The sequence below is a fragment of the Paenibacillus agilis genome, from assembly GCF_007786455.1.
GTDB lineage: Bacteria > Bacillota > Bacilli > Paenibacillales > Paenibacillaceae > Paenibacillus_B > Paenibacillus_B agilis.
Window position 1 is genome coordinate 519045 of sequence record NZ_VNJK01000002.1, and the last position, 57671, is coordinate 576715.

Sequence of the window (57671 nt, forward strand, 5' to 3'; positions counted from 1 at the left end):
ATGCTCTCACGCCCATACTGGTTAGGAGGCTGATAATGCTGAGAAACATATTTTTCATTGTCTAATGTATAGAAATAGAAGGTTCCATCAGAAGTCTGAATTTCAATTCGGGCATCCAAATCGTCTCCATCCTCATCCGTATGCGCCTGACGAAAACGATAATACTTGGAACCATCCCAGAATCCATCGTTCTCCTCTCCTGCCGGATCCAATGCCTTAATCTTGGGATGCTGCATCACTTCCTTCAATTCATGCCTATCAATGCTCGGCAAATACAGCTCGGACACATTGACGCAGGTCAGCAGCATAATCCAGTAATAGGAGATATCCTTTAGCTGCTCCTGCGGCTTATCGGTAATGTCCTCCCATATCGCTCCTTCATCCACCGATTTTCTTTGCAGACTAACCATTTGCTCTTCTTCTAAATAAATAAAATAATGATTATGGTCATCCTTCATGTAAATGCTAGGGTTCCATCTTCCCCCCTCCGCATCAACATGCTCCCGATTAACTTTGAAGTAAGCACCTTGCTCCTCAAAATCAAAATAATGCTTGTCTTTCGGCATCAAGACAGATCGGGTCAGCTTCATTATATTGTCTTCATTGATCGTGCTATCGGTAAAGTATATCGGAACAGTTCTCTCTCTCTTGAGCCCCTCATTCAGATCTTTCAATGCTGAGCGGCCTTCTTTAAGAAGAGAAATAAGCATGCCAAACAAAAATCCGACCTCTTCGTCATCTATATCCAAAACATCGTCGACGAGCAATTCTCCTATGTCCACAGGAAGCTCTTGAAAAACGCCTTCCCCCTCCCAGATGTTTATCGTACATCTGGTCCACTGTTGTCCACTCGTCTTGATCCGGTATTCATCATCTTCGATTAACACCGTTGCATGTAGATTGCCATTAACAATGGCTTCCCCATGGTTGTAAGAGCCACACAAAATTTCTTCGACCAATAAATCGCCCTGAACGTAGATTTCCTGACCACCCACAGCTATATTTTTAGCAGTTAGGTTCCCCATCACCATAAGCCCTATAGCTCCATCTGTATTTTCATTGTAGAGGTTGTCCACCGTAAGGTTCCCATCAATAAAAATAAGTATCGTCTCCTGCTGCTGCGGAAATGGCTTCTCCCAATCTAGATCGAGGAAAGGCAAGGTTAAATCTCCGTTATAGTAAGCCGCAATATGATCTTCATTAAAATCCTGATAGTGCTGCACCCACCAGGAGCCCTCGGGGAACTTTTCTTTTAGCTGACTAAGGGATATGAATTGAAATGAGTCGCTCATTGTTTCTCTCCTTTAAGCTTGTAAGTAATAAGAGCTTCACTTATTCCTAAATGCCTTCATCAGCTATTTTACTTTCTGTTTCCTCTATTGTAATAATCGTAGCTTGTACCTCAACCTACCCTTGAACATACAAGAAAAAGCGTGTAGATCTGTACCTAATCGGTAAACGCTCTACACGCTTCATTCTATTTTGCTTACAATTGTAATTCGCTATTGTTCATTTCTAACCCGTTTTTACACTTTAAATCTCTGTACTACATCGTTTAGGGATTGTGCTACATGAGCTTGTTCTTGTGCAGTTTGCGCAATATGCCTCATGCCATCATTCGTATCCGATATACTGCCTTGTATCTCTTCTGTATTTTCCGAGGTTCTTTGTGCGATACTAGCCATATTTTCAATAGCTGCTGTTATCTCTTTAATCGTATGTGAAACATTGTCGGACATGTTCGCAATATCATCGGATATTAGCCTTATATTATCAGCATCTTTATTGTATTTACTTCCTGTATCATGTAAAAGATCATAATCTGCCATGACTTGTTTATTAATAAATTCCAATATCCCATTTGCATCATGCGTTAGATCGTTAAAGGCTTTTTGTGTCTTTTCAATTGTTTCATGGATTTGTAAAGCAGTACGCTCAGATTGCTCGGCTAATTTTCGTACTTCCTGGGCTACTACAGCAAATCCTCTTCCACTATCTCCAGCTCTCGCCGCCTCAATGGTTGCATTTAAAGAAAGCAAATTTGTTTGGCTAGCAATATTGGCGATAGCGTCTGCCATTATTTTTACTTCGCTAACGACTTTTCCATTTTCAATGGCTGCAAGAATCGCTTTTTCCTTTTCTTCATACAACCTTTTGGTATGCTCAATCGATTGTTCTGCTGTATGGCTAATGTGGACAGCTCTTTCTTTGATTTTGATCGCTTCTTGATTACTATTTTGTGCAGTCTTAGCTAGTACTTCTACATGGGCTGCCACTTCTTCTACTGAAGCACTTATCTCTTCACTGCTAGCGCTTGTATCTTGTGAACCCATTGCAATTTCTTCAGAAGAAGAGTTAATCAGCTCTATTTGACCCGTAACTTCCTCAAAAGTCGCACTTAATTCCTGACTCGTAACACTAACTTGTTCCGCGTCTCTAGCAATATCGCGCACGACTCCTCTTAATGTCTCCGACATTTTGTTGAAGGCATGTCCGATATTACTTAACTCATCTTTCCCCGATACTTCGATGAAGCCAGTAAAATCTCCCTCGCCCATTAATCGGCTCATATCTTCCAATTGTTTTAATCGATGGGTCAGCTTTTTTGTGTACATAAAAATAGCCGAACTAACAATCAGTATAGCGATAATGCCTATTGCGGATAGAGTTCTTACTAATTCTTTCGAGGGAGCTTGTATTTCATCATTTGAAATAAAGAATGCTAGTTTCCAGCCCGCTGCTGTAACCGTATCATAATATACTTTAGCATCGCCAAATTCACCTTCACCTTTAATAAAGGATTGGCCGCTTTCCGTTTGCAGCATTTCTCCCCCGAGTGTCTTAAGCGCCTCCCTCGAGCTGTCTTGAATATTATTTTTCATAATATTTTCTGGGACGATATCATGCAAAATCAATCCCTGTTTGCTCAAGAGCAAAGGTACTCCTGTTTCGCCAACTTTAATGCCAGAGACCATATCCATGATCTCATCAAGACTCAAGTCTGCTGTAACCGTGCCTACAAATTCATTTTTATAATATAGCGGAGATATTGTTGTAACCATGGACACGCCAGAATTGGAATCGATATAAGGTTCCGTCCATGTCATTTCCCCATCTTTTAACGCTTTTGCATCGGTGTAATAATATTCTTTTGTGTAATCAATTTGATTGTAAGAATCGTCAACAGACATAACACCATCTTTTTGACTCACATAATAAGCTCGTCTACCAACCTGCGGGTCCAGCTTATTTGGCGCAAAAAAGACACCTACACCAAAGGTTTCATCATTCGTTGACAGTACCTTCTTCATTCTATTCAGATATTCTTCTTTTGTTAGTTTGGGGTTATCGTTAACGCTCATTAAAAAGGTTTGTAGTGTCTTTTCATGAGCTAGAAACGATACATTAATAGTTTCTATTCCACTGGTTAAATTGGCTTGCATGGTCTGATCAAGCTGCGTTGTCACCATCGAGTTACTTTTAAAATACGACACCCCTGACATGACCAACACCGTTACAATGATGACGGGTAACAATAGACGTAGCATTTGACCTTTGATTGTATTCATAGCTGTCTTCACACCTTTTCTGACTGAAAATAGTAACCGTGCCATACCATTTCGATATCATTGAGCTTCCTTCATTACTTATTTAAGAAAAGTAACATTATCCAATATAAATATTAATCGGTATATTATTAAACAACTTTAATAGGTAAATGTGGATGATATAACTAAATTTGATTCATAAAAGATGAAATCTAATTACCTGTAAGAATCCAACTTATCATAGAGAAGCTTAAAACTACTTGGTCATCTGTTGATTAGTATGCGATACAGTCTAATACTATTTACGACTACTACCTCCACCTTGTTTACCACTATTTATGGTGCGATTCTACGACCTGTCTGTAAACAGCAAATGAGCCCCTACGATCTGGGGCTCATTCGAATCAATCCATAATTTTATACAGGTGTTCTTTTTTTCAGTGAATTCATTATTTTCTTACGTATATTACTCTTGTACTTGTACCCCGGCAAAAGGAACAACTGCTCTGCGATATTTCATAAGACCTACACAAATATCACGCACGAGGCAGTTTTTATACTCCCCATGATCCGGATAACGGATCATATTATCACCATTGTGTACGAATACTTTTCCGCCACTGCCATCTATGGTCGGATATTGCCAGATATAATCGGATGCGTATTTGGCATGCTCCGCTCCTATCGATGTGAGACCTAGAGCATGCTCTGGTAATGGCGAGAATCCTCTAGCATACTGCCCTATAATCCCGCTCCATCCATCAAAGTCCTCCGGCATATTCCTGAAAAATTCAAACGGATCATTTTGTACCCGCACTTTGAGATTTGTATATGGCACAGGTGGTACCGTGTGGAATGGCTTTAAAAATGGTAGCCAGCATACAGCAACCTCAATATTTAATATGAGCTGGCCATTATTTTTAATGTATTCCATCATTTGATCCGAATATTGCTGCATCCAGATCTGATCACAGATACTAGGGATATAAATAATGTCAGCATCCCACACCTCGTCTGGAATTGGACGAATACCGAAGTATTGTAGGTTTCCACCTGTCCCTTCAAAGGTCTCCCCTAAAAATGGCGGCGTATCCTCGGTGTTGATCCCTGTTGTTTGTAGATACGCTACCGTAAACGGTTCGAGCTTATTGCGATCAATGCCTAATTCATGATTAAGCCATGGATAAAAGCCTTGCAGCAGCTTAGTTGTTACTGGCATAAATCGCTGTCCGTTATGACTGTGGGGATCAAGCGTCGTGATAAAAACTCTACCACCACCTTCTAGATCCTTAAAATCAATAATAATGGACTCGTCCGTATCCTCGACCGCAAGCAGCGTAGTCCCGTTATGATTTCCCTTGAATGCGCCATGCCAATGCCAATGTAAATGATTCGGCTGTACATATTCAAAGAAAGAATGCCCAATATGATCCGGAACGTATAATTCTATTTTGCCTCCTGGCTTGGTCCACCATAACCAATCCTTTATTTTAGAATCCACCCACTCTACTTGTACAACGTCCAATAGCTGATCAGCTTGTTCAAGCGCAAACAGTAAAAGAAATCCACCGTTTCTGACATAATCGTTAAGCTGCTGTTTATGCGGGAGAATACGGTCAATATGACAACCACAAGAAAGAATGACTGCATCAAATTGATTTAAATCCAGCGTAGGCAAATCATCTGCATAAATGAATTGATCCATATAGTGAGCATAATCCCAATAGCTTATTAATTGCGAGCTCTTTCCAGTTGTCACGTAAGCAATTTTTTTCATTGGTCGACCTCTTAGCTATTTTGTATATCGATCGGCAGTATCGTCGAGTAGTTCTTCTCAGCTCGTTCATAAGATAAAATCTCAGAGTTAATACCAAAATAATGTCTCATATTCGTTGTGGTAACCACATTTTCCGTCTTATCAAAGATATATCCGTCATACCCCAACAATAGCGTTGATTTGGCAATCCGAAAGGCGTGTTGAGGGAAATGAGTATTGATGATAATGGAGTATTCCCCTCTACTATTTAACTCTTCGATCATATTCAATATTTTTAGCTGATTTCTCAAATCAAGATGTGATTCAGGCTCATCCATAATGAGAATTTTAGGATTCTTAATCAAAGATCGAGCAATTAGCACCATCTGCAGCTCGCCGCCACTCATTTTATTGCAATTCCGATCACCTAAATGCTCAATCCCAAGTTTTTTTAGTTGCTCATATGCTCGCTCATAATTCTCTTTTGTAGGTGTTCTGCCCATCTTCACATACGGGGATAGACCCATGACCGTCATCTCAAGACCAGTAAATCCAAAGGCTGCTTTTTTCGATTGTGGCACATAAGATACTAGCTTCCAATACTTACTCGCATCCATTTGTTTGACGGATTCGTCATCAATGAAGATATCCCCGGATTTATAGGCTAGAAATCCCAATAAACATTTCACAAAGGTCGTCTTTCCAATCCCATTCGTACCTAGAATCGCTAACGCCTCACCCTTCGGTACTTGGAAGGACAAATCTTTGAATATCTGTCTGTCTGAGTTAGGGTATTGAAAGTTAAGATGCTCAACTCTAATCATCCCATATTCCCCCTGTTCTTCTAAGAAGATAGATGAAGAACGGTACACCGAGAAGCGAGCTTAAAATGGATAGTGGAATTTCTGAACCTGTTACGGACCTTGCAAGTGTATCCGTAATGAGCAGAAATATAGCACCCATCAGCATTGACGCCGGCACTAAATGCTTATTGTCTGTTCCAACGATCATCCGTGTAAAATGTGGTACGACCAGTCCAACAAAGCTGATTACACCAGCAATAGATACTGCTGCGGCGATAATCACCGTTGTAAAAAAGATAATTATAACGCGCATTTTTTTCACATTAATGCCTAATGAGATCGCTTCATGTTCATCCAAAGACAGTAAATTGAGCTGCCATCTGTACTTATATATAAAGATTAGGGCAATCAAAATACTAGGTATTGTTCTAATAATTGTGTCCGTAGAGGCGCTAGCAAGTGAGCCCATCAGCCAAAAGGTAATCGCAGGAAGCTCATTTTGCGAATCTGCAAAATACTTTAGCAAGGATACACCCGAACCAAATACCGAGCTTGTTATAATACCTGCCAGAACGAGCATCAGCACGGTGACACGCCCATGCCTCCTTGCAATGATATACGTCAGATACATCGCTAGAAATCCAAAAACGATAGCTAGTGCTTGCGTGCCAAGCGTGCTGCTAATTGTAATAATGCCAAGCGCGGCACCAAAACTTGCCCCAGATGACACCCCTAATATTTCCCCACTCACCAGTGGATTACCGAATATGGCCTGAAGAGCAGCCCCAGATACCGCAATACCCGCTCCGATAACTACAGCTAATACTACGCGAGGAAGTCTCACCTCTTGTACAACTACTGGAATCGTCGGATCCGTTACAGCATCTGGGTTTACTAGAGCATAAAAAACATCAAGTGGAGCGATTGTGTATCTTCCGATACAAATCGCAGCCACCATCAAGACAAACAATGTAATAGAGGATAGGATATAAAACTGTCGTTGAGTTTTGCCTCTGTCTTTGACCATCAGTCTATCTCCTTACTACATGAACAATTCAAAGGATTTACTATTTTTATTTTCTGCGACATTCAAAATCTGATCGATATCTTCTTCGGTTACATCGATGTTGTAGAGCATTTTATAATCTTCACGAACCTGCTTACGCATATCAAATCCCTCAAACTTATCGGGATGCGACAATACCGCATAGAAGTACCAGCTAATGCCCGGATTATCTAGCAAAGAAGAGGTTGGACTCTTATATACTCGCTTTTCTTTAACTGCCGTTAGATTTTTGAGAACCGGATGGTTATAAAAATAGTCTGGTGTAATCTCTTTAGCCCATTCTCCGATCACGATCATGTCAGGGTCCCATTGAAGCAGCGTTTCCGCATTGATATCAGCGTCTTTATTCGTTATTTTTCCTTCGGTAAAGGCGGCGTTCTCCACCTTATGTACAGCAGTGTGTGGAAGCTCTGTTCCCCATACATTCATTTGATTTTCATTTACGTGGCTTACAAACACATGATTCTGTCGTTCTGCTTCTGTCAACTTTTCAGTGACGCTTAGAACTGCTTTCTTGGCTTTTTCATGGTGCGCCAAAACCGCGTCTACCCGATCCTGCATCCCTAGTGCCTGGCCATACAAAGTGTATCTTTCGACATCATCCTTGTAAGTACCCCAGTTCAAGGCAACCACATCAATACCTACATCTTCAAGTGGCTTGATCTTAGCCTCTGCCGAGCTCCATTGATACACAACATCAGGGTTCAGCTTCAAAATTTCCTCAACATTGGGTGCGTCCCCTTCAGCATCAATAATATTGGAATTTACCTCTAATATTTCAGGGTAATATTTGGCCACTACGCCACCTGCAATATTCGAATCCTGATCGCTTTTTCGCATACCTAGGAAGGGCTCAATAGATTGAGTTATCGAAAACATTTCTGTCCCCTCGTTAGGAAACAGTACGAAATTTTTTGCATATCCATCCTCAAGAACAACTTCTTTACCCCTACCGTCAACGATAGTTACAGCTTTACTACTATTATTTTTTACTTCCTTATTCTTTTGGCTATCATCCGTACTTTGGCATCCTGCTAACGTTAATGCCGCAATACCTATAAAACTAATCAACAAAAATTTATTCATGTCTTACCTCCTAGTTGTATGTGCTTCTGATACCTGTGCTGTGTTTTTTCGAAGGTATGTAAGAATGCTCTCGAACGCAGGTCAACGGAAAATGTTTATCTAAACCCTCATAAATGTATCCGCATCCATTGTTTAGATTTCCCAATGAATACCCCATACATTTCTTGGGGAACAGACATATTCATTCTCATTTCCTCTTTAAACTATAAAGCATCTTAGCAGTATTGAGAATGATAGTCAATATCAATTAATGGCGTGACTAGCCCACGTTTAGTTAGGGCTTTCACCTTATCGTTATCACCCATACTGGGCGCATTGAAAAAGGAAAGAACCCATGTTGTTTGGGCTCTTCACTTTTATTTAGAAAAGTTTGTGTCTATCTCCGATTGTCACAGACAGACTTGTACTTATACAATAAGAAAATGATAAGGGCTGAAGTCCAATCGACAGGAGGATATTAAATGCCACAGTTAATTTTTAGAGGAATTCCAGCCGAGGGCATACGTGCAATTAGTATACCGCTCGTAGAGGAAATGGCCGCAATATGCCAATGCGGAACGGATAATTTCACCTTAGAGTGCTTGCACGTCACCGCTATATTCGACGGAAAATATACCGATTCGTACCCTTTCATCGACGTATGGTGGTTTGAGCGTGGGGATGAAGTGCGTGATAAAATGGCCGAGGCGATCGATAGACATGTCCGATCGCTCGGGATACCTGATTTGGAGATTTCATTCCGAGTTGGACGCGAAGATAATTTTTATATGAACGGACGCCGTTATACTTCCTAGCTAACTAAATAAATACTGTCGTATAAAATCGCTAGCATCGAGCAAGCATTTGATCCGAACGTCCAAAAGTATTTTTTGAATTGGCCCCTTCCACCAAAACAGCGGAGGGGCATTTACTTTTCTATAAGCGAGAGTCCCCTACAACTTGTCCTTTTTCTTGCCCAACACTACCCTCATTCGCTTTCATTGTTTGCATGATCAATAAAGGCTTTAGCTGTTTCTCCCGCTTCTTTTGGCTGATGCATCCAAACATAAGCATGGATGGAACCTGGAATAAGTTTTATTTCGAATTTGGACACCAGAGAAGAGAAAGCCCTCAAGCTATGCCTAATTTTTTCATTATTCCATTCTTCTTCGCTTGGAAGAAACAAGATCGGACATTGTATTCTTGCATAATAGCTTTCAAAAGCAATATCCCAATAGTTCTGAATATATTCCGATCGAACAAAGTTCTGATAATGACTCGTAATGGTTCCATCCTCAGACTCCAACATCGTGCTCTCGAGAAAGGTTACTACATGCTCGTTCCAAACACCTTGCTGCACGAACGCCACCTTTTCTTGGTTCATGTACGCCTCTCGCGAATGGGCTTTCGGAAGCTTGCGCTCCAATATTTGAGTACGCAGCTTGCTTTTCTCCTGTTCGATCTCTTCCTCACTGCCATAAAATAACCCAAATTGTCCAAACTCGTTGTACAATGCACCCTCACAAATCAATGATGCAACTTTATCCGGATGGGATGCTGCTAGACAGAGTCCAACTTCTGCCCCCATCGAGCTGCCCACAACATGACATACGTCAATTTTAAGTGCTAGAAGCATAAGATAGACATCATTCGCCATATCTTCAATATGATATCCCGTCTCTGGCTTATCTGACTTCCCATGTCCGCGTAAATCAGGCGTAACGGTACGGTACGATTTTGAGAATAGAGGCAATACTCCGTCCCACATGTTCAATGTCCCTCCGCTGAAGTGGAGGAACAGGATTACAGGCTTATAAGAATCAGTTGAATATCTTACATTTAGCCGGATCGAATTTTCCAAGGTTATCAGCTTCTCGATCATCTTGAGGACCCCTTCATTTTGCGATTTTCTATTAAATCATAAATAAAAACAGTCATCACTTATGATACAGCTTAACGTATCATCACTACAGTGAAATCATAATAAAAAGAAGTCCGGATTCATCCCGGACTCCTTCTTATTTTAGATGTTTATTGATTTAAAGTAACTTAATCAGCTCTTCTAGCTCATCAACTAATTCTTTTGCAAGTTCAAAATTAGTATCCTTTAGAGCCAATTCTATTTTCATTTCAACTGATTTTTTATTTTGTTCATTTTCTAAATAGTCTTTATCAAAATGACTAGCATAGATCATCTGTTTGAATTTTTTCATTTTCATTTTTCTAATCGTCTTATCGTCAATGATTAATACATAGTCCATACCATTTACAACCGAATAGAAATCATGAGAAATCATGAGAATCGCACCTTTATAGTCCTCAATAGCTTTCTCCAGTGCTATTTGGGAATAGGTGTCTAAATGGCTTGTCGGTTCATCAAGAAGCAATACGTTTGCTTTACTGGCAGAAACTTTAGCCAACTGAAGCATATTCTTTTCTCCACCAGATAAAGATTCTATCTTTTGATTAACAATTTCGCCTTCAAAGCCATAGCTTGAAATATACGATCTAATCTCATCATACGTCTTAAACCCAGCATCGATGAATTCTTCTAGAATTGTATTCGAATCATTTAGAACTTCACCTTGCATCTGAGATAAATAAGCCACTTTCACATCAGCATTTATTTCAATGGAATCATGCTTATTTTTAAAGATATCTCGGAGTAAAGTCGTTTTCCCAGTACCGTTTGGACCGATAATGGCTACTTTATCCGTAGACTTTATTTCAAAGTTAACATTGTCTAAAAGCAACTCATCAAAGGCAACACTATAATTACTGACATTTATAACAGTGGTGTCTTCCATTTCATTCTCAATATCAAAGCTGATATTTGGTTGCTTAATATCAACAAATGGTGCTTTAATTCTACGCGCTTCCAATCTCTCTTGGAATCTAACTCTAGCTTTTAATGCTCTTCCTCTAGATGCTTCTGAATTATAAGTTGCGATAGCTCTAAGATTATCAATAATGCTATCGTATCTCTCAATTTCTTCTTGCTCAGCGACTGCAATTTCTTGCAACTCAATTTTTGTCTGAAGTAATGAGAAATTATACTCAATATATCGCCCATCAAACTCTTGGATCTCCGTGTTTTCAAGGTGTATGATTTTGTTGAAACAATGATTTAATAGATATCGGTTATGGGTAACAACTAGCAGTATTCCTTTGTGAGAATTAATAAGCTTTTTAAGCGCATTTAGATTTTCAAAATCTAAAAATACATCTGGTTCGTCCATAATAATTACATCTGGACTATTAAGCATTTCCTTCATCACTTGAACAAGTTTGAATTCCCCACCACTTAGGGCGGATACGCTAAGATCTTTTAGCTTCATAAGGTTTGCTAGATTTAGTTTCTTATTAATGTTGCTTTCAAAATCTTCCCCACCGATTGCATCAAATGCGTCTAAAGCGAATTGATACTTTTCGAGTAACGGCTCAATATCCGATGATGTTTCCATTTCCGTACAAATAGATTGTATTTCATTTTGTATCTTAATAAATTCTTCTCCGATATATTCAAAAACGGTTGTTTCTTTCGTTTTGTCTAATTGGGAGAACTGACTTACATATCCAATTTTGCAGGCTGGATCTATCTCTAACTTGCCCTCGAACAAATATCTTTCTGGATCCATCAGTATATCGATCAGTGTACTTTTACCACTGCCACTTGTTCCAATAAAAGCGCAATGCTGTGCCTCTTCTAACGTAAATGAAATGTTTGTATATAGTTCTTTCTGTGGAAATGAGAAGGATAAGTTTTCAACTTTTATCATAGTATTACCTTTCTTTATAACTAAAATAGTAACTATTATTAGTTGTATTATAGAGCATCGTTTTAGAGTTTACCGTTGTAAGAGTATCACTGTTTACAACCAACTTCAATGTATTTGTATCCCATCCATTGGGGGTCAAAGTTCCTGCTCCTTAACTGCCCTCATAAAAGCGCAGGAATGAACTCGACTTTGATCTCAGCCGATTGTAAATGTACCTTATTCATCTTATCTCGCCCCCTGATCAAATAATGATAAGGCGAGAATACCTCCTGACGAATATCCCGGTTAAACTGTCTTGAACAATAATAGGGTGAACAGCCTATCTGTTTCCTTTCATTCCATTCGTACATAGAAGTCTCCTTCCTTTCCTTTTGATCATATCATCGGCGATTTTTGCATACTTGATTCGATTTGTACAATAAAATCTTGCTCTTACTTATGATACGGTTCAGCTTAAGCTATTCGTTATTCATGACAAGTTTAGCTCACGATGACTTCTCGTGGCAGCTTATTTCCATGCTATAATTTATGAAAACTTGTATATTACATGGAAAGAAGAAACTTCTGTTGGGAGCGTGAAGAAATGCCGCGAGGAAACAAGATAGTAATAACTGAATCGGTTACTTTATTCCCCTCCAAAATTGAGCAGCATGCCAGGATAGTAGCCAATGCGATATGATCTTAAAAGTGCAAGAAAGTTTGCTATTCGCGTGTGTGTTACCGCTGGTGCGAGCAAAGCAGTAGCCGTCTCTCTTGCTGAGGCAACTATCGCTGCGGAATGTTCCGGTAGGAGTTCGGTTGGATTTGCTCATCTTCCCGACTATCTGGAAGGATTTTTGTGTGGCCGCATTGCTGGCACAGTAGAACCTTCGCTCTGCTTTCCAGCCCCTGCTCTTATTCAAGTCGATGCTAAAGGAGGGATCGCTCAACTTGGCTTTGATCATGCATTCGAAGAATTGCTAACACGGGTAAGCACTTATGGTGTAACCGTATTTTCGTTACAAAACAGCTATACGGCTGGAGAGCTGGGCTATTACGTAAGGCGGCTTGCCCGTAAAGGTTTGGTAGCGCTGGCTGCTACCAACGGATCTGCTTTAATGACTGCCGGACAGAGTAGCCAAGCTGTTTATGGCACTAACCCGTTTGCATTCGCCGCGCCTGTCGACAACAGGGCACCCTTAGTTATAGACCAAGCATCTAGTGCTACGGCCTTTGTAAATATTCGGCAGGCGGCAGAACAAGGGGAAGATATCCCCGAAGGCTGGGCCATCGATGAAAAGGGACACAACACAACGGATTCGCGTGAAGCGATCAAGGGAGCTTTACTTGCATTTGGGGGTTCTCGTGGTGCTAATATCGCACTCATGGTTGAAATACTCGCGGCGGGCACGACAGGTGCAAACTGGTCACTCGATGCCCCGTCCTTTGAGGATGGGAGTCATTCACCTGGTGTAGGCCTGTTCATTGTGGCCCTAAATCCCGAACTACTCGCTCCCGATTTTTCCGCTCGAATGGCATCACAGATCGAACGACTGTCCTCCAAAGGTATTCATATCCCCGGAGACAGCTGTACTGAGGATAAAATGGAAATCGACATTCCGTCTTCACTTGTTGCCACCCTTGAAAAGTATTGTTTACATTAAAGAATATTTAATCTGTCATAACGGAGGGCTATCGGCGAAAAACACGTACGAGTGTACCGTGCGGCGGTATTGCCGCCTTTAAAGTACACCGGAGCCGGGCCTCTACATCCTTTTAGTCATAAATTTTTCGCGTTACTTATGGTAGGGTTCTCCGCGCTGTCTACAACGGCACGTTTTTTCGTCGATAACCATGCAGGGCAAGGACTTCCACGGCAAAACCGCTAAGCCTTCACCAGCAAGCAGTTCTTCAAGCTGTTTGAGACAAGCGGCGTGGACGACGACCTTTTCATCGAGCGGCTGAGCAAGTTGAAAGCCCAACACGAGCAACTTTCGTGACGAAAGAGCGCGGCCGAGAGACAATTGGCGGACAACACGTCCGACCCCGTCCCCCTCCAGGTACCGCATCGTTTTTTAGCTCCAAAAAGCTTGCAGAAGCCCATTTGTGCCGAATTTTCCGTCTAGCGTGACCCATCCCAAATCCATGCATACAAAACGCCTTTTCAAACCTACTGCGAAATTTTCCGAAAAAACTTGCCGTTACTTATGATACGGCTCCCCACGATTGATCTTCACCGCACGGTAAATCTGCTCCACCAGCACCAAACGCATCAACTGATGCGGCAACGTCATCCGACCGAACGACAGCTTTGTCTGAGCACGTCGTAGAACCGCATCCGAAAGACCATTCGAACCTCCAATAATAAACACAACATGGCTCGTCCCATACGTACCAAGCTTATCAATATGAGCTGCTAGATCCTCACTAGACCACAGCTGTCCATTTATCGCTAACGCCACAACATGAGCATCAGGCTTCACTTGTGCTAAAATACGCTCACCTTCGCGATCTTTTACCTGTTCAACTTCGGCATCGCTCATCTTCTCAGGCGCCTGTTCGTCCGACAGCTCCGTCACTTGAAACTTCACATAAGGTGCCAATCGTTTGCTATACTCCGCAATCCCTTGTACCAAGTATTTTTCTTTTAATTTCCCTACACTAATCAACTGAATAAACATCTATAATAACTCCATTCTTTTGCTCTAATCTGTTATGCTACACTGCTTGCCACCACTAGTGTACCCGATGCATTCTCATAATAAAAGAGAGGACCTAAGCCCTCTCTTCCCTTGTAAAATATATAGAAAGTAGCTTAACGACGCTCGCGAATAGCCTTCTCCATACGCTCCAATGCCTCTTGAATGACAGAACGAGGCGAAGCCATATTCAAGCGCATAAAGCCCGCTCCATTTTCCCCAAACGAAATACCTTGGTTTAGCCATACCTTCGCCTTCAACTGCAAGAAGTCCTTCAGTTCGTCAGGAGACAAGCCTAGCTCGCGGAAATCAAGCCATTTCAAATACGTACCTTCCTGCTCGAACACTTTCACCTCAGGAATGCGTGCCGTAATAAACTCCTCAATAAGCTTATTATTGCCCTGAATATACTCCATCATCGCTTCGAACCATGCTTCGCCTTCTGTATAAGCAGCAATCGTTGCCTCAATTGGCATCACATCCAGATCATTCATGCCCAATGCTTGTACCGTTCTGCGGAATGCGTTACGCAGCTTCGCGTTCGATATCATAATATTCGCTGCCTTAAAGCCAGCAATATTAAACGACTTACCCGCAGAAGTAGCTGTAATCGTAATATCCGCAACTTCTGGTGACAAGGACGCAATCGGCGTATACGTATGCCCAGGGAACACAATGTCATGATGAATATCGTCCGAGAAAATAAGCACGTCATTCGCAAGGCAAATACCTGCAATCCGCTGCAATTCCTCACGTGACCATACACGACCACCTGGATTATGTGGATTGCAGAGGAAGAACATTTTCACAGCAGGGTCTTTCGCCTTCTGCTCAAAGTCATAGAAGTCGATTTCATAATGTCCATTTTGCAGCACGAGCGGACTTGTCACGACTGTACCGCCATTGGAAGCAATCATACTTGCAAACGGCGGATATAACGGCGGCAAAATAATCGCTTTTTCGCCTGGCTTCACCCAAGTTCGCATCGTAACAGCCATCGCAGGTACAACTCCTGGAATCGTCACAATCCAATCCTTCTTAATCTGCCAGTGATGGCGCTTGTTCATCCATCCGATCACTGCATCATAATAGCGGTCCGAACGCTCTGTATATCCATATATCGGCGTTTGAAGACGTTTCACAATCGCCTCTTGAATCGCAGGCGCAGCCTCAAAGTCCATATCTGCAACCCAGAGAGGAATACAGTCTTTATGTGCAGCTGATTGCGGGATTACTTTGGATGCATCTGTATGAACACGGTCTATTATTCGGTCAAATTCGTACATGAAGTCGCCACCTCGTTCTAAATCTATGTAAATGAATTGAACTTATTTTACCAAAGTATAACATGCTATATAGGAGTCGCGTTAAAAAAGTATCAACAGCACTTTCAATAAAAAATAACCAAGCGGCTCTAGGACAAATATCACCTATTCACAGCTCACAGCTGGATTATCCCCATCTTACGCGCTCTAATTCTGCCAGACTACCTTTTAAAATTTGCTTGTCCACATGTGGATAACCTTTATCATCTCACCCGTATCTGTAGTTATCCCCATCCTTCCCCCATAACAAGCAAAAAACAAGGGTATCCACAGGCTTTCACCCGCTTACCCTTGTTTGTTCTTCGTGCGCTGCAGTTATACACATCTCATACAGTGGGCATCTTCATCTTACTTCTGACACAATCACCTTAAAAAGCAATCTCGATGCCCGCAACTATGCAACTAACTTCCTTCGTTATACGACCAGGAACTGTGCCTCTTGCTCACAATTCATACAACAACGAATTGGGCGCTCCCAATCACTGAATTGCTGCTCATCCAAGTCTACAATATCTGGTGCATCTTCAAATTCATCAACGAACTTATCGATTGCTAGTTCTACATGCTCTTTGCATACTACGTACATGAAGTTCCCTCTTTCTTGCCTAACCAGCTGTTTGTCTTATCTCTAATGTACTCCAAGCTCTGTTTCGTTTCAAGCCACAATCCAAATACAATTCGAAACACACCTAAACTTAGATACCATAACACCTAGCAGCTGACAAATATACAAGCCAATCCGCCTAGGAATTAGGACGATCCCCTAACGTGACGGTGACCTTCATTTGCTTGCCATCCCGGTAATACGTAATCTCCATCTCGTCTCCAACCTGCTTCTGCTCATACAAATATCTTCTTAGCTCGAGCGTTGTAGCAATGTCCTGCTTGTCGAACTTTACAATGACATCATTCAGTTTAAATCCTGCCTCTAGAGCCGGCCCAGAGGCCTCGAGAACAATAACACCTGATGTAACAGACTTCGGCAGCTTCAAGTCACTTCGCTGTTCATCTGTAATTGGGGCATACTCATTTTCCAAATCAACGGTGTACACGCCTAGATAAGGGCGAACTACCGAGCCCTTTTCCATCAGCTGATCGACCACTTTCTCCACCTCATGCATCGGAATCGCAAAGCCGAGTCCCTCCGCTCCCGTAGAAGCTATCTTCATCGTATTAATGCCAATGACACGCCCGCGCAGATCAATTAGTGCACCACCGCTATTACCCTCATTAATAGCCGCATCTGTCTGGATAACAGCTTGTTCCCAATCGAATACTCCATCTCCATTTAAGGAAATAGGAATCATTCGATTCGTGTAGCTAATAATGCCTGATGTAAGCGAACCGCCAAGCCCGAACGGATTGCCGATGGCTATAACCGTTTCACCGCGACGCAAGCTGCGCGAATCGCCAAATTCTGCAACCTGATTTACGCCAGCACCATCGATCTTGAGCACAGCCAAGTCCGATATTTTATCTTTACCCACAACCTCCGCATGCTTGCGCTGTCCATTGGATAATACAATTTCCAGTTGATCAGCCCCGCTCACTACATGCTCATTTGTAAGAATATATGCGCTGTTATCTTTTTTCTCAAAAATAATTCCCGATCCCAAGCTAACATCATCGAGTCCTTGCTTGCTTTCCTCTTGCTCAGCCGCCTTCTGCTTGTTTAAGATGCTGACGATTGTCGGACTAGCCTTATCTGCCGCCTGCACAAGCAAATCATCGTAAGCATTCGCAATCGTATCTATAGATGGTTCAGCTGCAGCTACTACAGCTGTTGGAGCTTGCGCATGGATGAGCCATGAATACACCAAAATAACAAAGGCCGCACTCGTTAGTGAGCTAACAATCGCAACCTGCAGCGTCGACAAACTGATGCGCCGATGAGATCGAGCTGCGCGTTTCCAGTTCCATGTTTCCGAACGCTGATTGCGACTATTTTCGAACTTGCTCCTGCGCGACACCTTTGACGAATAGAAATCATCATCGAACAAACCCATCCGCTCCAACTCCCCTGTAACCATGATTACGAACTGCTTATATGGTCAATACTATATTTAATGCAGTTGCTTCTACTATCATGCTATGAACAATCATAGATTTTAATTCTCTTACATAACATTTATATAAATAGAATTGCTAGACAGCACGGAGAGCTTCATCTCGACGTAGCCAAGTTCTATGAATACGGTTTATTCCGTACTGACTAACCCAGGTAATGCCTATATCAAATTTATATTAATAGGAGGTTGTAAACATGTCATTCCGAACTTATTCTGATTATCGTGATCAGCGCCATTTTAACTCAAATGCCGATGCACAATCATCCATGTGGTCCAATATTGATCTTATCGCCCAAATCGCTGATTTGAAGCAAGATAATTACCGTCTAACCCTCGCCCTCTCTACTCTAATGGAACTACTCGTTGAAAAAGGAATTGTAGAACAAGACGATATTTCACGCAAAGCACTGGAGCTCGATCAATTTCTTGAACTTACAGACGAATGATGGACTTCTCACGCACTTGATCCCATGCCGTAGCCCGATCATAGTACGTATCCAGCACTTGAAGCTCTGACTCCTTATAAAAATGACCGTTACTCTCCATTACATCTTGTACGGTCATGCGGGCGATATCTTTCTGGTTGTGCTCACGACTCAAATGGGCAAGGTATACTCTACGTGTATTACCTGTCACCACTTCACTCATCGCCTCGCCTGCCGCTTCATTGGACAAGTGACCCTTGTCGCCAAGAATACGCTGCTTAATGTTCCATGGATAGCGGCCCATGCGCAGCATCTGAATATCATGGTTCGACTCCAGCACGAGTACATCTGCATCTGAGATCGCATCGCGAACCTTATCTGACATATAACCGAGATCGGTCGCTACGCTCAGCTTTGTCTCACCTTCGTAGAAATTGTAAGCTACCGGCTCGGCTGCATCATGGGAAATACCGAACGATTCGACACGAAGATCACCAAAGTCCTTAGCTTCGCCTGTATCCATCACAATTCGCTTCTCATCTGCCAACTTACCGACATGCTTCTGCAGCGCTTCCCACGTCTTCTCATTCGCGTACACAGGCACATCGTGCTTGCGAGCAAATGCACCCAAACCTTTAATATGATCAGAATGCTCATGTGTAACGAGAATACCGTCAATACTTGAACCAGACAAGCCCTGCTCATGCAGAAGCTCATCTGTTCTCTTGCAGCTCAAACCGACATCGATCATGAGCGTCGCATCGTCTGTCTTCACGACTGTACAATTGCCTGTAGAGCCGCTCGACAACACCGTAAATCGTAAGCTCATGCTTCTTTCTCCTTCTTATCCACCTGATAATGCTCAACAGCCGCATTATTGGCACTCACATAATATATATCATTTCCATTCTCTAACACTACGCGCCAGACAGGTGCAGCTACTTGAATATCAGTATCAAACTGCTGACCATGATAGCCTAATTTAATGCTCTTAATAACGGAGTTTTCAGGCAAATGATCTTCTATCAGCTTGCCTAATGCCTTGGAAGCAGGAAGAACCGTCTGAGCTGGCGCTTCATCCGATTCTACCAACTCCATATATTGCTGACGATAGCTTGTAATTTTCTGATTATCATAAAATAGATCCAAGCGTACATCGAATATTGGAAATCCTGTCGGCATCATCTGATGCAGCACGAACATATTGTCTCGATAGGAATCATCGTACCAATACTCTTCAATATGCGGTACCTCATCTTTAAGCGCGGCTATCGTTTCCTGATGAGAGAAAATCACCTTACTATGTTCCTTGTACTTAAGAGGCTTATGCTGATCCTGCTTCACCGTATAACGATACGTAATCTCTCGCAATGAAGGAGTTTCAGAAGGAATTGGTCCTTTAATCTGAATCTGCTTCTCCTCCATCGTGCGGATCGTTTCCGCTGATAGAGACCTCCAGTCCTTATCAGAATGCATTCGCTCGCTTATATCATGCCAGAGCTGATAACCGAGCACGATATTTAAAGCAAGAAAGGCATAAATTAATATGCTCTTCGCTCGACCCCAATCCATAACTACTCCTCCTTTCATTCCGAGCTAATTTATATGACCCAGTCCGTTGATCCATCCCGATACGTCACTTGCCAAGCAGGTGTCAGCTTCATTCCCTCATCCAACAGAACTGGCTTGTACACAGGTTGTACATCTGTAATTTCTGAATAGCGCTCCATCTGCTTTAACTTGTTTAACAATGTTTCTCCAGCTGGAAGATTGCGCAGTTCTCTTTGTATCGCATGTCCGCCTAACTTAATTAGTGAACGATCATATGTCGTGACCATACCATTTTGCAAAGTGACTTGCACATAACCGAACTTAAGCGCCGAATTCATCATAATCGGATAAGAACCCCAATATTGTTGGAATCGTACTCGACTATGCTGACCATTTTGAATCATGGAGCTAGATGGATCGTTGGCTGTTCCATCCTCAATTAAAGACAAACGATATTTGCCATTCCATCCTCCATGCTGATTGGTAAAGGATATTGCTTTTAGGGCATCTGTTGAGGCCTCGCTCCTACCTTCTGCCGGTGCACTAGGATCAGAATAAGTTACCCAATGATGCTCCGGATTGACCTGTAACCCTCGCTTACTGTCCGTGTAAATGACTGATCCGTTGGCTTCCGTAATAATCTTCGTTAATGTTGGATCAAAGAACAGGCTATTTTGCATCTCTTCAGGCGTAAATACTTCATAAGGCAGAACAAGCTGCACCATCTCATACGGCTCAACAGGGATATAAAATGCATCATCTACACGCATATAAGCAGGTACGCCTCGTCCGAACTCAACTTGCTCCTTCACGTCATGTACGGTTAAGTCAGCTCGTGTAGATTCATAGACGCGGCCATTATTGTCCGTCACAAATAGTACCCGCACCTGATTCAAATCCTCTACTGCATATATCCATATTTCACGAATATTCTCGTTCATGAATGCAGAATCATCATCATTAATAGGGATTACCTTTTCCAGCAGCTTCGCAGGGATTGCTGATTCGAATTGCAATTCAATTCCCTCATACTGGCGTCGAATCAACTTCCAATCTATTGTATCCGCAGACTTTAGCTGAAAAGCTTCAAATGACCTGCCTTTCAAGCGATTAAGAACAATATTGTAAAACGGTACGTCCGGATACAGCATCGTATGCTTGTCATTTCCTAAATGAAGAATAATTTGGTTAGGATAAATTAAATTCTCTACCTTTTGCTCCTGCCCAAGAGGCTTTACCGGCATATATTCATTCTCCCGCTTCATAACTGCATTGAAGTTCGGCATGTTATAGGTCAGGAAGAAGCTCTGCGTCAGGCTCGCCATAATAAGCACTGCCAGCAGGATCGATTTTGCTTGCTCCTTCACCCTAATCACTTCCTTCTTCAATCAATTTAGACTGGGACAAATTATCCTTTTCCTCAAGATGACCCGCAGCATCTTCTTTGGTTGGGACAACAGCAGGCAGCGTAAAGGTAACCTGAGTTCCTTGCTCCCATTCCGAGTCAATCGTGATCGTACCGCCATGCACCCTTATAATTTCCCGGGCAATCGACAAGCCTAGTCCCGTACCGCCCATACCGCGCGAGCGAGCCTTGTCCACACGGTAAAAACGCTCGAAAATACGAGCAAGATCCTTCTTCGGAATGCCCATTCCATTGTCATCTACTGTCACTGCCACCATACTGCGACCCTCTATCCAAGCTGCACGGAGACGGATCGTTCCATGATCAGGCGTATATTTAACCGCATTGGATAATACATTGTCCAATACTTGATCAATTTGATCACGATCCATGACAAGTGATTCAATACCTGACTCTATTTCAAACCGGGCATCGATCCGCTTCTTGCGGAATTGGAACGAGAATCGATCCATGGCTTCATCCAGAAGCTCCGATACATCCGTTAGCTGCATCCGCAAGCTGGACTGCTTCGAATCCAAGCGTGATAAGTGCAACAAGTCGGTAACTAGACGAATCATTCGTTCTGTCTCATTGCGAATAACGCCAACGAAGCGTCCTGCTAATTCAGGCTCATCCAATGCCCCGTCATCCAACGCTTCCGTATAACTTTTAATCGTCGTAAGCGGTGTTCTAAGCTCATGAGATACATTGGCTACGAACTCCCGGCGTGACTGATCCAACTTCTCCTGTTCCGTTACATCGCGCAGGACAAAAATTGTACCCGTCGTCCCTTCACCACGACGATGAATAGGACTAAACGTTACCCGCAGTATCGATTCATGCTCTCCAGCTGCGCCACCTTCATCCATATAGGAACTATACGGCAGCAGCATCCAGTTCAATTGCCCTTCGATCTGCTTCTGTAATTCATCTGAGGAAATATTCAGCATTTCCGCAATATCCTTGCCTTCTGCATCGCATTCCTTCATCCCTAGAAGCTCACTAGCTCCTCTATTCATTAGAATGACTCTGCCCTGCTCATTCGTAGCAATTACGCCATCGCTCATATTTGTCAAAATGGAGGCTAGCTTCTCATTCTCTTCTTCATTTACACTAAGCGCCTCTTGGAGTCGCCTTGTCATGTAGTTGAAAGCCTCACTCAAGTGCCCAATTTCATCATTCCCAAGCACTGGAACCGTTCCTTCGAAGTTCCCTTCCGCTACTTTGGCCGCCTGACGAGTAACCTCCGTAATTGGCTGTGTAATCGTATGGGCGAGAATAATACCTAGTGCAGCCGTCAGACCAAGCGCAATAATCATGCCGGATAAAAAGATTTGATTGATCGAGTCTATCGTTTCATACAAATCTTCCATAGAAGCAACGATATAAACGGCACCAACTACTCCTCCATCTGCAGAGTTGGCCATAATTGGCTTCGCCATAACCTTTTTTCGAACATTATGCTCGTCAATAATAGCCTCTTCATTCTCTGGTATCCCTTGCAGGGAACGGCTAACGACGGTTTCCGTGTTTTTACGTCCAATGTAGCTGCGATTAGCTTGTACAGAGGTCGCTAACACTCGGCCTGTATCGTCGAGTACTTGGATCTCTACACCATTCATCGTAAATAACGTCTGCAAAATATTATTCAGTTCATCCCGCAGTTTCTGATCGGGTGTGCCTTCATTCTCTTCCAGCTTGGGAGCTGCAAGAAGTTGTACGATGCTCGCCGTCTTATTTAGATCGTCTGTAAAATTGGTCGTAAACAAATCCTTCATCGTGCTGATGAAATACACGCCGATCAACTGCATCGCAATAAGAATAAGCAGCACATAAATAATAATTAGCTTTGCCTGAATCGTACGAAAGAAACGACTCACCCATGCAACCATTAGAGTCCTCCGTTATTCGGATTACGCATCATATAACCAAGACCACGACGCGTAATAATATATTCGGGCTTGCTAGGATCATCTTCGATCTTCTCTCGCAGTCGACGTATCGTTACATCTACGGTGCGCACATCTCCGAAATATTCATAGCCCCATACCGCTTGCAATAAATGCTCACGCGTCATGACCTTGCCATTATTCTTCACTAAATAGTACAGCAGTTCATACTCACGATGCGTAAGATCGAGTGCCTTCCCATTTTTATATACAAGATACATATCCGTATCGATCAACAGCTCATGCAAACGAATGCCTTGCTTGTCCTGCGCATCTGCACCTGCTGCTTCAGCAGCCGGATCTGCCTTCTGGCGACGTAGATGTGCCTTTACTCGTGCGAGCAGTTCACGTGTGCTAAATGGTTTCGTCACATAATCATCAGCACCCATCTCCAGGCCTAACACTTTGTCCAGTTCCGTATCCTTTGCTGTCAGCATAATGATTGGCATATGGCGATGCTGACGCACTTCACGACACACATCCATACCGTCTTTTCCTGGCAGCATCAAATCAAGCAGGATAAGATCTGGCTTCTCCGACAATGCCAGCTCTACCGCTTGGTTACCATCGAAAGCGCAGACGACTTCGTAGCCCTCTTTTTCTAAGTTGAATTTCAAAATATCCGCAATCGGCTGTTCATCATCCACGACTAATATTTTGCCGTACATGAACTCCACCTCACTTTAAATTCCATCGAATCTTATTCGTCTATTGTAGCATACTTCCTCTATTCCCCCGATAGCAAACGTTGGGCGTACAAGCAAACAAGCAACGTCCTATATTTCTGCTCAACGTTCTAAAACGTCAAAGAGGGACTGTTCCTTGTCACCTCCATGACATGGAACAGCCCCTGATTCGTTATACGACAACAGTCAAATCTTCTGATTCAATTCACTGCATACGTGATTATAAATATTTAAGTGGGTTTTGCGGCTCTCCATCTTTTAGGATTTCGAAGTGCAAATGTGTCCCAGTAGAATTACCCGTGTTCCCCATCACACCGATGGACTGGCCCTGCTCAACAATGTCGCCTGCTTCAACACCAATGGAATCTAGATGCGCATACATCGTAACATATCCATTGCCGTGATCAACCATAATCACATTGCCGTAGCCATTTTTAACACCTGCAAAGGATACTCTTCCTTCATCAGATGCCATAATCGTATGATCGCCTGACACGACATCGATGCCCTTATGCAAGCGGCCCCAACGTTGGCCGAAACCACTCGTTAACACAGGGGAGTGAACTGGATTAATAAAGTTACCCGTTCCTTCTCCTGAAACGACTTTCGTACCTTTAACGACAATTTTAGGAACAGACGGCTTAATAATCTCTTGACCTTGCCACTCTTCCTTCGTCATCATGCCATTGTCTTTAATAAGACGATAAGACATGCGCTTCAAGCCTTCCGTGCCTTCACGAATAACTTTAACCTCACCAGCAGCCATTTCCGGATTCTCTTTCGTAATGACTTGTGGTTCTGTCACAATATACTCGCTGTATGCCTCCACCGTCTTCACCGTAAGCAATGGATCTGGCTCCATCAAGTTTAATTGCTCACCAACCTCAAGGAAACCTTCTCCTACGTTCGGATTGTTACGGTAAATCGATTCAATCGATATGTCGTTTGCCTTAGCGATGGAAGCTACCGTATCGCCTTTCTTAACCGTATAGTTTCTCGGCCAAGCATTCCCTGTCGTTAACAGGGACATTGCTTCTTCCTCTTTAAGCATCTTGCCCGGTTCTGTTTTAATTTCGTGCATGCTGACACGCTCACGGAGACTAACCGATTCTAGGCGAGACATCGCCTTGGTCGTCTTCTCCGAAGAAGAAGTTAAGGCAGTGACAGGCTTCACTTCATTAAGCCCAACCTCATACTTGCCCTTTACCTTATCCAAAATTCGCTCAGCTGTATCATAATCTTTCACAATACCAACAGGCTTGCTGTTCACTTTTAATTGGACACCTGCTGCATAAGTAGTAAGATGCTTGTCCATTTTTCCAAGTGTCTCACTTGTTGCAACCTCTGGTTTATATGCGATATGTTCCTCTGTACGAATCTTGCTTGTATCGAGCTTCATGATCGCATCAGGATGTTTAGCTTGAATATCATTTAAATACTTATCGTAGTAACCGTCCAAGTCCGATTGACTAGCAACCGTCCCTATATATTGATTGTCGCTATATACATGAAGGTAAGGCAGTCGGTTCGCTTGTACATAAGATGTACCTCCCCAAATAGCTGCTCCAACGATGGCTGCACCACTAATCGTCATTATTACTTGCTTGCGAGATTGTTGCAGACGCGCTAGCAATGTTTGCTCTCTCATCTTGTTGCTCAGTGCAGTCGCCCATCGCTTCCAGCCAGTATGGGGTTGCTGAACATCGACGTTTTCTGTTGTCCCCTCATGCTGAGAATGATTGTTTGATGGTTTCATGCTTAGCTCCTTACTATTCATTCAAAATATGGACCGAATCTTTATCTGGTAATACGTTCGAATATAAAATGTTGTCTACTAGTAAATAGTTAACGATTTGTCACCTTTTACAATGTAACATAGGTCAAAGTTGAGATGCAACCGACAGCATTGCCTCATTCAATTCGTTCACTAAATATCCACTACCTTCTTAGACAGCCTGCGCTTAGATCAAAATGAACCTCCTTTTATATAAAAGGAGGCCCATATTACGAATATATTATGCATATATTCAGCACTTTTGAGGCAAAGTGCTCGCTTTTTTTCTGTCTCAATTCCAATTCAAATATGAACTTGCCAGAACTATTGTCGCTCAGCAGCTTCTCTATTGTTAGTACTGCTCTCATTAGCCTGTGCCTGCTGATTTTGCTTGCTGCTGCCGGTCAAAATCTCCCGCATTTGCTTATACTCTTCATCATTCAAATGCTTCGCTAATATTTGCTCCATTTCGATAAGCTCAGCAGCTGTTAATCCTTCTTCCATCAACGTAGATATACGCTGCCAATCATCAGCAGGAAGCTTCTTCATTAGCGTACTGAACAGCTTTTCCTTCGTCTGCTCCGTTAACTTGTCCTTACCTTCGACGATATCTTCAGGCGTAACTAATACACGGTTACCGGATTGTGCTGATTCGTTGATGCTGCCGCCCCATACTGGTAACGCATCATCCGAAGCTGACCCTTCCTGTCCAGGTGAACTGCCCCCTGGACGACTCTCGCCGGAAGGAGATGCTATAGAGCCTCCCGTAGAAGAACGTCCACCATTTGTTCCAACTTCATCAGCACTACCGCTGCGATCGTTACTGTTAGTACCATTAGTACCGTTATTACCCGATGCACCAGCTCTGTCTGTTCCATTAGTATTACTCTGCCCCGTTTCCTGATCGCGCGTTGCCCCTTGCGGAGTCTGAGTTACCGTATGATTAGGAGACTGCTCACTTTGCAGGGCGGTTCCACGTGTATCATCTATACGGTCGACGGGTGATTCTGATTGTGCCCCACTCCATAAGCTGCCCCATAGTGACATGGCCGTTAGTGGCTTTTTATCAATAGGCAGCTGAAACTGTTGAATCGTCGTCTGCAAATACTGGTCGACAACCAGTGCGGTTGTTCCAATTGTCAATAAGCTTGTTATCACACTAATAACGATAAATGCCGCCAACATCCTTAACCAGCGAATGAAAAATCGCATATGTTCCTATCTCCTTCCGTATCCTTCACGCTCACAATGCCTCTGTCAGCTGCATTCGGAAGAAGATCGTGATGTAGCACCAACTATGACTGGTGGGCTGACTAGACTAGGCAATACTTCTTAGTATCGCCCATCGACCTAGCATTTATGCGCAATCAAAAAGCGCCCCATCCTCACTGCATGTGCAGTAAGAACAGGACGCCCTAGAACGAACTATTAATGATTCAATTAACGATAAATGTTACGGACTTGGTTCGTTTGCTCACGGTTACGGCCAACGGAGAAGATTGAGATCGGAATACCTGTCAGCTCAGATACACGCTTCACATAGTTGCGAGTCGTCTCTGGTAAATCATCAAGAGACTTGCACTGTGTAATATCCTCAGACCAACCTGGCATTTCCTCATAAATCGCTTCGCATTCGCCAAGTGTTTTCAAGTTCGCAGGGTAATGCTCGATGATCTCACCACGGTACTTGTAAGCTGTACAGATCTTAACTGTCTTAAGTCCAGACAGAACGTCCAAGGAATTCAAGGACAAACCTGTAATACCGCTCACGCGACGAGCGTGACGAACAACAACCGTATCGAACCAGCCTACACGACGCGGACGACCTGTTGTCGTACCGTACTCATGACCCGCTTCACGGATATAGTGACCAACTTCATCGTCCAATTCCGTTGGGAATGGACCGTCACCAACACGAGTTGTGTATGCTTTAGCAACACCGACAACCTCTTCAATTTTAGAAGGCCCTACACCGGAACCGATACAAACACCACCAGCAGTTGGGTTCGAAGATGTAACGTATGGATACGTACCTTGGTCAATATCCAACATAACGCCTTGTGCACCTTCGAAGAGCACTTTCTTGCCAGTGTCAATTGCATCATTTAGCGCAACAGACGTATCTGTTACATAAGGACGAATAAATTCAGCATACTCCAAATACTCTTTTAACGTAGCTTCGATATCCAGCGGCTCGCCACCGTACATCTTGATCAGCTCGTTTTTCTCATTTGCCATATGACGGAATTTCTTCGTGAACTCTTCCTCATCAAGCAAATCAGTGATGCGAATACCGATACGCGCAGCCTTGTCCATATAAGCAGGGCCGATACCTTTACGAGTCGTACCGATCTTGTTAGGGCCTTTGCGTTCCTCTTCCAATTCATCCTGTACCATATGGTATGGCAAGATGATGTGAGCACGATCGCTGATGCGAAGATTATCCGTTGTAAATCCATTATCATGAATGTAAGTAATCTCTTCAATTAAAGCCTTCGGATTGATAACCATACCATTACCGATGACGCACAACTTATCGCCGTAGAAAATACCGGACGGAATTAAGTGCAGCTTGTATTTCTTATTATCGATAAGTATTGTGTGGCCCGCGTTGTTACCACCTTGGTAGCGCGCAACGACATCTGCGCTCTCCGCGAGAAAGTCTGTAATTTTCCCTTTACCTTCATCGCCCCATTGGGTTCCTACAACAACAACTGTGGACATAAAAACCATACCCCCATCGGGTGTTTCACACACCAATATTCACTGCTTCGATCCATGTTGTTATCTTGTTAGCGATCAAAGTCAGCAATCCAAGTGTAGCAGTCTGAGCGAACAAAGTCAACGTGAAAAACGAACATTAAACATATACGAATCATGATTGTTCGGAATATTGTCCAATATTGTCAAACAAGACAAGAAGACCGCTGCCATTCTATACAAATAAGCAAATGCCCTTGTATAGGAATGTACAGCGGTCTCCCCACCAACTGAAGCTCAAGCGGCATTTATCAGCTTTATTATCCCGCATAAGGATCAGCATGATTCCGCTCGTAGCTTACGAATTTATTGAAATTTTTGAGAAACACCAATTCGACCGTACCAACGGGCCCATTACGCTGCTTTGCAATAATGATCTCAATGATGTTCTTCTTCTCGGATTCTTTATCGTAGTAATCGTCACGATACAGGAACGCAACGATATCGGCATCCTGCTCAATGGAACCCGATTCACGAAGGTCAGACATCATCGGACGCTTATCTTGGCGCTGCTCTACCCCACGACTAAGCTGAGATAGTGCGATAACGGGAACTTCCAGCTCACGTGCAATCATCTTGAGCGTACGGGAAATTTCGGATACTTCCTGCTGACGGTTCTCCCCTGCCTTACCACGACCTGAAATAAGCTGCAAGTAATCAATGAGAATCATCCCAAGGCCGTGTTCTTTCTTCAAACGGCGGCACTTGGCACGAATATCCGCAACCGTTATCCCTGGTGTATCATCGATGAAGATTTGTGCTTCGGACAACGAAGCAATCGACATCGTCAGCTTCTCCCAATCATCATCTTCCAGCTTACCGCTGCGCAAGCGAGTTGCGTCTACATTAGATTCCGCACAGATCATACGCTGCACAAGCTGTGCGGCAGACATCTCTAGACTAAAAATAGCGACAGTCTCCTTGGCACGAACTCCAACGTTCTGCGCTACATTCAGTGCGAACGCGGTCTTACCAACGGATGGACGAGCCGCTACAATAATCAAGTCACTGCGTTGGAATCCGGACGTCATCTTGTCCAAATCCGTAAATCCAGATGGAATACCTGTCGTGCCTTCCGCCTGTTCCGATAGCATTTCCACTCGATCAAAGACTTCCATAAGTACATCTTTAATCGCAATGAAGCCGCTGGAAGAACGACGATTCGATATTTCTAAAATACGACGTTCCGCATCACTTAAGAGTGCGCCAATATTGTCCTCGCCTGTATATCCTTCGCTAGCAATCTGGGTTGCTGTGCGAATAAGGCGACGAAGCATTGATTTCTCTTCAATAATTTGCGCGTAGTAGTCCACATTCGCAGCCGTTGGAACTGCGTTAGCCAGCTGTGACAAATAGGATACGTTTCCGATGTCATCAAGCTGATTCTTCGATTGAAGCTTCGCAGCCAACGTGACGATATCGATCGGCTGGCCTTCTTCGCCCAGCTCGATCATCGCCTCATATATAATTTGGTGGGCAGGCTGATAGAAGTCCTCAGCCTGCACCCGCTCCATTGATGTAATTAATGCCTCAGATTGCAGCAAGATTGCACCGAGCACGGCTTGCTCGGCTTCAGCATGCTGCGGTGGAACACGATCGACTTGAAAGTCGTTCATCTTACTCCTCCGTTACATGAACCTTTAACGTTCCACGCACTTCAGGATGCAGCTTCACCGTAACATTGCTGTATCCCAGTGAGCGAATTGGTTCTGCTAATTCAATTTTACGTTTGTCGATCTTGACGTTCATTTTTTGCATCGCTTCCGCAATTTGCTTAGATGTTATAGCTCCAAATAGACGGCCGCCTTCACCAGCCTTCGTCTTAATGACTACTGTCATCTCTCCCAGCTTCGCTGCAAGCGCCTCAGCATCTAACTTCTCTTGCTCTTTGCGCTTATCTTCCGATTTCTGCTGCTGTTCGAGCGTCTTCAGATTGCCATCTGTCGCTGGACGACCTAAACCTCGCGGAATAAGAAAGTTCAGCGCGTACCCTTCAGATACTTCCTTTACTTGTCCCTTTTTTCCTTGTCCTTTGACGTCTTGCAGCAATATGACCTTCATTCGAACAACCCCTCTTCTGTTTCGATTTCTGCTAGCACCTGTTTCAGCTGCTTTTGTGCTTCATCCAGTGTGCATTGCAATTGTACGGCCGCATTCGTCAGATGCCCGCCTCCGCCAAGTCGCTCCATAACAACTTGAACGTTCATCTGTCCGAGCGAGCGTGCGCTTATAGCGATATAGCCATCTGGACGCTCACTAATGACGAAAGACGCCAATACACCTGTCATATTTAACAGCGTATCAGCTACTTGTGCGATCAGCAACTGAGAAAATTTGCGGCCAGGCTCTGTCACCGCGATCGCAATATGATCATAGTACATTTCCGCGTGGCGAATAATTTCTGCCTTTTCAATATACTCTTTCAGGTCTTCTTTCAGCATGCGCTGAATGAGCGCTGTATCCGCACCATGGCGGCGCAAGAAGCTAGCCGCATCGAATGTTCGAGATCCGGTACGAAGCGAGAAATGCTTCGTATCTACCGTAATACCGGCTAACAACGCTGTCGATTCCAACACACTCAAATGGAGACGATTATGGATGTACTGCAGCAGCTCTGTTACAAGCTCTGCTGTAGAGGATGCATACGGCTCCAAATATACAAGCACCGCATCAGATATAAACTCCTCGCCTCTGCGATGATGATCGATAATAACGATCCGGTCCGTTGCTTGCAGCAGCCTTGGCTCTTCCACCATCGAAGCCTTATGCGTATCGACGACGATAACCAAGCTGTCATCCGTCGCCATCTCCAACGCCTCTTGCTTTGAAATAAAGCGTGACCACAGCAGCTCATCCTTCTTTAACTCCGCCACTAAGCGATCAATCGAAGGATTGCTCTCCTCCAGCACGATGTACGCTTCCGTTTCCATCATGCGGCACGCGTTCAGCACACCAATCGCTGACCCGACTGAATCCGTGTCGGGATTGCGGTGTCCCATAATGAACACCGCATCGCTCTGGCGAATGAAATCGCGCAGCGCATGAGCAATGACGCGAGCGCGCACGCGCGTCCGCTTCTCTACGGCGTTGGACTTCCCGCCATAGAAGGACAGCCGCTGGCCGACCCGCACAGCTACTTGGTCGCCGCCGCGGCCCAGCGCAATATCCAAGCTCGATTGCGCCAATTGCCCAAGCTCTACGATGGATTCCAGCCCCGCCGCAAAGCCCATGCTTAGCGTCACCGGCAGCTTGCTCTCCATCGTCAACTCTCGCACCTCGTCCAGTACAACGAAGCGCGTCTGCTCAAGTGCTTTTAGCGTCTGTACGTCCATGACCATGAACTGACGCTCGGAAGACAGCCGCTTCATCAGAATACCGTTCTCAACAGCCCACTCTGTAAGATGAGCAACGACTTTGGCTAATAAGCCTGCTCGCTGCTGATCATCCAAACCTTGCATCGACTCTTCCAAATTATCAAGCACGACGATACCAACAGCCATACGCTCGCCTTCATAACGAGCACGAAGCGCCGCCATTTCAGATATGTCTGTAAAGTAAATAAGACGCTCTTCTGAGACAACCTGAACTTGAAGCAATCGTCCACCCATCTCAAGCTCGATCGGCAAATGTTTATCTTTGTGAAGACTCAGCTTCGGAAATACCTCTTCGAGACGTTCTCCAACGAGGCTGCCGTCACCTTTCAACACTTCTACATATCGGTTGCTCCACTCAATTACCCGCTGATCACTGTACAGGACAATACCATAAGGCAGCTCTGTTACCGCATCATCTACGGACCGCTTCACACGCAATCCAAGTGTAGATAAATAAGCTTCCATCTCCGCCCGGAAATTGCGCTCAGCAGCCAGCGTAATAAAAAGTAGTGCAGCAAAGCCGATAAATCCTAGAAATCCAATTATCCAATTGTAATAAGCGACAACGAGAGTTAACACAAGCACATAAAGCATTGACCAGCTGTTATGCCTTGCAAACCAGCGTTGAAACCATATTTTCGGCATCGATACTCCCCTATTGCTTTGGTCTAGAGACTGCTTGGCGCAGTGGAAACGCCATATCTATAATGCCGACAAGTCGGCAAATATATTGAAACGGCGGGAAAATGACGACAAGTATCGTTAATGTTACAGGTAAAGCTCGTTTCCAACCCTTGAAATCCGCATAGAAGAACAAGAATGATACACCTTGTACGATAAAGGCTACTTGTAAAATTTCATACAAGTTAACGATGACTAAAGTAAGGAATGAACCTGCTTCTTTCACGATAACCAGCTCAAGGATCATAGCAATCAAGTAATACCAGAGCAGAGATTTCGGCAGCATCCAGTACTTAACTGGCTTCATTCGCTGTACCGAAACACCTTGTGCTGTTAGCAGTCTGCGGCTAAGTGCATACGTAATAGCACCTATATAAATAGCACCCGCAATTAGCAATGACGGTAGTCTCATACTAATGTATGCAACCTGTTCATCAACAGACGGCATATTCGGCATGACAACGCCCATCTCAGCAGCCAACTTCTGATACTGCGTAAGATACTCATGTAAGTACGTGGTAATATCGACTTGGAACAAATAACTTGTAAGCCCTAATGCCAATAAAGACTCAATTAAAAAAGCCAATGTTCCGCCTACAAATACAGACCATCCCGTCCGCTGGCGCTTGAATAGAAAGCCCATTACGATAGCAGGGATAATAAAATACAGGGAAATAAGTACAACGATAGAGCCAATGGGCTGTAACAGTAAAAATACGATGAGCAGCACTGCAGCTACACATGCCATAAATGCAGCCGTTGATAACGTCGTAAATAATACGACAAACGGTATAGCAACAAAGCTCATCGTGATCGGTTGCATCAGCGTCCCAAACGATAGCAGCAGCACAAGTGCAGCAACTGCCCATCCAAGCGCCGTCCAGCGATTATTCAAGATGTTCACCTCTTGCGTAAATGTTCTTCCAACTTTGAAATATCCTGATACCAGTCTTCCAACTGATGACCTTCCTTTTTGAATTGATGCAATTTGTCTAAGATGCTGTTGTCGAGATCTTTATAAGAAATTCCGACTCGACGACCTAGGATGTAACTGCTCACGATAAGGCTTGCCAGACTGTCCAACACTTTCGTTGTGCTTCCTTCCCACAACGACTTGAATAAGCGTGCTGTATAATCCATCACTTCTGTCTTAAGCCACTCGATTACTTTGGCCCTTTTGGCCACATCCATATCCTTGGGCATCGTTACAAATTCACACCCCTTCAATACGAGCATTACATTTTATTATATCATTAAATATTAGGCATCCATAGCTTTCGTCATGAACTGCTCGCAATATTCAATAATTTGACTACGACGAACGATACCAATGAATCGCTGCCTGTCATCGACGACAGGAACAAAGTTCTGTACCTTTGCCAACTTAACCAAATCTTCCATGTTCGAATCTATACGTACCGCTTTAATTTGTTTATTCAATGATACTTCGCTGAGTAAGAAATGGGATGCTGTCTCAAATGTAATCTCCCCATTAGAATTTTTCATATGCCATAATAAATCACCCTCTGTGACTGTACCCACATATTCCCCTTCATCGTTAATAATCGGAACTGATGTGTAGCGATGATACTCCATTCGCTCCAGCGTCTGCCTTAGTGTAGATTGGTTGCTTGCGCATACAACCTCATGCTTGGGCAGTAAGAAAAATGCGATGTTCATCCGTTCAGTCTCCTCCTCAAACTTTCCATATCTTTAAATTAACACATTCTAGGATAGAAAAACAAAAAGTCAGCCGCACAATCGCGACTGACTTTCTAATTATCGTATAAGTCTTATAAGAACAATTGTAAAAGTTACAGCTACTCAATTGTGAACTGTCTTGGCTTCAAATCACTAGGCTGCGCATTTGGATCCATCCAGTTCTTAATTAGCTGCTGAGTATACTCGATATCTTCTTCAAGCGGTAGGTAGTACCATCCGCCATCCATACGTGTACCCTCACCATGCAGCATATAACTGCTAATAATCGGAGCACCTGCATTTTGGAACATCGTTTTTGCCAAATCAATCATATAGCTCGGACGCATATCTGTTGTGAAGTTTTTGCCCATAATCCCAATGAGATCTGGAATTTTATGAATTTGATCCAATTCAACCGCACGATTCATCATCGCTTCAAGGAAGATGCGATGGCGCATAGTACGATTCATATCAGAATCTTCACGGTAACGTACGTAATACAAAGCTTCTTGGCCACTATATATTGGCTTGTTGCCTTCAATACGGAACTTCTCATGGTTCGGATCCTTGTTCACGATATCTTCCGTAATAGGAAGCTTCACGCCGCCCATTGCATCAACGACGTCCTTCAATCCTTCAAAGTTGACGGTAGCATAATGATCAACTTTCGCACCAAGCAAATTCTCCACTGTGTCGATACTCATTTTTACACCACCATGGGCATAAGCATGATTTATTTTTGTTTTCACACCACCATTGTAACCAACAATCTCTGTGTACGTGTCACGTGGGATGGAAACTAACAGTACCTTGTTATCTTTCGGTCGAACTACACTATAAATCATCGTGTCTGAACGTCCAATTTCCTTATCGCGCTGATCAACCCCCAGCAACAATGCAGAGAATGGCTCTGTTACTTCACGAGATACTTCCGGCTTGCCATCAATAGGTTGATACGAGCCATTTAATGACTCCTCCACCTTATCCTGCAGGAACAAATCAAATCCAAGTAAGGCTAATTGCTTGCGGAACATGAATCCACCAACAAGCACAAGAACGATAACAGCTAATAAAATCCACCACTTCTTGGCTGACTTTTTCTTTTTCATTGCTATTCACTTCTTCCCCATTTGTTCTAAATCTTTATCCCTAATCATTTCATATATAGGTGAGAATGCACTTTGCGCAAATTCACATACCTTTTTACTGCCGTTATTACCTTATCCATAACCTACAGAGCTCGCACCCTTATGGCTTCAACCCTCTCCAGAATTGATGGTCATAAGATGAATAGGCTGCTGTATTCTTTCGTTGATTAAACAAATCAATATACAATTGAAACGCAGCATCTACCTGTACGAGGAACACATCATGTTCCTTTAATCCTCTTTTCTCTAGTTCCTTACTTAACCAGCCTTTGTCTTTACCGATCATCTTCAGCTCATCCTCTAATATCGTCCCGTCCATCAAGACAATAACAGGCGCTCTTTCGGACTCTGCTGTTTTGATTCCGAGTTGTTCAAGCGTTAGCGGTTGTTTCTGTTTCTTAAGCATAACGTTAATCTCACCGCTCGGCTCCATAATGGCGAACTCAACATCTGCCAGACGAAAGGCATTTTTATTTCGCAATTGAATCATCATTTCATCTATTGTAAGACGTTCCTTGCGCATATGATGTTCCATGATTCGCCCCTGCTGAATCAAAATCGTCCCACCAGAATCGATAAAGTCACGGAACCGCTTGCTCTTCAATTGCAGCCACTCTAGGCCTAATGACGTCAACACCCATACCGACATCGATACTACCCCTAGATACCATAATCCATCGGTATTTAATGAGATGTAGACGACCAAACTGCCAATTGTTAAGCCTGTCATATACTCAAACAAAGACAACTGCGATACTTGGCGCTTTCCGAGTAATTTTGTCATTATGAACAATACCACCATTGACATCCATGTGCGAGCGGCAACTAATACCCACTCCGGCATACGGCCACGCCCCTTTCGCTCACTACTTATAGAATGAACGATTGGGCTTCTTTTTATTGGACCTTATTAATGACAGCAGACTACGCCTTATTGTACTACCTTACAATTAAAAAATAAAATAGTAAAAGATACATGACAGGAAAAATCCTTATCCAGCAATGATTTCAGCCGCTTCGTCAACACGCTTACTACCTGTAATAATCAGCTTTTCAACCGCTCTTCAACGGTTTTAAAAACCCTCAAATACATAATAATTATCTGTACATATGTGAAATGAATAGATATAATTTAGGTGTATTTGTATGTATTATTTTGTAATTTAAATAAATTTGGGAGGGGTTTTTCATATGAGCTTATATAGAGGAGACTTTATGGATGACATTGTGGGCAATTATGAAAAAAGCGGGAAAATGGACGATTTACATGGCAAGGGTAAACCACTTGAGCCTTCAAGCGGCGATCCTCTTCAAGGTGTACTTAAGGAAGCTAATTACTTGCCTGGCTGGCTCGAACAACAGCAGCTTATTCGTAAAGACATTATCCAAGCCATAGAGCTCCTAAGACTTGAAGGAGCTTCACCTAAGGTGCAGATATGTCTTAATAAGCTTAATACCGATATCACTCAATACAATACAAGCTGTCCCCCTATTATGCAGCGAGGATTTATTACCTTGGAAAATATACATACAAAGCTTGAGCAGTGGAATTAACACGATTGTTTCTATACGCCGTATCTATATCCACACAAATAAAAAAAACAGCCGAACGAATTCGGCTGTCTTTTGACTGAGTACTACTCAGTTGTGTATGGCAACAATGCTACTTGACGGGAACGCTTGATAGCGATCGTCAATGCGCGTTGGTACTTCGCGCTTGTACCAGTTACACGACGTGGCAAGATCTTACCACGCTCACTGATGAACTTTTTGAGAAGATCAGTGTCTTTATAATCAATGTGAGTAATTTTGTTAGCAGTAAAGAAGCACACTTTACGACGTTTGTTACGGCCACGACGGCCACCAAACTTACGCTCTGGGCGCTCTCCGCCTTCATTACGATTGAAGCTCATTCCATTCAGTCCTTTCCATTTTAAAATGGCAGATCGTCATCTGAGATATCGATCGGCTTGCCGTCGTCAGAGAAAGGATCCGCTGCAGGTCCGCGGGAATAACCCGAATTGTTGTTGCCGCCGCGAGATGCTTGGTTGGAACTTGGCGCGGAACCGCCACCATAGCTGCCAGCATCATCTCTCGAACCTCCACTGTCACGGTTAGATTCCAAGAAGCGCACGTTGTCTGCAATTACTTCTGTAACGTAGACACGCTTTCCTTCGTTGTTATCATAGTTACGCACCTGAATGCGTCCCTCCACAGCCGTTAAGCGACCTTTGCGCAAATAATTTGCACAAGTCTCCGCTAACTGACGCCATGTCACAACAGGTATAAAGTCAGCTTCACGCTCGCCACCTTGGCTAGAGAACGGTCGATCTACCGCAATGGTAAATTGAGTTACAGCTACGCCAGCTGGTGTATAACGTAATTCTGGATCTTTAGTGAGTCGGCCAATTAAGATTACGCGATTTAACATGGTATCCCTCCTTCAACAGCTTGTTTACTTACATGAGATGGCAATTAAGCCACGTCGTTCGTTACGAGATGACGGATAACATCGTCGGAGATCTTCAATTGACGATCCAACTCTGCTACAACCGCAGGTTCTGCTGTGAAGTTAACCAACACATAGTGACCATCGCGGAATTTCTTAATCTCGTACGCAAGACGGCGCTTACCCATTACATCATGCTTCGTAATTTCACCACCGTTAGAGATGACGCCCTGGAACTTGTCTACTGCCGCTTGAACAGCATCTTGTTCGATGTCAGGACGAATAATGTACATCAATTCGTACTTGCGCATTTGTGATTCACCTCCTTATGGACTTAAGGCCCCCAGTCATTGCTAGGAGCAAGGAGCGAGTTAAACTCGCACTAAAATAATATAACAAAAACCTACACTAAACGCAACTAAAGCCCAATTGTAGTTTCCACCTTACCTTCTAGGAAACGGTACTGATGAATCATCATCATCTCGCCCACACTAAATGAGGCAACGATCTGATTTTCAACTTTAAGGAGGAATCCGATATGGGTGAACGTACGGAGTACAATCCAGGTGACCGCGCTCCAAATGATGCAATTTATATGGAGGTTGGTGAGAACAGCTTCCATACGGAGATCATGAACCCGAAACAAATACGCTTAAAAAAGGGAGATCACTTCCCTGAAACAACGAATAAGGATCGTAAATGGAAGAAGAAATCGCATGCACTGACCCACTAATTTAACATTTTGATGTTTTTTGCAGACTGATGTATATAAAACTTCTCAGTGGTCATAATAGTTACTGACGGTACGTAGCGAGGTGAGTTCCATTGGACAATGGAGCATTTGAACCAAGTGAAATCGACATGATGTTCTTACAAAAATGAAGAGAAGCGAGGCGTTGTGCTAAAGGCCATTTAGTCTGAAACACACCATCAATACAGAGTTTCCTCTGTGGAGAAAGTCCAAGCGATCAGATTTGAAGTAAAGCAGCTAGTCAAATAAGTACCGTCAACCAGAAAGGAACCCTGCCTTCGCAGGGTTCTTTCGTGTTTACACTTCTTTTATTTTTGGTAATTAGTCATATTTATACCTATCATAATCCTATAATGGAAGTGAAAGTAAATAAATCGCATAGCGAAAGGATAGGTGGTTTTCATGAAATTATTGAAAAAGGTGGCAACTGGGGTAGGCTTATCAGTTCTTGCTCTAACACTAATGACATCTGCCGCACTAGCTCAATCCAATACTGAGGTGCAGCAAACGACTCAAGCAAAGCATACTGTTGTAGATAGTAATGGCAAAGTGTTTACCTACGTAAATAAGTCAGATGCAGATCAACACATTCAAGCAATTATCACTAAACATAAAGATGCAGTGAAACCGCTCGAAGGTAATTACCACGCTACCTTCTGGGAGCACGGCTATTATCACGGCAGCTATTTCGATTTCGGAAATGGTAATCAATCCGGATACGTTGGTAACGCATGGAATGATAGAATCTCTTCCATTAAAGCACCTTATCTTGGAAATGGCTTGCAAGTATTCGAGCATAATAACTTCTCCGGCGCTTCCCTCTATATTGCACCAGGTGGAGCAGCTGACTACCTAGGCAATTACTCTTTGCGCACAGGGACTTCGTGGAACGATCAAATTTCCAGCATTAAAGTATATTAATAGAGTGGCACATATGTACTTAGTTCAGTAAATCCATATCCATATAATCAAAAAGCTCCTAAGCGATAATCGCTTAGGAGCTGTCATTTACACATAAGTGGCGGAAAGGGTGGGATTCGAACCCACGCACGCCTCGCGACGCCTAGTTGATTTCGAGTCAACCCCCTTGGGCCTCTTGGGTACCTTTCCACAGTATAGATGATTATATCATAGCAAACATACGGATGCAATAATCATTGCCAATATTTGATCTTACCCACATATAAAAAATGCCCCAATTAAGGGGCATTTTCCACATTACCATCAGAATCTTATTCATGAGCTGTAGCATCAGGATTGGAACGAAGCACTTTTTTCATGCTCTTCTCAAACTTCGCGCGCGGAATAAGCACACTATGCTTGCACCCCACACACTTGATTCGGATGTCCATTCCCATACGAATAATCTCCATCTCATTTGTTCCACAAGGATGCTGTTTTTTCATTTGCACGATATCGCCTAGGTTAAATACCTTACGCTCCATGCGTAGGTCCTCCTTGTTCTTGTCGGTGATAAGTAACCATTTTAGGATACGGTATCTCAATACCGTGCTCATCCAGTGACTTCTTCACCTCAAGATTAATTAATCGTGATACAACGGCTTGTGTAAATGGCTTACATTCTGCAATAATGCGGATCGTAATTCCAGAAGCTGCAAGAGATTGTACACCTAGAACTTGTGGCACTTTAACCATATTCGTATTTTGTTCAGGCAGCTTTTCTAGTGTCTCTTTCATAATTTCCGTCGCTCTATCGATGTTTTCTTCATAAGCAATCGATACATCAACGACTGCGATCGAGTTATTCAAAGAGAAGTTTGTTACGTCGGTAATATTTCCATTCGGAACAATATGAACTTCACCAGTCCAGCTATGAATTCTCGTCGAACGCAGGCCGATCATTTCAACAGTACCTTGGAATTGATTAATGGCAACCACATCCCCTACCGCGAATTGATCCTCGAAAATTATGAAGAACCCTGTCATGACATCTTTAACAAGACTCTGTGCTCCAAAACCTACTGCCAAGCCAATAACCCCGGCCCCGGCCAATAACGGTGCCAAATTGACATTAAACACAGACAAAATGAACATAATCATAATAAAGTTCATAACTAGAGATATCATATTTTTAAGCAGCTTGCCCACTGTAAATAGACGACGTGGATTCACATTAATTCTCGCATGATCCTTCGACTTCATGGCATGATCAATCATACGATGAACGACAAAGATTGCTAGTCTCGTAATAATCGTAATAAATGCAATCTTAATCAGCGCTACCAGCATAACTTCCCATGTCTGGCTGTTCATCACCCAACTCACAAAATCATCTTTCCACCGTTCAAATACGGTTAACGTCTGCTGGATATCCGGCTCTACATTCGTCGGCTCTGCTACAAAATAGCTATTCAGCATCGTATCCCTCCTATCCATTCCATACACATTCATAATCATCATCCACTGGCTTAAAAATACCACGAATAACAACCTGCTGCTCTATTAGCAATACCTTTACTTCTTCTAGTATGGCAAAAGGAAAGCGAATCGACAAGGCACAACCTGCTGTAATTTCTTTCGGGGTGGGAAAAGTATCTATGTCCATGTCCATATATTCCATTAACATTTCTGCTCGCAATGCTTGCTGTGTAGAATCAAACGCCATTACAAGCCATTCAGCATCAATTGGTTGTGTCACGGCAATCCCCTCTCATATCCGCTTTTATCGTCTAGCGAAAGAAAATCTACTTGTACATACGTATGAATCGGCCTTTTCTTCCATATACTGATTACTATCTATTTATAGAGACGGAGGCTGAAACGTATGTCCTACCCTTTCTTTCAACGTCCTTCCTCATCTGAGCCAACAATGGTTAAGCTCCCTTATGACCAGCCTGAATCGTTTCCTCTTATTATTAATGCTTGTATGGAGCATATCAAGTTACGTGCGCATCATCAACCTATTGCTGTTGTATGTATTGGAACAGATCGTTCTACGGGTGATTGCTTAGGCCCTCTCGTCGGAAGCCGATTAGAACGCATGGATACGTATGCCTATCATTTATACGGAACACTAGCAGAACCAGTCCATGCTGTGAATCTCCAACAAAAGCTCCAGCAGTTAAATGAGCAGCTTCCTAATGCGTTTGTCATCGCCGTAGATGCCTGCTTAGGACAAAGCACTAGTGTTGGTCTTATTCAAGTTCAATCGGGGCCTGTGAAGCCTGGTGCGGGTGTAAATAAACAATTGCCCCCGGTTGGTGACATGCATCTTACAGGCATCGTCAACATCGGAGGCTTTATGGAGTATTTTGTGCTGCAAAATACACGACTGCATCTTGTGATGAACATGGCTGATATCATTGCAGATTCTTTGCACCAAGCCATTATCCGTTCAGTACGTGCTTATGAAGCTTAATTAATTTGTTTAATTGTTTACGAAATAAATTATGATGAACGTTTGCTCATTGCCTGTCCCACCGCTTTTTGTTCTTCAGGTGACAAAGTGTACATCGATTGACCACTTTCTACTGGCTTGGCATACACGTAAGTATGATCTCTGCTATGAATACCCGTTAAAATGAACCCGCTGCTTTGTTCGTCTAATATAGCCGCGGAAAAACTTAGCTCGCCTCCACCTTGATCAAACGCATTGTAGCGCACGATGCCTACATGACCTGCATGCGCCTTAACTTTTTGACTCAACTGTTGGAGCTTACTAGCCTGCTCTTCATTAATGACATGAAGACGCTCCATTTCAATCTGCATCTGTCCAAGCAAAGACTCTAGATCGTCTACTCCCGACTCTCTCATTACGGCGTGGAAGCGACGTTTCAATTTACGTATTTGGCTTCCTTGAATCATAATTGTAATTAATAAAAGGAACGTTATTGCAGCCGTACCAATTACTAACCACGGCCCTACATTAGTCATGTTCATACTCATGTTCGTCGCTCTCTCCTGCTTCAATCAATTCATTTACTTCCGCGAACTTTCGCTACAATGCTTTACTGCCGCTACTAATTTTTCGATATCTTCCATTATCGTGTTCCAGCCTATACTTGCCCGTACTGCACCTTCACCAATAGTCCCCGCTGTCGCATGTGCAAGTGGTGTACAATGATATCCTGCGCGTACTGCGATGCCGAATTCCCGATCCAGACGAAAAGCCAACTCTGAGCTATCCAGTGTATGTATCTGAAAAGCAACAATTCCTGTCCTAGCTTCCCCCAGTTTCGGCCCAAGCACACGCACTCCTGGTATCGTCATGAGACCCTTCATGAGCTGCTGAGTTAACTCCCATTCGTGTTCATAAAGCTTATGCACCGTTTGCTTCATAATAAAGCGAATACCCGCCTCTAATCCTGCTATTCCGATCGTATTCGGCGTCCCCGCTTCATAGCGATCTGGCCGAGTCTCAGGCTGCTCTACTTCCTCAGAGTGACTGCCTGTCCCTCCATACAAAAGTGGTTTTACATCCAATTCGGGATGGATATATAACCCACCAGTACCAGTTGGACCAAGCAATCCTTTATGCCCAGGAAATGCGAGCATATCAATTCCCATAGATTGAACGTCAATGGGTACAACACCAGCAGATTGAGCTGCGTCAACCAAAAACAGCAATCCGTGATGTTTAGCAAGCATACCTAATTCTTTAACTGGTAGTATGGAACCGAGCAGATTCGAACTATGATTGCAAATAAGCAGCTTTGTTTTGTCAGTGATTGCTGCCTCAACCTGCTTAACATCCAGATTACCGTGTACATCCGTATCTATATAGGTAACCGAAATGCCTTTATCCTTTTTTAACCATCCCAATGGCCTTCGTACTGAATTATGCTCCACCGATGTAGCAATGACATGATCGCCAGCATTCAGCACACCCATAATTGCCATATTTAATGCCATTGTAGTGTTCAATGTAAAAGCAATATCAAGTGGATTTTGAATATGGAACAATTCAGCAATAGCCATCCGAGCCCGCATTAAACGCTTGCCTGCTTGTACAGCCATCACATGTCCGCCACGCCCTGGATTGGCTCCTTCTTCCTCCATTGCCTTCCACATAGCTTCCTGTACACATTTGGGCTTGGGCCAAGAAGTAGCCGCATGATCAAGATATACGATACTGTTCTGTGGTGACATCAATAAGTCTCCCCTCTACAGCTCACTAGAATGGTTATTTCTACTTTTTACCCCTGTAACATGCTCTCTTACTTTATTACAGGTTTGAATGAATTGGATGACAGGGTTTTAACTTTTTTCAATTTTATTTGGCAAAAAAAGATAGCATCTCTAGATGCCGCTAGCTAACGCAACATCTAAGGGTGCTATCGCTTATGTTACTCATGTATCATCGTTGTCACTACATACGCCTCTTCAGCTCTAATAGCTATAACGCATTTAACATCTCTAACAAGCGTTCTAGATCCTGTTGATTGTAGTACGAAATCTCAATTTTGCCCTTACTTTTGCTGGCCTTGATTTTTACCGTAGTACGGAAGCGTTCACGAAGTGTATCTTCTAGCTCATCCAAATAAGGATCTTTTGCTGCCATTTTTTTCTTATCTTGTGCTTTCCCTTTGCGATTCATCACTTGAATCGCTTCTTCAAGCTGACGCACACTCCACTCATTGCTAATAGAAGATTTCGTCAGTTGAATCATTTTGACTGCATCCTTAATACCAGCCAATGCGCGGGCATGTCCCATCGTTAGTGTTCCACGTGAAACATGTTCTTTTACTTCATCTGGCAACTGAAGAAGTCGTAGAAAGTTAGCGATATGAGACCGAGACTTTCCTACCTTCACGGAAAGCTCTTCTTGTGTTAATGAGAGTTGTTCCATTAGGTTATGGTACGCTTGTGCCAATTCTAAAGCATTTAAGTTTTCACGCTGCAAGTTCTCGATCAGCGCTATTTCCATCGTTTGCTCATCCGAAAATGCACGGACAACAGCTGGAACTTTTTCTAAACCAAGTAGCTGCGAAGCGCGGAAACGCCTCTCACCTGCAATAATTTCGTATCCTTTTAGTACACTACGAACGATAATAGGTTGAATAACACCATGCTGGCGAATAGACTCTGCCAGCTCTTGAATGGCTTGATCATCAAAGTGCTTCCGAGGCTGATAGGGATTCGGTCTGAGCTGCTGAAGTGCTATCTCGATTACTCGATCATCTTCCTGCACTGCTAACGATGGAATGAGTGCATCCAGCCCTCGTCCTAAACGTTTACTCATACGTTATCACTTCCTTCGCCAGTTCCAAATATACTTCTGCACCTTTTGATCTTGAATCATAGGTCATAATTGACTGACCATGCGATGGGGCCTCGCTTAAACGAACGTTTCGCGGGATAATGGTTTGATACACTTTTGCTTGGAAATACTTCTTTACTTCCTCGATGACTTGAAGACCTAGATTAGTACGGGCATCCAACATCGTTAACAATACCCCTTCAATTTGAAGGGACGTATTTAAATGCTTCTGCACGAGACGAACTGTATTGAGTAGTTGACTCAATCCTTCGAGCGCATAATACTCACACTGAATCGGAATGATGACCGATTGAGCTGCTGTAAGTGAATTAATCGTTAAAATGCCTAAGGAAGGAGGACAATCAATCAAGATATAGTCATACTGATGAGACACCAACTGAAGTGATTTCTTCAATCGAACTTCCCTTGATATCGTTGGTACGAGTTCTATCTCAGCCCCAGCTAGTTGGATCGTTGCCGGTAGTATATCCATACCTTCAACATTGGTCTTTAGAACGGCTTCCTGTGGATGAATATCATTAATAATGACATCATAAATACAATTTGCTACATCTGCCTTGTTTACACCTACGCCGCTTGTTGTGTTACCTTGTGGATCAATATCAACAAGCAACACTCTTTTGCCTAATATCGCTAGCCCTGCACCCAAGTTGACGGTGGTAGTTGTTTTCCCTACTCCGCCTTTTTGGTTGGTAATGGCAATGATTTTAGCCGCCATTCCTCTCACCCCAATGCCCTTTCTTGTCGTACCATCTAGCTGCTAAACAGAAATATTTGTACTCGCAGATTCTGTATTGTCCTTTTGTTTTGGTAGACTTATTCCATAGGTTAAATATAAACGTAATTAACTGTCCATCCTTGATATATACTCTATTCATTTCAAGATAAATGAGTATATAGCCATTACGCTACACAGTAGTATCATTGTGTAATTCTCTATATAGCGTAATAACAGAACTCCATTGGACCATTATAATTTGCTATATGTGTACCATTGATGAACTTGTTACACTCACTATTGCATTCATTAAATAAAAAAAGCGGCATGTGCCGCTTGCTCCATACGTACATGAATGGCTGGCTGTCCAATCAGTCGTGAGTCAAATTAGCGCTTTGGTATGCGGATGACGATTTCATAGTGATCTTCATGATCACGTTCATCTGTCTTAATAGCCATACCAGAGCCAGAAATCATATCTACCGATTGACGAATTGTATTAAGTGCTAAACGCACATCTTTCGTGTATGATACACGCTTTGATTTCTTCGGCGTATGAATCTGCTTATAAAAAGCAACTCTAGCTTCTGTCTGCTTCACATTTAGCTCTTTTGTTATAATTTCTTCCAATAGTTTAATCTGAAGATCTTCAGATTCAAGACCGAGTAGAGCTCTAGCATGTCGCTCAGACACTTTACGCTCCATCAGTGCTTGCTTTATACCTTCTGGTAACTGAAGCAGACGTATTTTATTCGCTATCGTCGACTGACTTTTGCCTAGCCGTTGAGCCAAACTCTCCTGCGTCAAATCATGCAGGTCAATCAGTTTTTGATAGGCGACAGCTTCCTCGATCGAAGTTAACCCTTCCCGCTGCAAGTTCTCGATTAAAGCAATCGAGGCAGCCTGAGAATCATTAAATTCACGAATAATAGCAGGAATAGTTGCATGGCCAAGCTTCGTTACAGCACGATAGCGGCGCTCACCTGCAATAATTTCATATTTACCGTTGCGAGGACGAACGACGATTGGCTGTATAACGCCATGCGTTTTAATCGTTTGAGCCAACTCATCAATACGATCGTCATCAAACACCGTTCGCGGTTGGTAAGGGCTCATTGCGATGTCTCCTACAGGAAGCATCTTAACCTCATCTTGAGCCTGACGATCCGCAAACCCCAGTAACCGAGAAAGTTGTTCTTTCATCTGTATGTTCTACCACCTAACTTCATAGTAATGCCAGACAAACGCCAAGCCCTCAACCAACATCAATGTAACGAAGACAGAGCTATAGCTTTCATATTTCATAACAAACGTCAGAGATTTATATATTCCCTACTAGGACAAATAAATTTGAAAGTTCGACACGTTGTCCAACATCGCAGTAAAGCTTATCTTCACGTGCTGCTGGACTACTTTTTTTACATCCCTTGTTATCTATTCTACTTACTTGAATTATATTCCTGCTTATTTCTATGAACTGCTTACGTTTCAGACAATTATTGGTTCTTCCAAGCGCTAAATGTTTCACGTGAAACAATACCACCTCATTACTAAATTCCTATATCTGTATCGTATCATATTTTCAAGCAAAATAGATAGAATAAATGCAACTCTACGTGAAGTTTCCCCAGTCATTTTTAGAACGTCTATAGATTATTTATAGTCAATGATTTATTCCATCATATTTAGTTATTTAAATCCAATTATTTTCCAATTATATAGGCATTTCTTTTTAAATCAGCAACCACAAAAAAGCTATCTTTCATTAAGTAGAAAGATAGCCTCTTATTGTGTACATAAAACGATGCATCAGTCTTTCTCGCCAATTAATAACTAACACTGTACAGCGTACTTTTATCTATTCTTTTCAATTCTAAATGAGTGGTTCTTTCATTGGAGTACCTGGTTTACGTGGATAAGCTTTTGGTGTTTTACCTGTCTTTTCCACAAGTACAATATGACGCTCGGATTGCTCCAATGGAAGCAGCAGTTTATGATCAGCTGTACGCTTCGCCAGAAGCAACTGAAGGCTGCGTGAAGCCTCTGCAATCTCTTCTGCTGGATTATTACCTTTCATTGCGGCAAACGTTCCACCAGGGCGTACAAATGGCAAACAGAACTCATTTAATACGTTCATACGCGCAACTGCACGAGCTGTAGCAAGATCATACTGATCACGGTGCTCAGGCTTACGTGCCGCCTCTTCTGCACGAGCATGGACACAATTAACATCCTCAAGCCCTAACTCTGCGGCGAGGTGCTTCAAGAAACCGATACGTTTATTCAGAGAATCGATAATCGTAAGCTTCACATGTGGAAATAAAATTTTCAGCGGAATACCTGGAAAACCCGCTCCAGAGCCTACGTCGATCATCGACTTAATCTCGTTCATCGGTACATAGAACGCCAACGTCAATGAGTCATAAAAATGCTTCTCATATACAGCTGCACGCTCCGTAATCCCAGTCAAGTTCATCCGTTCATTCCAATCAGCCAGTATTTCCACATACTGATCAAGTTGTTCGAACTGGCGCTCTGTAATAGCTATCCCATGTGGAGCAAGCCAATCCAGTAACTGTTGTTGAATTTGATCCATAGTTCCGTTCTCCCTCTTCAAGACTGCATAACGGCTCAACGCACACCTAAAGTGAACATTGAGCCGTTATCATCATTTATCCAGCATCCGTCTCCGCATGCTTTTTAGCCGTTACACGGTTGTAGTGCTCCAAATAAACAAGCAAGATCGAAATATCAGCAGGTGTTACCCCGGCAATACGCGATGCTTGACCGATTGATAGCGGACGAATGCGATCCATCTTCTGCTTCGCTTCCATCGCAAGCCCATGAATCAGGCTGTAATCGATATCCTCTGGAATACGCTTCTTCTCCATTTTCTGTAAACGTTCTACCTGAATAAGCTGCTTATCAATATAGCCCGCATACTTCACTTGGATCTCAACCTGTTCCTTCATATCTTCGTCCAATGGTAATGGAGATGGATATAGACTCTCGATGTGAGCGTAAGAAAGCTCAGGACGACGCAGCAATGTTAATGCATCGATACCGTTCACCAATGGTGCAGAATTAGCTTCCTGCAGCATAGCTTGAACCGTCTCATCCGGGCGAACACGAGTCTCTTTCAAGCGGGCTGTCTCCTGCTCGATTAGAGAAACTTTCTCTTCAAATGCAGCAAAGCGTTCATCTGTAATCAGTCCAATCTCACGACCAGTTGGCGTTAGACGGAGATCCGCATTGTCATGACGAAGCAGCAAACGGTATTCTGCACGAGAAGTAAGCAAGCGATAAGGTTCATTCGTCCCCTTTGTTACGAGGTCATCGATAAGAACTCCAATATATCCTTGAGAACGGCTCAAAATAACCGGCTCTTTGCCTTGGACTTTACGAGCTGCATTGATACCAGCCATAAGACCTTGACCCGCTGCTTCTTCATAACCAGATGTACCGTTAATTTGTCCAGCTGTGAACAAACCGTCTACTTTTTTCGTTTCTAGAGATGGCCATAGCTGTGTCGGTACGACTGCATCATACTCGATTGCATAACCCGTACGCATCATTTCTACCTTCTCAAGTCCAGGAATCGAACGAAGAATACGCAGTTGTACATCTTCCGGCATACTTGTGGAAAGACCCTGTACGTAATACTCTCGCGTATTTTTCCCTTCTGGCTCTAGGAAAATTTGATGCTTCGGCTTATCTGCAAAGCGAACGATCTTGTCTTCAATTGATGGACAATAACGTGGACCTGTACCTTCAATAACACCAGAGAACATAGGTGCACGGTCCAAGTTGCTGTTAATAATCTCATGTGTATCTGCTGATGTATACGTCAGCCAACACGGAAGTTGTTCATTATCCGCATGCTTCGTCTCATAAGAAAAGAATTTAGGCTTATCATCACCAGGTTGAATCTCTGTCTTACTGAAATCAATCGTATCTCCATGAACACGCGGTGGCGTTCCTGTCTTGAATCGAACAAGCTCAAGTCCAAGATTTTTCAAACTTTCAGACAGCTTCAAAGAAGGCTGCTGGTTGTTCGGACCGCTCTCATAAATAAGTTCACCAACGATGACCTTACCACGCAAATACGTTCCTGTCGTCACTACAACTGCTTTCGCAAAGTATTGTGCTCCACCCTTCGCTTCAACACCAACGCAACGACCGTCTTCAACGATAAGTTCCTCAACCATACCTTGACGAAGCGTCAAGTTCGGCGTGTTCTCAATCGTCTCTTTCATTTGATGCTGATAAAGGAATTTGTCTGCTTGTGCACGCAAAGCATGAACAGCAGGTCCTTTACCTGTATTCAACATACGCATTTGGATGTATGTTTTATCAATGTTACGGCCCATTTCTCCACCAAGCGCATCAATCTCACGCACGACATGACCTTTTGCAGGTCCGCCGATTGATGGATTGCATGGCATAAATGCGACCATATCCAAGTTAATCGTCAAGAGAAGTGTATTACACCCCATGCGAGCGGAAGCCAGTGCGGATTCACAGCCTGCATGCCCTGCTCCTACAACGATAACATCGTACTCACCTGCAACGAATGGCATCTATAGTCCCTCCTTCAATGGCTCTACGCCCTATCTGCTGTCTAAATGAACAAAAACAATGCTGTTCACCTTATCCACAGCTAGCTGCCTCAAACCAATCTTATTGAAATAATTGCTTCTTATACACAAGCGGCTTCATCCGCTTAACAAAACGACATAACAACCTTACCTTATTTACCTAAACAGAACTGCGAGAAGATTTGATCAATTAAAGACTCTCCTACCGAATCACCAACAATCTCTCCTAACAGTTCCCATCCTGTACGGACATCGATCTGCATGATATCGATTGGAATGCCTGCCTGAGACGCTTCAACTGCCTCTTGCAAGGAACGACGCGCCTTATGGAGCAAGCCAATATGACGCACATTGCTCACATACGTTGCATCATTTGATTCCACTTTTCCACTGAAAAATAGATCGGAAATAGCAGATTCCAATGCATCAATACCATCCTGCAGCATCGCAGACATTTTCACGATTGGGAAGCGGCCTGCCAAAGCAGCCAGCTCCTGTTCATCTAATTGATTAGGCAAGTCCATTTTATTCACAATGATGATAACTTGTCTACCTTCAATTTGTTGTAGCCATTCTCGCTCATCAGCCTGTAAAGGTTCATTATTGTTGACCACGAATAAAACGAGGTCTGCATCCTGCAGTGCTGTGCGTGAACGCTCTACCCCTATACGCTCTACGACGTCATTCGTTTCACGTATTCCGGCAGTATCCAACAAGCGCAGTGGAATCCCATTGATCGTGATCATTTCCTCAATAACATCACGCGTCGTACCTGGAATATCTGTAACGATCGCTTTATTATCTTGAGCAAGCGCATTAAGCAATGAGGACTTACCTACGTTAGGGCGACCAACGATGGCAGTCATAATGCCTTCCCTTAGTATTTTGCCCTCAGATGCCGTCTTAAGCAGCTTATCAATCTCAGCCATAACGTGGCCGCATTTTTCTTGAATAAAATTGCTCGTAAGCTCATCTACATCATGCTCAGGATAATCAATATTAACCTCGATATGAGCAAGCGTCTCCACTAACGTATGACGCAAATCTTTAATGCGCTTCGATAGCTGGCCTTGGGCCTGCTTCATCGCAACATCAAAAGCACGGTCGGACTTAGAGCGAATCAAGTCCATAACTGCCTCAGCTTGAGATAGATCTATACGTCCATTTAAGAAAGCACGTTTCGTAAATTCTCCTGGTTCTGCTACACGAATTTCAAGCTTCAGCAGCAGCTCCATGACACGTCGCATCGATACAACCCCACCATGGACGTTAATCTCAACGACATCTTCCATCGTATAAGAACGTGGAGCGAGCATAACCGTAATTAATACCTCTTCAATCTGCTCATTTGTATCAGGGTCAACAATATATCCATAATTGACTGTATGGCTCTTTACCTCAGTCAGCTTCGTCTTCGAATGGAAGATGCGTTCCACTTCCTGCACAGCGGTCTCCCCGCTTACGCGGATGACCGCAATACCGCCCTCACCTAGCGGCGTCGATATGGCAGCAATCGTTTCCGTCATCATATTATTTACCTCCACCTCTAGAAAAAAAGCAATGACTGTCCCTTTGCCTGCCTATTTAGGGGCAGAGGGACAATCATTGCGCACATTCGTTCATCATCCTGCAACGATAACATCTATAAGAGCTTGTTTCCAACGTCTTTCTCGCTGAGAAGCATGTTATAAACAATCACTATTCGTTCATTCTTATAAGGTTATTGTGTTTTCAAGGCAATAACGATACGGCGATTAGGCTCTTCACCCTTGCTGTACGTCTTCACCTTCGGATGATCTTGGAGCTTAGCATGTATAATCTTGCGTTCCTGCGGTGTCATTGGCTCAAGTATCATTTCCTTGTGCGTACGAACCGTTTTGGTCGCAAGCCGATCAGCCAACGATTCCAAGGTTTGCTTCCGGCGATCACGGAATTGTTCTGCATCAAGGACAAGACGCACATGCTGCTCAGAATAACGGTTAGCCACCAAATTCGCCAAGTATTGAAGGGAGTCTAATGTCTGGCCGCGACGACCAATTATAAGGCCAAGGTCTGAACCGGAAATATCGAATACAACCGTGTCTTTACGCTTCACTATCGCAATCTCTACTTCGAGCCCCATCGATTGAGTAACGTCCAATACGAACTGTTTTGCCTCTTCGATACCTGCTGTTTGATCTTGCACGCTAGCACGAACTGTTTTCTCTTCTGACTGTGCGGAATCTGATAACGCTTCTTCCGGTACTGCTTGTACAGCTGACGAGATCGAAGCTTTACCCACTTCTGATTGACTCTCAGCTGCCAATGGCTTGTCTTCTGTTTGAGCAGCAGCTTCCTCGACAGTAAGTTCTACCTTAGCTGGCTTTGTACCAATAAGGCCAAAGAACCCCTTAGATGGCTGTTCCAAAATACGAACCTGTACACGGTCCTGCGTCACACCGAGTTCCGCTAAACCTTTCTGAATTGCATGTTCGATTGTCTTTCCTGATACAATTAACGTTTTCATTTCGCCGGTTGAACCTCCTTATCTTTGTTGCGATAAAGGAAAAAGTTCTGAACAATCGTGTAAATGTTACTGAATACCCAGTAAAGTGGCAATGCTGCCGGGAACTGCATCGACATGATGAAGATCAATACTGGGAATACTAACGTCATAAATTGCATAGCCGGCTGTGCTGGCTGTTGGGACATCATCATTTTGGATTGAATGAATGTTGTTAAGGCAGCCAAGATTGGCAGTACCCATTTATCTGGCTCACCAAGCTGGAGCCACAAGAACGTATGATGTCGAATCTCATCGTTCAAGTAAATTGCGTTGTACAACGCAATGAACACCGGCATCTGAATCAATATCGGTAAGCAACCCGCCATCGGATTAACGTTATGCTGTTGGAACAGCTTCACCGTCTCTTCCTGTTGTTTCTGCGGATTGTCTTTGTATTTCTTTTTCAATTCTAGCAGCTTCGGTTGAAGCTTTTGCATTTCCTTAGAGCTACGCATCTGTTTGATCGTCAGCGGTAAAATAGCTGTTCGAACGATAATCGTCAATAGCAATATAGCTAATACGTATTCGCCATTGAACCAGTCTGCAAACGTGTTGAGTGCCAATGTAAAGTACAAAACTACATTGCGCTCCCAGAAGTTCCCGCTGCGAAGTTGGTCTTCTGTCATTGTTTCCATGGACGTACATCCTGTCAGTACTGCAAGCAGCATGATAGAACCCGCCACCAGAAGCCATTTGCGATTGTTAAGCAACTTCTTAAGTGACAATAGCATTAACTCCTCTCTAAACCATACGATTCCAACTGTAAATATATCATATTTTACGAGTCAATGGAAACGCTTGATCATCTGATTGCACTGCAATTTATCTATATACAGAAGCACGTTTGCACACATGGTGAACGCTCTTCCGCAATTGCTCGTAATCCATCTCAGTCGCACCATTGCGAACAATAAATACGAGATCGACATGATCGATAATTTTGCCTGCCTGCAGACGCATAATTTCCTTAATTAAGCGTCTCATTCGATTGCGGACAACTGCATTTCCTATTTTTTTGCTTGCAGATATCCCGACGCGGAACCGCTCCACCTCAGGACGATGAAAGACATATAGAACTAGCTGACGATTCGCTGCTGATCGGCCATGGCGATATACACGAGCAAAATCTCTGCGGTCTTTCAAACGATATTGTTTTTGCACGTTCGCATTCCTCTCGCTCATCGAATTCAGGTTCATGATATCGTACGGAAACAGCATCCATCCGGAAACTATCTTGCTCCAAGTATGTACCTGAGCTCCGCAGAATAAACCCTATATAGAAGAAGTTATTCAAAAGTAACCTTCTGAACATATGACAATTGTTCATGAATTTAGGTAGAAAAAAAGACCACTACCAGTGGTCTTGCATAAACAGCTATTATGCGCTCAACTTAGCTCTGCCTTTTTGACGACGAGCAGCTAGAACCTTACGGCCGTTTTTCGTGCTCATGCGTGCACGGAAACCGTGATTCTTTTTGCGTTTGCTTACGTTTGGTTTGAAAGTAGGTCTCATTTCTGCTTGCACCTCCTCTTGAGAGTCAATCTATTCATTACGAATGTTGTTGTTTGTCTCACGAAAATACCTTTATATATTTAATCAGAATTAAGCCGAAAAGTCAATCCATCCACCTTACAACGGTACACTTTGGCCAAATTGACGATCTTTTCTTTCCTAAATAGAGCTATACGATGGCCTCTCCTCCTTATTATATCCACCACTCACATCTCACCACGCCTCTTCCTCATTTCATTCCTTAATAAATGTATATCCTCTGCGATCTACAAAAACTATCCACAACTTAACCCGGTCTAACGTACAAATTGGATCCCCCATTAGGTTCTTCATAGTTATTCACATGTGCAAAACCTTTTCAATTCCGTCTACTTTTCCATAATACCCTGTGTATAATTTTCGACGGCAATCGTATGGATTATGTCGAAAAATCACAGGTTGTAAACAATATCTTGTGGTGTACATAATTTTTATACACAAGTTATTGAATTTGTGGATAAAAAACGCCCTATCGTTGAAAAATAAGGGCTCATCTGCTATGATTATATTGCTTTTCTGATGTGAATAATTTCGATTCATACTAAGTTATTCACAATCTGTGGATAATGTTGTGAACAAGTTATCCTCAACCTTATATTATTATTATTCTATCTGTTTGTATTGTGGATAAATAACTACCTCAATTTCATCAGTTTCGACATGCTCGATGTATGTCGTATCAGCATAGACCCCGACAATGCGCTTGATATCCGATAGAGGGCTTTTCATGTTTTAACCTTCCCTCCGTTTGCGCCAATTGTCGGGGAACTTGTCCTTATGGCTTCGTAGCCGGCACAAGCGTCCCTGACGACGTAACAGGTTTGAAGGAGTGAAACCATCTGTGGATCGCCAAGTAAATGAGCATTGGCAGGAAGTACTATCCGTTATTCAATCGAAATTAAGCAAGCCGAGCTTTGACACTTGGTTTAAAGCCACGAATGCGGTTAAGTACACCGACAAAATTATCATAATAACGGCACCGAATACATTTGCTGTCGAGTGGCTGGAAAGCCGCTATACGAATCTTGTCAGCTCGACTATTTATGAGATGAACGGCAAACAAGTAGACGTGAAGTTTATTATTGAAGAGGCTGCTGAACCAGAACCAGAAATTGTTCCTCTGCCAGCACCAGTCGTTCGCACATCAAATGAAGAGCCGGTCGCCAGTCAATTGAACCCGAAATATACGTTCGATACATTCGTCATTGGTTCAAACAACCGCTTTGCTCATGCAGCTTCGCTCGCGGTAGCAGAAGCACCTGCTAAAGCTTACAACCCTCTCTTTTTATACGGGGGAGTAGGACTTGGCAAGACGCACTTGATGCATGCCATTGGTCATTACATTATGGAGCATAATGCGAATGCCAAAGTTGTCTATACGACGTCGGAAAAGTTTATGAATGAATTCATTAATGCGATCCGTGATAACCGTGGGGAAAGCTTCCGTAACAAATATCGCAACATCGATATTTTACTCATTGATGACATTCAGTTCTTAGCGGGTAAAGAATCGACGCAGGAGGAATTTTTCCATACTTTTAATGCGCTGCATACGGAGAACAAGCAGATTATTATCTCCAGTGATCGTCCACCAAAAGAGATCGAAACACTGGAAGAACGTTTGCGTTCTCGTTTTGAATGGGGCTTGATTACGGATATTCAACCGCCGGATCTCGAGACCCGTATCGCCATTCTTCGGAAAAAGGCCAAAGCTGAGAACCTTGATATCCCGAATGAAGCAATGGTCTACATCGCGAATCAGATCAATACGAATATTCGTGAGCTAGAAGGTGCTTTAACTCGCGTTGTCGCTTATTCTACGATGATGAATCAAGATATTACGACGCATTTAACGGCAGAAGCACTCAAGGACATTATTCCTTCGAGTCGCCCAAAAATGATTACGATTCAAGACATTCAGCAACGAGTTGGGGAGTACTATGGGCTGCGCCTGGAAGACTTCAAAGCTCGTAAGCGGACGAAGGCTGTCGCTTTCCCAAGGCAAATTGCGATGTATCTGTCGCGTGAATTGACGGATTATTCCTTGCCTAAAATAGGTGAAGCGTTCGGTGGGCGTGATCATACGACGGTAATTCATGCGCATGAAAAAATCTCTCAAGCAATAGACAGTGATCAGGAGTTATATAAGGTCATTCAGAATTTAATGGATAAAATTAAAAACCCTACATTGTGAACAAAATACAAAGCCTATGCACAAACTATACACATGTGGATAGGCTTTACTTTATGCGGTTTTTTGGAGTTATCCACATATTCAGTGCCCCTACTATTACTACTATCTTTTTAAATATAAGATCATCTTATAAATAAACAATAACAACTAAGACCTAAACATCGGTTTAAGGAGTGAAACGATGAAGCTATCTATTTTGAAACAACAACTTAACGAAGCGATACAAAACGTTTCGAAAGCTATTTCGAGTCGAACGACCATTCCTATTTTGAGTGGTATCAAAGTTGACGTTACAATGCAGGGAATAACCCTAACTGCGAGCGATACAGATATTTCGATTCAAAGTTTTATTCCTGTTGAAGATGATCGTCAAACGATTGCTCAAGTAGAGCGTCCAGGTAGTGTTGTTTTACCGGCTAAATTTTTTGTAGAAATTATTAAAAAGCTCCCATCAGCTAATATCGAAATTGAAGTAAGGGATCAATTCCAAACATTTTTACGCGCTGGTTCCACTGATATTCAAATGGTCGGTCTCGATCCAGAAGAATATCCTATTTTGCCTAGCGTTGAAGAGAATCAAGTATTAACTGTAAATGGCGATTTGTTAAAGACAATGATTAAGCAAACCGTGTTCTCTATTTCCTCAAACGAAACGACACCTATTTTGACAGGTGTACTTTGGCAATTGCAGCATGGGGAAATGAAGTTCGTTGCTACTGATCGTCATCGTCTAGCAAGCCGTTCTGCAACTATTGAGGTTGATTCAGACCTTCATTTTTACAACATCGTTATTGCAGGTAAAACATTGAACGAGCTGAGCAAAATTATCCCAGAGCATACGAAAGTGGATATTGTTGTTGCAGATAATCAAGTGTTGTTCAAAGTAGGCAATGTGTTGTTCTATACACGAATTTTGGACGGGACCTATCCTGATACCTCTAAGATTATTCCGAACCAATACAAAACAGAACTTGTTTTGGATACGAAAAGTTTGACGGAAGCAATCGATCGCGCGTATTTGCTGTCTCGTGAAGAGAAAACAAATATCGTACGCTTGCAAACAAAAGAGGATGGAACGAT

57 protein-coding genes and 1 tRNA gene (2 of these 58 cut by a window edge) are annotated in these 57671 nt (G+C 43.1%); 9 read left to right on the forward strand and 49 right to left on the reverse strand.

Annotated features, from left to right (window positions below; all coding sequences use genetic code 11):
* The 6 genes from FPZ44_RS18655 to FPZ44_RS18680 all read right to left on the reverse strand — a co-directional run.
* Positions 1 to 1292, reverse strand: the 5' portion of a protein-coding gene (locus FPZ44_RS18655; RefSeq protein ID WP_144992579.1) for a hypothetical protein. The gene continues 112 nt to the left of window position 1, outside the view; only the first 1292 of its 1404 coding nucleotides appear in the window; its start codon is at positions 1290 to 1292; its stop codon lies beyond the left edge, outside the window.
* 234 nt (positions 1293 to 1526) lie between these two features.
* Complete coding sequence (locus FPZ44_RS18660) at positions 1527 to 3569, reverse strand: methyl-accepting chemotaxis protein (RefSeq protein ID WP_186786138.1); 2043 nt, start codon at positions 3567 to 3569, stop codon at positions 1527 to 1529.
* Between the two features lie 445 nt (positions 3570 to 4014).
* Positions 4015 to 5325, reverse strand: coding sequence for a hypothetical protein (locus FPZ44_RS18665; protein WP_144992583.1), 1311 nt, complete (start codon positions 5323 to 5325; stop codon positions 4015 to 4017).
* Between the two features lie 11 nt (positions 5326 to 5336).
* On the reverse strand, positions 5337 to 6128 hold the full coding sequence (locus FPZ44_RS18670; protein WP_144992585.1) for an ABC transporter ATP-binding protein: 792 nt from the start codon (positions 6126 to 6128) through the stop codon (positions 5337 to 5339).
* Positions 6121 to 7134 carry a FecCD family ABC transporter permease gene (locus tag FPZ44_RS18675; protein ID WP_144992587.1) on the reverse strand — a complete coding sequence of 338 codons (1014 nt, stop codon included), beginning with the start codon at positions 7132 to 7134 and terminating at the stop codon, positions 6121 to 6123. Before FPZ44_RS18675 ends, FPZ44_RS18670 begins: the two co-directional genes overlap by 8 nt.
* Positions 7135 to 7149: 15 nt before the next feature.
* Positions 7150 to 8259, reverse strand: coding sequence for an ABC transporter substrate-binding protein (locus FPZ44_RS18680; protein WP_144992590.1), 1110 nt, complete (start codon positions 8257 to 8259; stop codon positions 7150 to 7152).
* A 461-nt stretch (positions 8260 to 8720) separates the two neighbouring features.
* Between FPZ44_RS18680 and FPZ44_RS18685 the strand changes: the two genes are divergently transcribed.
* Complete coding sequence (locus tag FPZ44_RS18685) at positions 8721 to 9053, forward strand: DUF1904 family protein (protein WP_144992592.1); 333 nt, start codon at positions 8721 to 8723, stop codon at positions 9051 to 9053.
* 173 nt (positions 9054 to 9226) lie between these two features.
* Here the strand turns inward: FPZ44_RS18685 and FPZ44_RS18690 are convergent, their stop codons facing one another.
* Both FPZ44_RS18690 and FPZ44_RS18695 read right to left on the reverse strand, forming a co-directional pair.
* On the reverse strand, positions 9227 to 10120 hold the full coding sequence (locus FPZ44_RS18690) for an alpha/beta fold hydrolase (RefSeq protein ID WP_144992594.1): 894 nt from the start codon (positions 10118 to 10120) through the stop codon (positions 9227 to 9229).
* Between the two features lie 157 nt (positions 10121 to 10277).
* The gene (locus tag FPZ44_RS18695) at positions 10278 to 12017 is read right to left on the reverse strand and encodes an ABC-F family ATP-binding cassette domain-containing protein (protein ID WP_144992596.1); all 1740 of its coding nucleotides are present in this window, start codon (positions 12015 to 12017) and stop codon (positions 10278 to 10280) included.
* Positions 12018 to 12685: 668 nt separating this feature from the next.
* Here FPZ44_RS18695 and FPZ44_RS18705 point away from each other — a divergent pair.
* Complete coding sequence (locus tag FPZ44_RS18705; RefSeq protein ID WP_144992600.1) at positions 12686 to 13660, forward strand: Ldh family oxidoreductase; 975 nt, start codon at positions 12686 to 12688, stop codon at positions 13658 to 13660.
* 537 nt (positions 13661 to 14197) lie between these two features.
* Here FPZ44_RS18705 and rlmH read toward each other — a convergent pair.
* From rlmH to FPZ44_RS18725, 4 genes are all read right to left on the reverse strand, one after another.
* Positions 14198 to 14677, reverse strand: coding sequence for a 23S rRNA (pseudouridine(1915)-N(3))-methyltransferase RlmH (rlmH, locus tag FPZ44_RS18710; protein ID WP_144992602.1), 480 nt, complete (start codon positions 14675 to 14677; stop codon positions 14198 to 14200).
* Positions 14678 to 14811: 134 nt separating this feature from the next.
* On the reverse strand, positions 14812 to 15981 hold the full coding sequence (locus tag FPZ44_RS18715) for a MalY/PatB family protein (RefSeq protein WP_144992604.1): 1170 nt from the start codon (positions 15979 to 15981) through the stop codon (positions 14812 to 14814).
* Between the two features lie 454 nt (positions 15982 to 16435).
* Complete coding sequence (locus tag FPZ44_RS18720; RefSeq protein WP_144992606.1) at positions 16436 to 16606, reverse strand: CxxH/CxxC protein; 171 nt, start codon at positions 16604 to 16606, stop codon at positions 16436 to 16438.
* 157 nt (positions 16607 to 16763) lie between these two features.
* Positions 16764 to 18026 (reverse strand): S1C family serine protease, encoded by a 1263-nt coding sequence (locus FPZ44_RS18725; RefSeq protein WP_144992786.1) that lies wholly within the window; start codon positions 18024 to 18026, stop codon positions 16764 to 16766.
* 257 nt (positions 18027 to 18283) lie between these two features.
* On the opposite strand from FPZ44_RS18725, the gene FPZ44_RS18730 reads away from it, so the two are divergent.
* Positions 18284 to 18535, forward strand: coding sequence for a hypothetical protein (locus FPZ44_RS18730; protein ID WP_418789186.1), 252 nt, complete (start codon positions 18284 to 18286; stop codon positions 18533 to 18535).
* Here the strand turns inward: FPZ44_RS18730 and FPZ44_RS18735 are convergent.
* From FPZ44_RS18735 to FPZ44_RS18810, 16 genes are all read right to left on the reverse strand, one after another.
* Positions 18522 to 19343 (reverse strand): MBL fold metallo-hydrolase, encoded by an 822-nt coding sequence (locus FPZ44_RS18735; RefSeq protein ID WP_144992608.1) that lies wholly within the window; start codon positions 19341 to 19343, stop codon positions 18522 to 18524. The two genes, FPZ44_RS18730 and FPZ44_RS18735, sit on opposite strands and share 14 nt — an antisense overlap.
* Complete coding sequence (gene yycI / locus FPZ44_RS18740) at positions 19340 to 20086, reverse strand: two-component system regulatory protein YycI (RefSeq protein ID WP_144992610.1); 747 nt, start codon at positions 20084 to 20086, stop codon at positions 19340 to 19342. Before yycI ends, FPZ44_RS18735 begins: the two co-directional genes overlap by 4 nt.
* 29 nt (positions 20087 to 20115) lie before the next feature.
* Positions 20116 to 21432 (reverse strand): YycH family regulatory protein, encoded by a 1317-nt coding sequence (locus FPZ44_RS18745; protein ID WP_144992612.1) that lies wholly within the window; start codon positions 21430 to 21432, stop codon positions 20116 to 20118.
* Position 21433: 1 nt separating this feature from the next.
* Positions 21434 to 23362, reverse strand: a complete 1929-nt coding sequence (walK, locus tag FPZ44_RS18750) for a cell wall metabolism sensor histidine kinase WalK (protein WP_144992614.1) — start codon at positions 23360 to 23362, stop codon at positions 21434 to 21436.
* Positions 23362 to 24087, reverse strand: coding sequence for a response regulator YycF (yycF, locus tag FPZ44_RS18755; protein ID WP_144992616.1), 726 nt, complete (start codon positions 24085 to 24087; stop codon positions 23362 to 23364). The genes walK and yycF overlap by 1 nt, the downstream gene beginning before the upstream one ends.
* Positions 24088 to 24325: 238 nt before the next feature.
* A complete protein-coding gene (locus FPZ44_RS18760) occupies positions 24326 to 25861 on the reverse strand; it encodes a peptidoglycan DD-metalloendopeptidase family protein (protein ID WP_261378419.1) in 1536 nt (511 codons plus the stop codon).
* Between the two features lie 342 nt (positions 25862 to 26203).
* Positions 26204 to 27091: a spore coat protein gene (locus tag FPZ44_RS18765; RefSeq protein ID WP_144992618.1), complete on the reverse strand. Its 888-nt coding sequence runs from the start codon at positions 27089 to 27091 to the stop codon at positions 26204 to 26206.
* Between the two features lie 228 nt (positions 27092 to 27319).
* Positions 27320 to 28603 carry an adenylosuccinate synthase gene (locus FPZ44_RS18770; RefSeq protein ID WP_144992620.1) on the reverse strand — a complete coding sequence of 428 codons (1284 nt, stop codon included), beginning with the start codon at positions 28601 to 28603 and terminating at the stop codon, positions 27320 to 27322.
* A gap of 296 nt (positions 28604 to 28899) precedes the next feature.
* Positions 28900 to 30255, reverse strand: a complete 1356-nt coding sequence (dnaB, locus tag FPZ44_RS18775; RefSeq protein WP_144992622.1) for a replicative DNA helicase — start codon at positions 30253 to 30255, stop codon at positions 28900 to 28902.
* Between the two features lies 1 nt (position 30256).
* Positions 30257 to 30700, reverse strand: a complete 444-nt coding sequence (gene rplI / locus FPZ44_RS18780) for a 50S ribosomal protein L9 (protein ID WP_144992624.1) — start codon at positions 30698 to 30700, stop codon at positions 30257 to 30259.
* A complete protein-coding gene (locus FPZ44_RS18785) occupies positions 30697 to 32658 on the reverse strand; it encodes a DHH family phosphoesterase (protein ID WP_144992626.1) in 1962 nt (653 codons plus the stop codon). Before FPZ44_RS18785 ends, rplI begins: the two co-directional genes overlap by 4 nt.
* A 10-nt stretch (positions 32659 to 32668) precedes the next feature.
* A complete protein-coding gene (locus FPZ44_RS18790; RefSeq protein ID WP_144992628.1) occupies positions 32669 to 33589 on the reverse strand; it encodes a DUF2232 domain-containing protein in 921 nt (306 codons plus the stop codon).
* A 5-nt stretch (positions 33590 to 33594) separates the two neighbouring features.
* On the reverse strand, positions 33595 to 33897 hold the full coding sequence (locus FPZ44_RS18795) for a MazG-like family protein (protein WP_144992630.1): 303 nt from the start codon (positions 33895 to 33897) through the stop codon (positions 33595 to 33597).
* A gap of 57 nt (positions 33898 to 33954) precedes the next feature.
* Positions 33955 to 34374, reverse strand: a complete 420-nt coding sequence (locus FPZ44_RS18800) for a CBS domain-containing protein (RefSeq protein WP_144992632.1) — start codon at positions 34372 to 34374, stop codon at positions 33955 to 33957.
* Positions 34375 to 34514: 140 nt separating this feature from the next.
* Positions 34515 to 35504, reverse strand: a complete 990-nt coding sequence (locus tag FPZ44_RS18805) for an LCP family protein (RefSeq protein WP_144992634.1) — start codon at positions 35502 to 35504, stop codon at positions 34515 to 34517.
* Positions 35505 to 35643: 139 nt separating this feature from the next.
* Positions 35644 to 36387 (reverse strand): DUF421 domain-containing protein, encoded by a 744-nt coding sequence (locus tag FPZ44_RS18810; RefSeq protein ID WP_144992636.1) that lies wholly within the window; start codon positions 36385 to 36387, stop codon positions 35644 to 35646.
* A 347-nt stretch (positions 36388 to 36734) separates the two neighbouring features.
* Here FPZ44_RS18810 and FPZ44_RS18815 point away from each other — a divergent pair, with 347 nt between their 5' ends.
* Entirely contained in the window at positions 36735 to 37097 is a 363-nt protein-coding gene (locus FPZ44_RS18815) for a DnaJ family domain-containing protein (RefSeq protein ID WP_144992638.1), read from the forward strand.
* Positions 37098 to 37180: 83 nt separating this feature from the next.
* Here FPZ44_RS18815 and rpsR read toward each other — a convergent pair whose 3' ends face one another.
* The 3 genes from rpsR to rpsF are packed head-to-tail and all read right to left on the reverse strand — an operon-like array spanning position 37181 to position 38303.
* Positions 37181 to 37456: a 30S ribosomal protein S18 gene (rpsR, locus tag FPZ44_RS18820; protein WP_028594539.1), complete on the reverse strand. Its 276-nt coding sequence runs from the start codon at positions 37454 to 37456 to the stop codon at positions 37181 to 37183.
* A 20-nt stretch (positions 37457 to 37476) separates the two neighbouring features.
* Positions 37477 to 37974 (reverse strand): single-stranded DNA-binding protein, encoded by a 498-nt coding sequence (gene ssb, locus FPZ44_RS18825; protein WP_144992640.1) that lies wholly within the window; start codon positions 37972 to 37974, stop codon positions 37477 to 37479.
* A 44-nt stretch (positions 37975 to 38018) separates the two neighbouring features.
* The gene (rpsF, locus tag FPZ44_RS18830) at positions 38019 to 38303 is read right to left on the reverse strand and encodes a 30S ribosomal protein S6 (protein WP_144992642.1); all 285 of its coding nucleotides are present in this window, start codon (positions 38301 to 38303) and stop codon (positions 38019 to 38021) included.
* Between the two features lie 227 nt (positions 38304 to 38530).
* Between rpsF and FPZ44_RS18835 the strand changes: the two genes are divergently transcribed.
* The gene (locus FPZ44_RS18835; protein WP_028594536.1) at positions 38531 to 38725 is read left to right on the forward strand and encodes a YjzC family protein; all 195 of its coding nucleotides are present in this window, start codon (positions 38531 to 38533) and stop codon (positions 38723 to 38725) included.
* 420 nt (positions 38726 to 39145) lie between these two features.
* Entirely contained in the window at positions 39146 to 39664 is a 519-nt protein-coding gene (locus tag FPZ44_RS18840) for a hypothetical protein (RefSeq protein ID WP_144992644.1), read from the forward strand.
* Between the two features lie 98 nt (positions 39665 to 39762).
* Here FPZ44_RS18840 and FPZ44_RS18845 read toward each other — a convergent pair.
* The 4 genes from FPZ44_RS18845 to FPZ44_RS18860 all read right to left on the reverse strand — a co-directional run bounded on the left by FPZ44_RS18845 (position 39763) and on the right by FPZ44_RS18860 (position 41390).
* Positions 39763 to 39853, reverse strand: a tRNA-Ser gene (locus FPZ44_RS18845).
* Between the two features lie 122 nt (positions 39854 to 39975).
* Complete coding sequence (locus FPZ44_RS18850; protein ID WP_144992646.1) at positions 39976 to 40188, reverse strand: DUF951 domain-containing protein; 213 nt, start codon at positions 40186 to 40188, stop codon at positions 39976 to 39978.
* Positions 40178 to 41122 carry a mechanosensitive ion channel family protein gene (locus tag FPZ44_RS18855; protein WP_144992649.1) on the reverse strand — a complete coding sequence of 315 codons (945 nt, stop codon included), beginning with the start codon at positions 41120 to 41122 and terminating at the stop codon, positions 40178 to 40180. Before FPZ44_RS18855 ends, FPZ44_RS18850 begins: the two co-directional genes overlap by 11 nt.
* Positions 41123 to 41132: 10 nt before the next feature.
* Positions 41133 to 41390, reverse strand: coding sequence for a putative Se/S carrier protein (locus FPZ44_RS18860; protein ID WP_144992790.1), 258 nt, complete (start codon positions 41388 to 41390; stop codon positions 41133 to 41135).
* 138 nt (positions 41391 to 41528) lie between these two features.
* On the opposite strand from FPZ44_RS18860, the gene yyaC reads away from it, so the two are divergent.
* Positions 41529 to 42122 carry a spore protease YyaC gene (gene yyaC / locus FPZ44_RS18865; RefSeq protein WP_144992651.1) on the forward strand — a complete coding sequence of 198 codons (594 nt, stop codon included), beginning with the start codon at positions 41529 to 41531 and terminating at the stop codon, positions 42120 to 42122.
* 29 nt (positions 42123 to 42151) lie between these two features.
* Here yyaC and FPZ44_RS18870 read toward each other — a convergent pair whose 3' ends face one another.
* From FPZ44_RS18870 to FPZ44_RS26920, 14 genes are all read right to left on the reverse strand, one after another.
* On the reverse strand, positions 42152 to 42649 hold the full coding sequence (locus FPZ44_RS18870; protein WP_144992653.1) for a DUF4446 family protein: 498 nt from the start codon (positions 42647 to 42649) through the stop codon (positions 42152 to 42154).
* 33 nt (positions 42650 to 42682) lie between these two features.
* Complete coding sequence (locus FPZ44_RS18875) at positions 42683 to 43852, reverse strand: aminotransferase class V-fold PLP-dependent enzyme (RefSeq protein ID WP_144992655.1); 1170 nt, start codon at positions 43850 to 43852, stop codon at positions 42683 to 42685.
* A gap of 247 nt (positions 43853 to 44099) precedes the next feature.
* Entirely contained in the window at positions 44100 to 44945 is an 846-nt protein-coding gene (locus FPZ44_RS18880; protein WP_144992657.1) for a ParB/RepB/Spo0J family partition protein, read from the reverse strand.
* Positions 44938 to 45702: a ParA family protein gene (locus FPZ44_RS18885; RefSeq protein WP_144992659.1), complete on the reverse strand. Its 765-nt coding sequence runs from the start codon at positions 45700 to 45702 to the stop codon at positions 44938 to 44940. Before FPZ44_RS18885 ends, FPZ44_RS18880 begins: the two co-directional genes overlap by 8 nt.
* 387 nt (positions 45703 to 46089) lie before the next feature.
* Positions 46090 to 46905, reverse strand: a complete 816-nt coding sequence (gene noc, locus FPZ44_RS18890; RefSeq protein ID WP_144992661.1) for a nucleoid occlusion protein — start codon at positions 46903 to 46905, stop codon at positions 46090 to 46092.
* 118 nt (positions 46906 to 47023) lie between these two features.
* A complete protein-coding gene (locus FPZ44_RS18895) occupies positions 47024 to 47230 on the reverse strand; it encodes a hypothetical protein (RefSeq protein ID WP_144992663.1) in 207 nt (68 codons plus the stop codon).
* Between the two features lie 345 nt (positions 47231 to 47575).
* Positions 47576 to 48298: a 16S rRNA (guanine(527)-N(7))-methyltransferase RsmG gene (gene rsmG, locus FPZ44_RS18900; RefSeq protein ID WP_144992665.1), complete on the reverse strand. Its 723-nt coding sequence runs from the start codon at positions 48296 to 48298 to the stop codon at positions 47576 to 47578.
* Between the two features lie 76 nt (positions 48299 to 48374).
* Positions 48375 to 50282 (reverse strand): tRNA uridine-5-carboxymethylaminomethyl(34) synthesis enzyme MnmG, encoded by a 1908-nt coding sequence (gene mnmG, locus FPZ44_RS18905; RefSeq protein ID WP_144992667.1) that lies wholly within the window; start codon positions 50280 to 50282, stop codon positions 48375 to 48377.
* Positions 50283 to 50452: 170 nt separating this feature from the next.
* Positions 50453 to 51829: a tRNA uridine-5-carboxymethylaminomethyl(34) synthesis GTPase MnmE gene (gene mnmE / locus FPZ44_RS18910; RefSeq protein WP_144992669.1), complete on the reverse strand. Its 1377-nt coding sequence runs from the start codon at positions 51827 to 51829 to the stop codon at positions 50453 to 50455.
* A 191-nt stretch (positions 51830 to 52020) separates the two neighbouring features.
* On the reverse strand, positions 52021 to 52806 hold the full coding sequence (gene jag / locus FPZ44_RS18915) for an RNA-binding cell elongation regulator Jag/EloR (protein ID WP_144992671.1): 786 nt from the start codon (positions 52804 to 52806) through the stop codon (positions 52021 to 52023).
* Positions 52803 to 53576, reverse strand: a complete 774-nt coding sequence (locus FPZ44_RS18920) for a YidC/Oxa1 family membrane protein insertase (protein ID WP_144992673.1) — start codon at positions 53574 to 53576, stop codon at positions 52803 to 52805. Before FPZ44_RS18920 ends, jag begins: the two co-directional genes overlap by 4 nt.
* Before the next feature lie 91 nt (positions 53577 to 53667).
* Positions 53668 to 54006 (reverse strand): ribonuclease P protein component, encoded by a 339-nt coding sequence (gene rnpA / locus FPZ44_RS18925; RefSeq protein WP_144992675.1) that lies wholly within the window; start codon positions 54004 to 54006, stop codon positions 53668 to 53670.
* A 217-nt stretch (positions 54007 to 54223) separates the two neighbouring features.
* Entirely contained in the window at positions 54224 to 54358 is a 135-nt protein-coding gene (gene rpmH / locus FPZ44_RS18930) for a 50S ribosomal protein L34 (RefSeq protein ID WP_028594520.1), read from the reverse strand.
* A 642-nt stretch (positions 54359 to 55000) separates the two neighbouring features.
* Positions 55001 to 55126 (reverse strand): hypothetical protein, encoded by a 126-nt coding sequence (locus FPZ44_RS26920; protein WP_261378420.1) that lies wholly within the window; start codon positions 55124 to 55126, stop codon positions 55001 to 55003.
* 112 nt (positions 55127 to 55238) lie between these two features.
* Between FPZ44_RS26920 and dnaA the strand changes: the two genes are divergently transcribed.
* The gene (dnaA, locus tag FPZ44_RS18935) at positions 55239 to 56591 is read left to right on the forward strand and encodes a chromosomal replication initiator protein DnaA (protein ID WP_144992677.1); all 1353 of its coding nucleotides are present in this window, start codon (positions 55239 to 55241) and stop codon (positions 56589 to 56591) included.
* Positions 56592 to 56772: 181 nt separating this feature from the next.
* A protein-coding gene (dnaN, locus tag FPZ44_RS18940; protein WP_144992680.1) for a DNA polymerase III subunit beta crosses the window boundary here: on the forward strand, positions 56773 to 57671 show its 5' portion. 241 nt of this gene lie beyond the right edge of the window; 899 of the gene's 1140 nt are visible here — the first part of the coding sequence; the start codon lies at positions 56773 to 56775; its stop codon lies beyond the right edge, outside the window.

Coding starts and splice junctions, on each gene's coding strand:
- FPZ44_RS18660 (WP_186786138.1), bottom strand. CDS start 3,569: ATGAATACAATCAAAGGTCAAATGCTACGTCTATTGTTACCCGTCATC.
- FPZ44_RS18665 (WP_144992583.1), bottom strand. CDS start 5,325: ATGAAAAAAATTGCTTACGTGACAACTGGAAAGAGCTCGCAATTAATA.
- FPZ44_RS18670 (WP_144992585.1), bottom strand. CDS start 6,128: ATGATTAGAGTTGAGCATCTTAACTTTCAATACCCTAACTCAGACAGA.
- FPZ44_RS18675 (WP_144992587.1), bottom strand. CDS start 7,134: ATGGTCAAAGACAGAGGCAAAACTCAACGACAGTTTTATATCCTATCC.
- FPZ44_RS18680 (WP_144992590.1), bottom strand. CDS start 8,259: ATGAATAAATTTTTGTTGATTAGTTTTATAGGTATTGCGGCATTAACG.
- FPZ44_RS18685 (WP_144992592.1), top strand. CDS start 8,721: ATGCCACAGTTAATTTTTAGAGGAATTCCAGCCGAGGGCATACGTGCA.
- FPZ44_RS18690 (WP_144992594.1), bottom strand. CDS start 10,120: ATGATCGAGAAGCTGATAACCTTGGAAAATTCGATCCGGCTAAATGTA.
- FPZ44_RS18695 (WP_144992596.1), bottom strand. CDS start 12,017: ATGATAAAAGTTGAAAACTTATCCTTCTCATTTCCACAGAAAGAACTA.
- FPZ44_RS18705 (WP_144992600.1), top strand. CDS start 12,686: ATGCGATATGATCTTAAAAGTGCAAGAAAGTTTGCTATTCGCGTGTGT.
- rlmH (WP_144992602.1), bottom strand. CDS start 14,677: ATGTTTATTCAGTTGATTAGTGTAGGGAAATTAAAAGAAAAATACTTG.
- FPZ44_RS18715 (WP_144992604.1), bottom strand. CDS start 15,981: ATGTACGAATTTGACCGAATAATAGACCGTGTTCATACAGATGCATCC.
- FPZ44_RS18720 (WP_144992606.1), bottom strand. CDS start 16,606: ATGTACGTAGTATGCAAAGAGCATGTAGAACTAGCAATCGATAAGTTC.
- FPZ44_RS18725 (WP_144992786.1), bottom strand. CDS start 18,026: ATGGGTTTGTTCGATGATGATTTCTATTCGTCAAAGGTGTCGCGCAGG.
- FPZ44_RS18730 (WP_418789186.1), top strand. CDS start 18,284: ATGTCATTCCGAACTTATTCTGATTATCGTGATCAGCGCCATTTTAAC.
- FPZ44_RS18735 (WP_144992608.1), bottom strand. CDS start 19,343: ATGAGCTTACGATTTACGGTGTTGTCGAGCGGCTCTACAGGCAATTGT.
- yycI (WP_144992610.1), bottom strand. CDS start 20,086: ATGGATTGGGGTCGAGCGAAGAGCATATTAATTTATGCCTTTCTTGCT.
- walK (WP_144992614.1), bottom strand. CDS start 23,362: ATGGTTGCATGGGTGAGTCGTTTCTTTCGTACGATTCAGGCAAAGCTA.
- yycF (WP_144992616.1), bottom strand. CDS start 24,087: ATGTACGGCAAAATATTAGTCGTGGATGATGAACAGCCGATTGCGGAT.
- FPZ44_RS18760 (WP_261378419.1), bottom strand. CDS start 25,861: ATGAAACCATCAAACAATCATTCTCAGCATGAGGGGACAACAGAAAAC.
- FPZ44_RS18765 (WP_144992618.1), bottom strand. CDS start 27,091: ATGCGATTTTTCATTCGCTGGTTAAGGATGTTGGCGGCATTTATCGTT.
- FPZ44_RS18770 (WP_144992620.1), bottom strand. CDS start 28,603: ATGTCCACAGTTGTTGTTGTAGGAACCCAATGGGGCGATGAAGGTAAA.
- dnaB (WP_144992622.1), bottom strand. CDS start 30,255: ATGAACGACTTTCAAGTCGATCGTGTTCCACCGCAGCATGCTGAAGCC.
- rplI (WP_144992624.1), bottom strand. CDS start 30,700: ATGAAGGTCATATTGCTGCAAGACGTCAAAGGACAAGGAAAAAAGGGA.
- FPZ44_RS18785 (WP_144992626.1), bottom strand. CDS start 32,658: ATGCCGAAAATATGGTTTCAACGCTGGTTTGCAAGGCATAACAGCTGG.
- FPZ44_RS18795 (WP_144992630.1), bottom strand. CDS start 33,897: ATGCCCAAGGATATGGATGTGGCCAAAAGGGCCAAAGTAATCGAGTGG.
- FPZ44_RS18800 (WP_144992632.1), bottom strand. CDS start 34,374: ATGAACATCGCATTTTTCTTACTGCCCAAGCATGAGGTTGTATGCGCA.
- FPZ44_RS18805 (WP_144992634.1), bottom strand. CDS start 35,504: ATGAAAAAGAAAAAGTCAGCCAAGAAGTGGTGGATTTTATTAGCTGTT.
- FPZ44_RS18810 (WP_144992636.1), bottom strand. CDS start 36,387: ATGCCGGAGTGGGTATTAGTTGCCGCTCGCACATGGATGTCAATGGTG.
- FPZ44_RS18815 (WP_144992638.1), top strand. CDS start 36,735: ATGAGCTTATATAGAGGAGACTTTATGGATGACATTGTGGGCAATTAT.
- rpsR (WP_028594539.1), bottom strand. CDS start 37,456: ATGAGCTTCAATCGTAATGAAGGCGGAGAGCGCCCAGAGCGTAAGTTT.
- ssb (WP_144992640.1), bottom strand. CDS start 37,974: ATGTTAAATCGCGTAATCTTAATTGGCCGACTCACTAAAGATCCAGAA.
- rpsF (WP_144992642.1), bottom strand. CDS start 38,303: ATGCGCAAGTACGAATTGATGTACATTATTCGTCCTGACATCGAACAA.
- FPZ44_RS18835 (WP_028594536.1), top strand. CDS start 38,531: ATGGGTGAACGTACGGAGTACAATCCAGGTGACCGCGCTCCAAATGAT.
- FPZ44_RS18840 (WP_144992644.1), top strand. CDS start 39,146: ATGAAATTATTGAAAAAGGTGGCAACTGGGGTAGGCTTATCAGTTCTT.
- FPZ44_RS18850 (WP_144992646.1), bottom strand. CDS start 40,188: ATGGAGCGTAAGGTATTTAACCTAGGCGATATCGTGCAAATGAAAAAA.
- FPZ44_RS18855 (WP_144992649.1), bottom strand. CDS start 41,122: ATGCTGAATAGCTATTTTGTAGCAGAGCCGACGAATGTAGAGCCGGAT.
- yyaC (WP_144992651.1), top strand. CDS start 41,529: ATGTCCTACCCTTTCTTTCAACGTCCTTCCTCATCTGAGCCAACAATG.
- FPZ44_RS18870 (WP_144992653.1), bottom strand. CDS start 42,649: ATGAGTATGAACATGACTAATGTAGGGCCGTGGTTAGTAATTGGTACG.
- FPZ44_RS18875 (WP_144992655.1), bottom strand. CDS start 43,852: ATGTCACCACAGAACAGTATCGTATATCTTGATCATGCGGCTACTTCT.
- FPZ44_RS18880 (WP_144992657.1), bottom strand. CDS start 44,945: ATGAGTAAACGTTTAGGACGAGGGCTGGATGCACTCATTCCATCGTTA.
- FPZ44_RS18885 (WP_144992659.1), bottom strand. CDS start 45,702: ATGGCGGCTAAAATCATTGCCATTACCAACCAAAAAGGCGGAGTAGGG.
- noc (WP_144992661.1), bottom strand. CDS start 46,905: ATGAAAGAACAACTTTCTCGGTTACTGGGGTTTGCGGATCGTCAGGCT.
- rsmG (WP_144992665.1), bottom strand. CDS start 48,298: ATGGATCAAATTCAACAACAGTTACTGGATTGGCTTGCTCCACATGGG.
- mnmG (WP_144992667.1), bottom strand. CDS start 50,282: ATGCCATTCGTTGCAGGTGAGTACGATGTTATCGTTGTAGGAGCAGGG.
- mnmE (WP_144992669.1), bottom strand. CDS start 51,829: ATGATGACGGAAACGATTGCTGCCATATCGACGCCGCTAGGTGAGGGC.
- jag (WP_144992671.1), bottom strand. CDS start 52,806: ATGAAAACGTTAATTGTATCAGGAAAGACAATCGAACATGCAATTCAG.
- FPZ44_RS18920 (WP_144992673.1), bottom strand. CDS start 53,576: ATGCTATTGTCACTTAAGAAGTTGCTTAACAATCGCAAATGGCTTCTG.
- rpmH (WP_028594520.1), bottom strand. CDS start 54,358: ATGAGACCTACTTTCAAACCAAACGTAAGCAAACGCAAAAAGAATCAC.
- FPZ44_RS26920 (WP_261378420.1), bottom strand. CDS start 55,126: ATGAAAAGCCCTCTATCGGATATCAAGCGCATTGTCGGGGTCTATGCT.